This is a genomic window from Rhizobium sp. BK456, assembly GCF_014194045.1.
Classification (GTDB): domain Bacteria; phylum Pseudomonadota; class Alphaproteobacteria; order Rhizobiales; family Rhizobiaceae; genus Rhizobium; species Rhizobium redzepovicii.
Genome location: NZ_JACIAO010000011.1, coordinates 55,323 through 111,910 on the forward strand (window position 1 = coordinate 55,323; position 56,588 = coordinate 111,910).

Annotated in this window: 53 protein-coding genes (2 of these 53 cut by a window edge); 21 read left to right on the forward strand and 32 right to left on the reverse strand. The window is 61.7% G+C overall.

The genetic code is table 11. From position 1 onward, the window contains the following. The 4 genes from FHX03_RS26520 to FHX03_RS26535 all read right to left on the reverse strand — a co-directional run. Positions 1-680: the 5' portion of a DUF2232 domain-containing protein gene (locus FHX03_RS26520; RefSeq protein WP_409565172.1), read on the reverse strand. The gene continues 241 nt to the left of window position 1, outside the view; only the first 680 of its 921 coding nucleotides appear in the window; its start codon is at positions 678-680; its stop codon lies off the left edge, out of view. Positions 681-894: 214 nt separating this feature from the next. Continuing rightward, positions 895-1,143 (reverse strand): 30S ribosomal protein S18, encoded by a 249-nt coding sequence (gene rpsR, locus FHX03_RS26525; protein ID WP_003547038.1) that lies wholly within the window; start codon positions 1,141-1,143, stop codon positions 895-897. 14 nt (positions 1,144-1,157) lie between these two features. After that, entirely contained in the window at positions 1,158-1,625 is a 468-nt protein-coding gene (gene rpsF, locus FHX03_RS26530) for a 30S ribosomal protein S6 (protein WP_003574183.1), read from the reverse strand. A gap of 314 nt (positions 1,626-1,939) precedes the next feature. Then, positions 1,940-2,983: an aldo/keto reductase gene (locus FHX03_RS26535; protein ID WP_183856247.1), complete on the reverse strand. Its 1,044-nt coding sequence runs from the start codon at positions 2,981-2,983 to the stop codon at positions 1,940-1,942. 214 nt (positions 2,984-3,197) lie between these two features. Between FHX03_RS26535 and fabD the strand changes: the two genes are divergently transcribed. The 7 genes from fabD to gmk all read left to right on the forward strand — a co-directional run bounded on the left by fabD (position 3,198) and on the right by gmk (position 9,794). Next, positions 3,198-4,142 (forward strand): ACP S-malonyltransferase, encoded by a 945-nt coding sequence (gene fabD / locus FHX03_RS26540; RefSeq protein ID WP_183856249.1) that lies wholly within the window; start codon positions 3,198-3,200, stop codon positions 4,140-4,142. 38 nt (positions 4,143-4,180) lie between these two features. After that, positions 4,181-4,918 carry a 3-oxoacyl-[acyl-carrier-protein] reductase gene (gene fabG, locus FHX03_RS26545; protein ID WP_097626939.1) on the forward strand — a complete coding sequence of 246 codons (738 nt, stop codon included), beginning with the start codon at positions 4,181-4,183 and terminating at the stop codon, positions 4,916-4,918. A gap of 286 nt (positions 4,919-5,204) precedes the next feature. Beyond that, positions 5,205-5,441, forward strand: a complete 237-nt coding sequence (locus FHX03_RS26550) for an acyl carrier protein (RefSeq protein WP_003547058.1) — start codon at positions 5,205-5,207, stop codon at positions 5,439-5,441. Between the two features lie 93 nt (positions 5,442-5,534). Further along, positions 5,535-6,797 carry a beta-ketoacyl-ACP synthase II gene (fabF, locus tag FHX03_RS26555; protein WP_183856250.1) on the forward strand — a complete coding sequence of 421 codons (1,263 nt, stop codon included), beginning with the start codon at positions 5,535-5,537 and terminating at the stop codon, positions 6,795-6,797. Between the two features lie 186 nt (positions 6,798-6,983). Then, positions 6,984-8,222 (forward strand): endolytic transglycosylase MltG, encoded by a 1,239-nt coding sequence (gene mltG / locus FHX03_RS26560; RefSeq protein ID WP_097627274.1) that lies wholly within the window; start codon positions 6,984-6,986, stop codon positions 8,220-8,222. A gap of 18 nt (positions 8,223-8,240) precedes the next feature. After that, positions 8,241-9,128: a YicC/YloC family endoribonuclease gene (locus FHX03_RS26565; protein ID WP_183856252.1), complete on the forward strand. Its 888-nt coding sequence runs from the start codon at positions 8,241-8,243 to the stop codon at positions 9,126-9,128. A 3-nt stretch (positions 9,129-9,131) separates the two neighbouring features. Next, a complete protein-coding gene (gene gmk / locus FHX03_RS26570) occupies positions 9,132-9,794 on the forward strand; it encodes a guanylate kinase (protein ID WP_003587504.1) in 663 nt (220 codons plus the stop codon). 1 nt (position 9,795) lies between these two features. Here the strand turns inward: gmk and rsmA are convergent, their stop codons facing one another. The 7 genes from rsmA to FHX03_RS26605 all read right to left on the reverse strand — a co-directional run bounded on the left by rsmA (position 9,796) and on the right by FHX03_RS26605 (position 18,235). Next, positions 9,796-10,623, reverse strand: a complete 828-nt coding sequence (gene rsmA, locus FHX03_RS26575; protein WP_183856254.1) for a 16S rRNA (adenine(1518)-N(6)/adenine(1519)-N(6))-dimethyltransferase RsmA — start codon at positions 10,621-10,623, stop codon at positions 9,796-9,798. Then, entirely contained in the window at positions 10,623-11,651 is a 1,029-nt protein-coding gene (gene pdxA / locus FHX03_RS26580) for a 4-hydroxythreonine-4-phosphate dehydrogenase PdxA (RefSeq protein WP_183856256.1), read from the reverse strand. Before pdxA ends, rsmA begins: the two co-directional genes overlap by 1 nt. Before the next feature lie 6 nt (positions 11,652-11,657). Then, positions 11,658-12,602: a peptidylprolyl isomerase gene (locus FHX03_RS26585; RefSeq protein ID WP_097626993.1), complete on the reverse strand. Its 945-nt coding sequence runs from the start codon at positions 12,600-12,602 to the stop codon at positions 11,658-11,660. A gap of 165 nt (positions 12,603-12,767) precedes the next feature. Beyond that, entirely contained in the window at positions 12,768-15,095 is a 2,328-nt protein-coding gene (locus FHX03_RS26590) for an LPS-assembly protein LptD (RefSeq protein WP_183856258.1), read from the reverse strand. Then, on the reverse strand, positions 15,095-16,183 hold the full coding sequence (gene lptG, locus FHX03_RS26595) for an LPS export ABC transporter permease LptG (protein WP_097626997.1): 1,089 nt from the start codon (positions 16,181-16,183) through the stop codon (positions 15,095-15,097). The genes FHX03_RS26590 and lptG overlap by 1 nt, the downstream gene beginning before the upstream one ends. Further along, positions 16,180-17,361: an LPS export ABC transporter permease LptF gene (gene lptF, locus FHX03_RS26600; protein WP_012557173.1), complete on the reverse strand. Its 1,182-nt coding sequence runs from the start codon at positions 17,359-17,361 to the stop codon at positions 16,180-16,182. Before lptF ends, lptG begins: the two co-directional genes overlap by 4 nt. A 100-nt stretch (positions 17,362-17,461) precedes the next feature. Next, complete coding sequence (locus tag FHX03_RS26605) at positions 17,462-18,235, reverse strand: phosphatase PAP2 family protein (RefSeq protein WP_183781124.1); 774 nt, start codon at positions 18,233-18,235, stop codon at positions 17,462-17,464. 144 nt (positions 18,236-18,379) lie between these two features. Between FHX03_RS26605 and FHX03_RS26610 the strand changes: the two genes are divergently transcribed. Then, positions 18,380-19,870 (forward strand): leucyl aminopeptidase, encoded by a 1,491-nt coding sequence (locus FHX03_RS26610; protein ID WP_097627002.1) that lies wholly within the window; start codon positions 18,380-18,382, stop codon positions 19,868-19,870. Then, positions 19,870-20,319, forward strand: a complete 450-nt coding sequence (locus FHX03_RS26615) for a DNA polymerase III subunit chi (RefSeq protein ID WP_183856260.1) — start codon at positions 19,870-19,872, stop codon at positions 20,317-20,319. The genes FHX03_RS26610 and FHX03_RS26615 overlap by 1 nt, the downstream gene beginning before the upstream one ends. Positions 20,320-20,451: 132 nt before the next feature. Here the strand turns inward: FHX03_RS26615 and FHX03_RS26620 are convergent, their stop codons facing one another. From FHX03_RS26620 to FHX03_RS26645, 6 genes are all read right to left on the reverse strand, one after another. Beyond that, positions 20,452-21,378, reverse strand: coding sequence for a Gfo/Idh/MocA family protein (locus tag FHX03_RS26620; RefSeq protein WP_183856262.1), 927 nt, complete (start codon positions 21,376-21,378; stop codon positions 20,452-20,454). A gap of 114 nt (positions 21,379-21,492) precedes the next feature. After that, the gene (locus tag FHX03_RS26625) at positions 21,493-23,535 is read right to left on the reverse strand and encodes a prolyl oligopeptidase family serine peptidase (RefSeq protein ID WP_183856264.1); all 2,043 of its coding nucleotides are present in this window, start codon (positions 23,533-23,535) and stop codon (positions 21,493-21,495) included. Between the two features lie 66 nt (positions 23,536-23,601). Next, complete coding sequence (locus FHX03_RS26630) at positions 23,602-24,444, reverse strand: polysaccharide deacetylase family protein (RefSeq protein WP_097627010.1); 843 nt, start codon at positions 24,442-24,444, stop codon at positions 23,602-23,604. A 178-nt stretch (positions 24,445-24,622) separates the two neighbouring features. Continuing rightward, a complete protein-coding gene (locus FHX03_RS26635) occupies positions 24,623-26,506 on the reverse strand; it encodes an ABC-F family ATP-binding cassette domain-containing protein (protein ID WP_097627276.1) in 1,884 nt (627 codons plus the stop codon). 112 nt (positions 26,507-26,618) lie between these two features. Next, a complete protein-coding gene (locus FHX03_RS26640; protein WP_183856266.1) occupies positions 26,619-27,668 on the reverse strand; it encodes a sensor domain-containing diguanylate cyclase in 1,050 nt (349 codons plus the stop codon). Between the two features lie 134 nt (positions 27,669-27,802). Beyond that, positions 27,803-28,312 carry a DinB family protein gene (locus FHX03_RS26645; protein ID WP_097627014.1) on the reverse strand — a complete coding sequence of 170 codons (510 nt, stop codon included), beginning with the start codon at positions 28,310-28,312 and terminating at the stop codon, positions 27,803-27,805. 139 nt (positions 28,313-28,451) lie between these two features. On the opposite strand from FHX03_RS26645, the gene FHX03_RS26650 reads away from it, so the two are divergent. Together FHX03_RS26650 and ndk are read left to right on the forward strand one after the other, a co-directional pair. Then, entirely contained in the window at positions 28,452-29,141 is a 690-nt protein-coding gene (locus FHX03_RS26650; protein WP_097627016.1) for a glutathione S-transferase family protein, read from the forward strand. A gap of 81 nt (positions 29,142-29,222) precedes the next feature. After that, on the forward strand, positions 29,223-29,645 hold the full coding sequence (gene ndk, locus FHX03_RS26655; protein ID WP_003574140.1) for a nucleoside-diphosphate kinase: 423 nt from the start codon (positions 29,223-29,225) through the stop codon (positions 29,643-29,645). 89 nt (positions 29,646-29,734) lie between these two features. Here ndk and FHX03_RS26660 read toward each other — a convergent pair whose 3' ends face one another. Both FHX03_RS26660 and FHX03_RS26665 read right to left on the reverse strand, forming a co-directional pair. Continuing rightward, positions 29,735-30,238, reverse strand: a complete 504-nt coding sequence (locus FHX03_RS26660; protein ID WP_183856268.1) for a hypothetical protein — start codon at positions 30,236-30,238, stop codon at positions 29,735-29,737. After that, positions 30,235-30,780 carry a CGNR zinc finger domain-containing protein gene (locus FHX03_RS26665; protein ID WP_097627020.1) on the reverse strand — a complete coding sequence of 182 codons (546 nt, stop codon included), beginning with the start codon at positions 30,778-30,780 and terminating at the stop codon, positions 30,235-30,237. Before FHX03_RS26665 ends, FHX03_RS26660 begins: the two co-directional genes overlap by 4 nt. Before the next feature lie 64 nt (positions 30,781-30,844). Here FHX03_RS26665 and FHX03_RS26670 point away from each other — a divergent pair, with 64 nt between their 5' ends. Next, positions 30,845-31,741: a branched-chain amino acid ABC transporter permease gene (locus FHX03_RS26670; RefSeq protein WP_183856270.1), complete on the forward strand. Its 897-nt coding sequence runs from the start codon at positions 30,845-30,847 to the stop codon at positions 31,739-31,741. Between the two features lies 1 nt (position 31,742). On the opposite strand, the gene FHX03_RS26675 is transcribed toward FHX03_RS26670, so the two are convergent. The 5 genes from FHX03_RS26675 to FHX03_RS26695 form a co-directional block, all read right to left on the reverse strand. Continuing rightward, entirely contained in the window at positions 31,743-32,204 is a 462-nt protein-coding gene (locus FHX03_RS26675; protein ID WP_097627277.1) for a molybdenum cofactor biosynthesis protein MoaE, read from the reverse strand. A 245-nt stretch (positions 32,205-32,449) separates the two neighbouring features. After that, positions 32,450-32,704, reverse strand: a complete 255-nt coding sequence (gene moaD, locus FHX03_RS26680; protein WP_097627024.1) for a molybdopterin converting factor subunit 1 — start codon at positions 32,702-32,704, stop codon at positions 32,450-32,452. Beyond that, positions 32,701-33,291 (reverse strand): CDP-diacylglycerol--glycerol-3-phosphate 3-phosphatidyltransferase, encoded by a 591-nt coding sequence (pgsA, locus tag FHX03_RS26685; protein WP_003587473.1) that lies wholly within the window; start codon positions 33,289-33,291, stop codon positions 32,701-32,703. The genes moaD and pgsA overlap by 4 nt, the downstream gene beginning before the upstream one ends. Before the next feature lie 204 nt (positions 33,292-33,495). After that, on the reverse strand, positions 33,496-35,538 hold the full coding sequence (uvrC, locus tag FHX03_RS26690) for an excinuclease ABC subunit UvrC (RefSeq protein ID WP_183856272.1): 2,043 nt from the start codon (positions 35,536-35,538) through the stop codon (positions 33,496-33,498). Next, complete coding sequence (locus FHX03_RS26695; protein ID WP_183856274.1) at positions 35,535-36,302, reverse strand: SDR family oxidoreductase; 768 nt, start codon at positions 36,300-36,302, stop codon at positions 35,535-35,537. The genes uvrC and FHX03_RS26695 overlap by 4 nt, the downstream gene beginning before the upstream one ends. A 365-nt stretch (positions 36,303-36,667) precedes the next feature. Here FHX03_RS26695 and FHX03_RS26700 point away from each other — a divergent pair, with 365 nt between their 5' ends. Continuing rightward, positions 36,668-37,303 (forward strand): outer membrane protein, encoded by a 636-nt coding sequence (locus FHX03_RS26700; protein ID WP_183856276.1) that lies wholly within the window; start codon positions 36,668-36,670, stop codon positions 37,301-37,303. A 79-nt stretch (positions 37,304-37,382) separates the two neighbouring features. Here the strand turns inward: FHX03_RS26700 and FHX03_RS26705 are convergent, their stop codons facing one another. Further along, positions 37,383-37,979, reverse strand: a complete 597-nt coding sequence (locus tag FHX03_RS26705) for a glutathione S-transferase family protein (protein WP_097627032.1) — start codon at positions 37,977-37,979, stop codon at positions 37,383-37,385. 53 nt (positions 37,980-38,032) lie between these two features. Beyond that, positions 38,033-38,905, reverse strand: a complete 873-nt coding sequence (locus FHX03_RS26710; RefSeq protein WP_097627034.1) for a 23S rRNA (adenine(2030)-N(6))-methyltransferase RlmJ — start codon at positions 38,903-38,905, stop codon at positions 38,033-38,035. An 81-nt stretch (positions 38,906-38,986) separates the two neighbouring features. Here FHX03_RS26710 and FHX03_RS26715 point away from each other — a divergent pair, with 81 nt between their 5' ends. The 4 genes from FHX03_RS26715 (at position 38,987) to FHX03_RS26730 (ending at position 44,013) form a co-directional block, all read left to right on the forward strand. Further along, positions 38,987-41,125 (forward strand): molybdopterin-dependent oxidoreductase, encoded by a 2,139-nt coding sequence (locus FHX03_RS26715; protein WP_183856278.1) that lies wholly within the window; start codon positions 38,987-38,989, stop codon positions 41,123-41,125. Then, a complete protein-coding gene (locus FHX03_RS26720) occupies positions 41,122-41,712 on the forward strand; it encodes an NUDIX domain-containing protein (RefSeq protein ID WP_097627036.1) in 591 nt (196 codons plus the stop codon). Before FHX03_RS26715 ends, FHX03_RS26720 begins: the two co-directional genes overlap by 4 nt. A 147-nt stretch (positions 41,713-41,859) precedes the next feature. Then, positions 41,860-43,029, forward strand: a complete 1,170-nt coding sequence (locus tag FHX03_RS26725) for an alpha-D-ribose 1-methylphosphonate 5-triphosphate diphosphatase (RefSeq protein ID WP_183781136.1) — start codon at positions 41,860-41,862, stop codon at positions 43,027-43,029. 180 nt (positions 43,030-43,209) lie between these two features. Further along, positions 43,210-44,013, forward strand: a complete 804-nt coding sequence (locus tag FHX03_RS26730) for a hypothetical protein (protein ID WP_183856280.1) — start codon at positions 43,210-43,212, stop codon at positions 44,011-44,013. A 111-nt stretch (positions 44,014-44,124) separates the two neighbouring features. On the opposite strand, the gene purN is transcribed toward FHX03_RS26730, so the two are convergent. Both purN and purM read right to left on the reverse strand, forming a co-directional pair. After that, on the reverse strand, positions 44,125-44,796 hold the full coding sequence (gene purN, locus FHX03_RS26735) for a phosphoribosylglycinamide formyltransferase (RefSeq protein WP_183856283.1): 672 nt from the start codon (positions 44,794-44,796) through the stop codon (positions 44,125-44,127). Next, positions 44,793-45,866, reverse strand: coding sequence for a phosphoribosylformylglycinamidine cyclo-ligase (purM, locus tag FHX03_RS26740; protein ID WP_097627042.1), 1,074 nt, complete (start codon positions 45,864-45,866; stop codon positions 44,793-44,795). The genes purN and purM overlap by 4 nt, the downstream gene beginning before the upstream one ends. Before the next feature lie 246 nt (positions 45,867-46,112). On the opposite strand from purM, the gene FHX03_RS26745 reads away from it, so the two are divergent. The 4 genes from FHX03_RS26745 to ppx all read left to right on the forward strand — a co-directional run bounded on the left by FHX03_RS26745 (position 46,113) and on the right by ppx (position 51,746). Continuing rightward, a complete protein-coding gene (locus tag FHX03_RS26745; RefSeq protein ID WP_097627044.1) occupies positions 46,113-47,237 on the forward strand; it encodes an AI-2E family transporter in 1,125 nt (374 codons plus the stop codon). After that, complete coding sequence (hdaA, locus tag FHX03_RS26750; RefSeq protein ID WP_183856284.1) at positions 47,230-47,946, forward strand: DnaA regulatory inactivator HdaA; 717 nt, start codon at positions 47,230-47,232, stop codon at positions 47,944-47,946. Before FHX03_RS26745 ends, hdaA begins: the two co-directional genes overlap by 8 nt. A 62-nt stretch (positions 47,947-48,008) precedes the next feature. Continuing rightward, complete coding sequence (locus FHX03_RS26755) at positions 48,009-50,213, forward strand: RNA degradosome polyphosphate kinase (RefSeq protein WP_049733964.1); 2,205 nt, start codon at positions 48,009-48,011, stop codon at positions 50,211-50,213. A gap of 12 nt (positions 50,214-50,225) precedes the next feature. Beyond that, positions 50,226-51,746 (forward strand): exopolyphosphatase, encoded by a 1,521-nt coding sequence (gene ppx, locus FHX03_RS26760; protein WP_097627049.1) that lies wholly within the window; start codon positions 50,226-50,228, stop codon positions 51,744-51,746. A 289-nt stretch (positions 51,747-52,035) separates the two neighbouring features. On the opposite strand, the gene FHX03_RS26765 is transcribed toward ppx, so the two are convergent. The 4 genes from FHX03_RS26765 to FHX03_RS26780 form a co-directional block, all read right to left on the reverse strand. Further along, entirely contained in the window at positions 52,036-53,394 is a 1,359-nt protein-coding gene (locus FHX03_RS26765) for an esterase-like activity of phytase family protein (RefSeq protein WP_183856286.1), read from the reverse strand. 106 nt (positions 53,395-53,500) lie between these two features. Then, positions 53,501-54,562, reverse strand: coding sequence for an adenylate/guanylate cyclase domain-containing protein (locus FHX03_RS26770; RefSeq protein WP_097627053.1), 1,062 nt, complete (start codon positions 54,560-54,562; stop codon positions 53,501-53,503). A gap of 121 nt (positions 54,563-54,683) precedes the next feature. After that, positions 54,684-55,829 carry a ribonuclease D gene (gene rnd, locus FHX03_RS26775; RefSeq protein WP_183856288.1) on the reverse strand — a complete coding sequence of 382 codons (1,146 nt, stop codon included), beginning with the start codon at positions 55,827-55,829 and terminating at the stop codon, positions 54,684-54,686. Positions 55,830-55,958: 129 nt separating this feature from the next. Next, positions 55,959-56,588, reverse strand: the end of a protein-coding gene (locus FHX03_RS26780; RefSeq protein WP_183856290.1) for a multicopper oxidase family protein. The gene runs 762 nt beyond the window's last position; only the last 630 of its 1,392 coding nucleotides appear in the window; its start codon lies beyond the right edge, outside the window; the stop codon is at positions 55,959-55,961.

Sequence of the window (56,588 nt, forward strand, 5' to 3'; positions counted from 1 at the left end):
GCGCCGACCAGCGCCGGCACGCCGTCGAAGAAGCAGGCGGCAAGCCCGGCGAGGAAGATGAAGATCGAGTTGCGGTTCATGCGCAGCGAGGAGGGGATGTCCTCGCGCGGGCGAAGGCCGCGGCCGGAGGCTGCGACGATGCGCACGGCAAAATAATAGGCGGCAAACAGCATAGACACCCACATACCGCCCTGCACCGCCGGCAGCATCAGCACGATCAGCGATTTGGTCTGCGCGGTCGCCGTCGGATCGGGCATGAATTCCGGTTGCTGCTCCTTGACCGAGGCGATCAGCAGATCGACGATCTGATCGGTGATGGCGGGCCCGTAGCCGATCATCACGCCGATGACGATGACGGCGAGGGTCACCAGGCCGCAGAGATGCAGCAGAATATTGGAGAGCGGATACCAGGCAAGCAGATGGTCCGGGCCGCCGAGTTCGGAAGCCGGCCGCGCGAGATTGGCGAGATGGCTGAGCCAGCCGGCCGGCAACAGCGTCACCAGCGTCATGATCAGCGCGAAAGAGGGGGAGATGAGGGCCGCGCCGAGTGCGGCTGCTGTGACGACAGCGGCGATGGCCGCGGCATTGCCCCAGCCGAGCCCGACGATCAAAATCGGCAGCGCCGAGGCCGTATAGAGCAGCGCGCTGAAAAACGACGGCTGCATGCTCGCCCCCAGCATCAGCAGGAAGGCGGTCAATCCGGCGAGTGCGCCGATCAGCAGCGTTTTAACGTTCGGTCGGTTCAAGGTCGCTGTCCTGCTTCATCAAGCAGTTAGAGGATGTTGCTGAATCGAATTCAGAAACGTCTCAACATGGGTTTTTAGAGTTCCGATCCGCGCCCATCGCGGAAGGGAGGTGACCCCCGGATCAGCAATCCGGGGGCCACATATTCTATTAGGCGACGACGTAGGGCAGCAGGCCGAGGAAGCGGGCACGCTTGATCGCCTGGGCGAGTTCGCGCTGCTTCTTCTGAGAAACGGCCGTGATGCGCGACGGAACGATCTTGCCGCGCTCGGAAATGTAACGCTGCAGCAGACGTACGTCCTTGTAGTCGATCCGCGGCGCGTTGGCGCCGGAGAACGGGCAGGTCTTGCGGCGGCGATGGAACGGGCGGCGGACCGGAGCGGAGGAAGTTTCAGACATATCTTAGGTCTCCCTTATACGCGGTCTTCGCGCGGACGGCGCGGACGGTCTTCACGGTCGCCGAAGCCACCTTCACGCGGCGGACGCGGGCCGCGGTCACGATCACCGAAGCCGCCTTCACGCGGGCCACGGCCGCCTTCACGCGGACGGTCGTCGCGGTCGCGCTTCTGCATCATGGCAGACGGACCTTCTTCATGCTTCTCGACGGCGATCGTCATGTAGCGAAGAACGTCTTCGCTGATGCGCATCTGACGTTCCATTTCCTGGACGGCAGCAGCCGGTGCATCGATGTCCATCAGGGCGTAGTGTGCCTTGCGGTTCTTCTTGATGCGGTAGGTGAGGGACTTGAGGCCCCAGTTCTCGATACGCCCGACTTTACCGCCGTTAGCTTCGATCACACCCTTGTACTGTTCTACGAGGGCATCGACCTGCTGAGCGGAAATATCCTGCCGGGCAAGGAATACATGTTCATAAAGAGCCATGACAGCTTTGCCTTTCTTGCGTTTGGTTCAACCCGATATTCGGCGGCTAAGCCTCAACGACTGCTCCTGATTGGGCGGACCCAGGCAAGAAAGCGTTTCCGAGACGGTCGAGAGCGGAGACACGGGAGGCTGGAACGCTTCCGTTCCGAACGATTTCCAAGCGGAAACCGGCCCTCCGTTCAGCCACCAGCCAGAAGACCGGGTTAACGAACAGGGCGGCTTATACGGATTTTTCGCGGGAAGGCAAGCCCAATCGGACATGCAAGCCCAACGCAGGCCGATCGGTCGCGTCGGGCTGGACGAGAGGAACAGGATCAGAGCGGCAGCGGATACTGCCGGTGCACCTTGGCGATCTCCGCCAGTACCTCGGCCGAAAGCGTCAGGTCGGCCGCGCCGATGTCGACTTTCAATTGCTCCATCGAGGTTGCGCCGATGATGGCCGAAGCCATGAAGGGCCTGGACAGGCAGAAGGCGAGCGCCATTCCCGCCGGGTCGAGACCATATCGGGCGGCGATCTGCAGATAGGCCTTGGTCGCCGGCTCCTGCAGCGGCTGCAGGCGGCCGCCGATATCGTGGTTGATCGAGCCGCGCGAACCCTTCGGCCTGGCGCCACCGACATATTTGCCGGATAGGATGCCGCCGGCGAGCGGCGAATAGGCGAGCAGCCCGACCTCCTCGTGATGCGAGAGCTCGGCCAGATCGAGGTCGAAATGGCGGTAGAGCAGATTATATTCGTTCTGGACGCTGGCAACGCGCGGCAGGCTCTTTTGTTCTGACAGCGTCAGGTATTTCTGGATGCCCCAGGTGGTTTCGTTGGAAAGGCCGATCGCCCGGATCTTGCCTTCCTTGACCAGTGCGCCGAGTGTTTCAAGAATGTCGAGCATATTGGCGACGGCCTTGTCGCGATCCTGGTTGAAAGGATTGTAGCTCCAGTTCTGGCGGAAATGGAAATGGCCGCGGTTCGGCCAGTGGATCTGGTAGAGGTCGACATAATCCGTCCGCAGCCGCTTCAGGCTGGCCTCGAGCGCCAGCCGGATATTCCTGGCATCAGCACCTTCGCCGCCGCGCAAATACTCGCGGCCGCGGCCGGCGACCTTGGTCGCAAGCACGATATCTCCGCGTTTGCCTGATTTGCCGAACCAGCTGCCGATATAGTCTTCGGTCCGGCCCTGAGTTTCGGCCGAAACCGGGGTGGTCGGGTAGAGTTCCGCGGTATCGAAGAAATTGACGCCCTTTTCGACGGCGTAATCCATCTGTGCATGCGCGTCGGTTTCGTTGTTTTGCGAACCCCAGGTCATGGTGCCAAGGCAGATTTCTGAAACGGAAATGTCGGTGCGGCCGAGTGAATTGTACTTCATGTGAAAACCTTGGGAGAGAGCTGAAGCCTTGGGGAGGACCGGGCAAATCTAGGCCGGATTTGGCGGAGCGCAAGAGTAAAAACCTGGCTTTTCCGCCGGTCCGGAAGGCTTTGCAGAGCATGGGCCGCCACTTGACTCTGCCGGAAAGAATGTCAATTGGAGGCAAAACGCCTCGCGGGGCGCGCAATCAGGGGCATGAGCCAGGGATACGAGAATGACCATTGCTTTCACTTTTCCCGGTCAGGGCAGTCAGGCCGTCGGCATGGGCAAGGATCTGGCCGAGAATTTCGCGGAAGCCCGCGCCGTTTTCGACGAGGTTGATGAGGCGCTCGGTGAAAGTCTTTCCGACGTCATGTTCAACGGTCCCGAGGAGACCTTGACCCTGACGGCGAACGCCCAGCCGGCGCTGATGGCCGTCTCGATTGCCGTCGTCCGCATTCTTGAGGCCAAGGGGTTGGATCTGAAGTCCAAGGTCGCCTATGTGGCCGGCCACTCGCTTGGCGAATATTCTGCCCTGTGCGCCGCCGGCACCTTTTCGCTCATTGACACCGCGCGGCTGCTGCGCATCCGCGGCAACGCCATGCAGGCGGCCGTCCCCGTCGGCGTCGGCGCCATGGCGGCGATCATCGGCCTCGAACATGCCGACGTCGTCGCTGTCTGTGAAGAGGCTGCGGCCACCGGCGCCTGCCAGATCGCCAACGACAATGGCGGCGGCCAGATCGTCATTTCGGGCGAGAAGGCAGCCGTCGAAAAGGCCGCCGGGCTCGCCACCGACAAGGGCGCCAAGCGCGCCATCCTGCTGCCGGTCTCGGCACCCTTCCATTCGGCACTCATGGCGCCCGCCGCCGACGCCATGCGCGAAGCATTGGCAAAGGTCGCCAAATCAGATCCCGTCGTGCCGGTCATTGCCAATGTCCGCGCCGCGCCCGTGACCACAGCCGACGAGATCGCCAACTTGCTGGTCGAGCAGGTGACCGGTCAAGTCCGCTGGCGCGAGACGGTGGAATGGTTCGCCGGCAATGGCGTCACGACGCTCTATGAACTTGGCTCCGGCAAGGTGCTGACCGGCCTTGCCCGCCGCATCGATAAGACAATCAACGGAATCTCCGTCAACGGTCCGGCGGATATCGACGCGACTGTTACCGCCCTCATGGCCTGATTGGTATTTCCAGATATCCAGATATAAGGAACGTTTCCATGTTCGATCTTTCTGGCCGCAAGGCTCTCGTCACCGGCGCATCGGGTGGTATCGGCGAGGAAATCGCCCGCCTTCTCCATAAGCAGGGCGCCATCGTCGGGTTGCACGGCACCCGCGTCGAGAAGCTGGAAGCCTTGGCGGCCGATCTTGGCGAGCGCGTCAAGATCTTCCCGGCAAACCTCTCCGACCGCGACGAGGTCAAGGCCCTCGGCCAGAAGGCCGAAGCCGAACTCGAAGGCGTCGACATTCTGGTCAACAATGCCGGCATCACCAAGGACGGCCTCTTCGTGCGCATGAGCGACGAGGATTGGGACGCCGTTCTCGAAGTGAACCTGACGTCGACTTTCCGCCTGACGCGCGAATTGACGCATCCGATGATGCGCCGCCGCTATGGCCGCATCATCAACATCACCTCCGTCGTCGGCGTTACCGGCAATCCGGGCCAGGCCAATTACTGTGCCTCCAAGGCCGGCATGATCGGCTTCACCAAGTCGCTCGCGCAGGAAATCGCCACCCGCAACGTGACGGTCAACTGCGTGGCGCCCGGCTTCATCGAAAGCGCCATGACCGGCAAGCTGAACGACAAGCAGAAGGAAGCGATCATGGGGGCAATCCCGATGAAGCGCATGGGCACAGGGGGGGAAGTTGCTTCGGCTGTCGCTTATCTTGCCTCCGCCGAGGCTGCCTATATGACGGGCCAGACGCTGCACGTAAACGGCGGCATGGCGATGATCTGAAACGACAAACCGCTGGCATGGGAGTATTTCCGCCAATAGCATGTTGAGCAATCACGAACCGTTGATTTTCTCGCTTTGCGGCGGACCTAAAGCATGTTAAGCGGGCCATGACTGTCAACAGTCGTCCCGAGAAAGCAGACGGACCGGCGGGCTTTTCGCAAGCCTGGGACATCTCTGAAGCCGGGTAAACGAGTTTGCCGAGGATGTCTGAAAACATCGCAGGCTGAAACAGGGTAGGGGTGCCGCAACGGCATTCCGATCAGGACATAAGGTCGAGGAAACCGACATGAGCGATATCGCAGAACGCGTAAAGAAAATTGTTATTGATCATCTTGGCGTCGATGCCGACAAGGTCGTCGAGAGCGCCAGCTTTATCGACGATCTAGGCGCTGACTCGCTCGACACGGTCGAACTTGTCATGGCTTTCGAAGAAGAATTCGGCGTTGAAATTCCTGACGACGCTGCCGACTCGATCCTGACGGTCGGCGACGCCGTTAAGTTTATCGAGAAGGCCCAGGCCTGATTCTGTAATTTTGAGAAAGGGCGGGCCTGGAGTCCGCCCTTTTCTTTTCGGCCTATTTCTCCATAGAACATAACAGACGGGGGAAAGCACGCGATGAGACGTGTCGTCATAACAGGTACCGGCATGGTATCACCCTTGGGATGCGGAACCGAGGTGACGTGGTCCCGGCTGCTTGCCGGTCAGAACGGCGCCCGCCTCGTCACCGAATTCGAGGTCGACGACCTTCCCGCCAAGATCGCCTGCCGTATTCCGATTGGCGACGGCACCGACGGCACCTTCAATGTCGATCAGTGGATGGAGCCGAAGGAGCAGCGCAAGGTCGATCCCTTCATCATCTACGGCATGGCTGCCGCCGACATGGCGCTTGCCGATGCCGGCTGGCATCCCGAGACCGATGAGGACCAGATCGCTACCGGCGTGCTGATCGGCTCCGGCATCGGCGGCATCGAAGGCATCGTCGAGGCAGGTTACACCCTGCGCGACAAGGGCCCGCGCCGCATCTCGCCTTTCTTCATTCCGGGCCGCCTGATCAACCTCGTCTCCGGCCAGGTCTCGATCCGCCACAAGTTGCGCGGACCCAATCATTCGGTCGTCACCGCCTGCTCGACGGGCGCGCATGCGATTGGCGATGCCGCGCGGCTGATTGCGCTTGGCGACGCCGACGTCATGGTCGCCGGCGGCACGGAATCCCCCGTCAGCCGCATTTCGCTCGCCGGCTTTGCCGCCTGCAAGGCGCTGTCGACCCAGCACAACGACGACCCGCAGAAGGCCTCGCGCCCCTATGATCGCGACCGCGACGGCTTCGTCATGGGCGAGGGCGCCGGCATCGTCGTGCTCGAGGAACTGGAACATGCCAAGGCGCGTGGCGCCAGGATCTACGCCGAAATCGTCGGCTACGGCCTGTCGGGCGACGCCTATCACATCACCGCGCCGTCCGAAGACGGCGAGGGCGCCGGCCGCTGCATGGCGATGGCTCTGAAGCGCGCCGGGCTGACCCCGGCCGATATCGATTATATCAACGCTCACGGCACCTCGACCATGGCCGACACGATCGAGCTCGGCGCCGTCGAGCGGCTGGTCGGCAATGCGGCATCGAAGATCTCCATGTCCTCGACCAAGTCGGCGACCGGACACCTTCTTGGTGCTGCCGGCGCGATCGAGGCGATCTTCGCCACGCTCGCCATTCGCGATAATGTCGCGCCGCCGACGCTCAACCTCGACAATCCCGAACGCGAGACGGCGATTGATCTTGTTCCGCACAAGGCGCGCGAACGGGAAATCAATGTGGCGCTGTCAAATTCGTTCGGATTCGGCGGCACCAACGCGTCGCTCGTCCTGCGCTGTTACGCGCAATAGAGTCTCGTACGCGCGGTGTAATGGGTGTCCCTTACACCGCAAACCGGGCCGGTCCTTCGCATTGCGTAACAGCGTGTGCGGGAGCATAACGGCCGGCAGCGGCGCCATTGAACGGCGGCAGAACCTGCTTTTGCCGCATTGCTTCGCGAAATAGCGAAGTGAGGGTCAAGTTTTAGAGGATTGCCGGTGAGCGATACGACGAACCAGAGCAACGATACCCCGCAGGGCGAGAACGGCCGGCAAGCGCAGAAGGGACCGATCATCCCGAAGTCGCCGAGCGAAGCCTTGCGTCCCGAGCGCGTTCCGGAGCCGCCTAAACGGTCCAAGAAAGCCCGCGGCCAGGTCGTTCTTTTCCTGAACTTCATCATGACGATGGCGGTGCTGGTCTGCGTCGTGGCCGTCATCGGCTTCTATTACGCCACGTCGACCTACCGGAACCCCGGTCCGCTGCAGACCAACACCAACTTCATTATCCGCAACGGCGCCGGTCTCGCCGAAATTGCCTCCAATCTCGAGCGCAATGCGATCATCAGCGATGCCCGCATCTTCCGCTATATCACGGCAACGCATCTGTCTGCCGGTGAGAGCCTGAAGGCCGGTGAATATGAGATCAAGGCCAGAGCTTCGATGAGCGATATCATGGAGCTTCTGAAGTCGGGCAAATCCATTCTCTATTCCGTTTCCTTCCCCGAGGGCCTGACGGTCCGCCAGATGTTCAACCGCATGCTGGAGGACCAGGTACTGGAAGGCGACCTGCCGGCCGCGCTGCCGGCCGAGGGCAGCCTGCGCCCCGATACCTACAAGTTCTCGCGCGGCACCAAGCGCTCGGAAATCATCCAGCAGATGGCGGCGGCACAGCAGAAAATCGTCGATCAGATCTGGGACAAGCGCGACTCCTCGCTGCCGCTGCGATCCAAGGAAGAGTTCGTCACGCTCGCCTCGATCGTCGAAAAGGAAACCGGCGTTGCCGACGAACGCGCCCATGTCGCCTCCGTTTTCCTGAATCGGCTGGGCAAAGGCATGCGCCTGCAGTCCGACCCGACGATCATCTACGGCCTCTTCGGCGGCGACGGCAAACCGGCCGACCGGCCGATCTACCAGTCGGACCTGAAGCGGGAAACGCCCTATAATACCTATGTCATCAAGGGCCTGCCGCCGACGCCGATCGCCAATCCCGGTAAGGATGCGCTTGAGGCCGTAGCCAATCCCTGGAAGACCCAGGACCTCTATTTCGTCGCCGACGGCACCGGTGGCCATGTTTTCGCAGCGACGCTCGAGGAGCACAATGCCAACGTCAAGCGCTGGCGCAAGCTCGAAGCCGACAAGGGCTCGGACCCGAACATCGCGGTCGACGGCCAACCTGAGGAGCAGCCGGCGGATGACGGCGCTGCTGTCACGCCGCCGAAGAAAAAGAAGATCAACTGATAGCTTCTGGAGGCTCGTATGGCTTTGCAGTCCATGACCGGTTTTGCGCGGCGCGAGGGAACGAGCGGCCGCTGGCGCTGGGCATGGGAACTGCGCTCGGTCAACGGCAAGGGCCTCGACCTGCGGCTGCGCCTGCCGCCCGGCCTCGAGCGCATGGAGGCGGACGTCCGCCGCCTTGCCGGCGAAAGCTTCAGTCGCGGCAATCTGCAGGCATCGCTCTCCGTCACCGCTGACGAAAACCGCTTCGAGGCCGTGCTGAACAAGGAAGCGCTTGCCGCCGTACTTGCCATGCGCGAGCAATTGGACGGGATAATCGATCCGGCGCCGCTGAAGCTCGATACGCTGCTTCTGGTACGTGGCATCGTGGAATTCCGCGAAAGCGAGGATGGCGAGGAGGCGCTTGCCGCCCGTGACGCCGATATCACTGCCGGCCTTTTGGCAGCACTTGCCGATCTGAGAGCCATGCGCGAACAGGAAGGCTCGGCGCTGACCCGCATTCTCCTCGACCATATGACGACGATCGAAGGTCTGACGCGGACGATCGAGGCCGATCCCTCGCGCTCGCCGCAGGAGATCGCCGAACGGCTTGCCGGCCAGGTCGCCTTGCTGATGGACGGCATGGCCGCGCTCGACCGCGACAGGCTGCATGCCGAATCCGCGTTGCTCGCGACCAAGGCGGATCTACGCGAGGAAATCGATCGTCTGAAGGCGCACGTCGCCGCGGCGCGCGATCTCCTGGTGAAAGATGGCCCCGCTGGACGCCGGTTGGACTTCCTTGCACAGGAATTTAACCGCGAATCGAATACCATCTGCTCGAAATCGAATGCCTCGGCGGTCACCGCCGCCGGCATCGAGCTGAAAGTTGTGATCGACCAGTTCCGCGAGCAGGTCCAGAATTTGGAGTAGGACATGAATCCGGCGAAATCCTCGCCCGTCCAGATCGCCCGCCGCGGTCTGATGCTTGTCATCTCGTCGCCGTCGGGCGCCGGCAAGTCCACCATCGCGCGCACGTTGCTGGAGAAGGACAGGCAAATCGGCCTCTCCGTCAGCGTCACCACGCGCCAGCGCCGCCCGAGCGAAATCGAGGATGTGCACTACCACTTCAAGAGTGTGCGCGAGTTCGAGCGGATGCGCGATAGCGACGCGCTGCTCGAATGGGCCGAGGTGCATGGCAATTTCTACGGCACGCCGCGCGAGCCTGTCGAGCAGGCCATGGCCGAGGGCCGCGACATGCTCTTCGATATCGATTGGCAGGGCGCCCAGCAATTGCAGGAGAAGATGTCGGCCGACGTCGTCTCGATCTTCGTGCTGCCGCCGACGATGACCGAGCTGCAGTCGCGGCTGCACCGCCGCGCCGAGGATTCCGAGGAGGTCATCCAGACGCGCCTCGCCAACAGCCGCGCCGAGATCGCCCATTGGCGCGAATATGACTATGTCATCGTCAACGACGACCTCAACGCCGCCTTCGACGCCGTCCAGTCGATCGTCAAGGCCGAACGCCTGCGCCGCGACCGCCGCCATGGGATGTTCGATTTCGTCCGCGAGCTGCTGGAAGAGACACCGTCGCTTTAGTCTAAAGGCTATTTGCTAACAGGCAGAATTCCTCGACTGACAGGGTTTCCGCCCGCCGGGCCGGATCGATTCCGGCCTTGACGAGCAGCCTCTCGCCGCCGAGCGGCTTCAGGCTTTGGCGCAGCATCTTGCGGCGCTGTCCGAAGGCCGCCTGCGTTACCTTTTCCAGATTGCCGACAGCGCAGGGGATGGGGTTCTCACGCGGCGTCAGATGCACGACCGTCGACGTTACCTTTGGTGGCGGCGTGAAGGCTTGCGGCGGCACATCGAAGACCATGCGCGCCTGTGTCCGCCAGCCGCAGAGCACACCGAGCCGGCCATAATGGTCGTCGTCTTCAGAGGCGACGATACGCTCGCCGACTTCCTTCTGAAACATCAGCGTCAGCGACTGCCAGAATGGCGGCCAGGCCTTCGGCAGCAGCCAGTTGACCAAAAGCTGCGTGCCGACATTGTAGGGGAGGTTGGCGATGATCTTGACCGGGCCTTCCGGCGCCAAGGCCTCGAAGTCGGTCTTCAGCGCGTCGCCTTCGATCACCTCGAGCCGGCCGGGATAGTGATCAGCGATCTCGGCGAGCGCCGGCAGGCAGCGCGTATCCCGCTCGACGGCGATGACTTTCCGGGCGCCGAGCGCCAGGATCGCCCGCGTCAGCCCGCCGGGGCCGGGGCCGACCTCGAAGATGGTCGTCTCTTCGAGGGCACCCGCCGTGCGGGCGATCTTCTGCGTGAGGTTGAGGTCGAGCAGGAAGTTCTGCCCGAGCGCCTTGCGCGCATCGAGGCCGTGACGCTGGATGACGTCGCGAAGCGGCGGCAGGCCATCGAGTGCTGCCATCAGCGGTGGCTTTCCGCAGTGCGGCCAAGCTGGGCGGCGAGCTTCAGCGCTGCAACGAGGCTCTGCTCGCGCGCCAGTCCCTTGCCGGCGATGCCGAAAGCGGTGCCGTGATCCGGCGAGGTGCGCACGAAGGGAAGCCCGAGCGTGACGTTGACGCTGTCGTCGAAACCGAGTGCCTTGGCCGGGATCAGCGCCTGATCGTGATACATGCAGACGGCGACGTCATATCGCGCCCGCGCCTCGTCATGGAACATCGTGTCGGCGGGCAGGGGGCCGATCGCATCGATGCCCTCGTCGCGCAGGCGCTGGATCGCCGGGCGAATGACATCCTCGTCCTCCCTGCCTATCGTCCCGCCTTCGCCCGCATGCGGGTTGAGGCCGGCAACCGCGAGCCGCGGCGCCACGATGCCGAAACGCTGCCTCAGGTCTTCATGGGCGATCCGGCAGGTTTCCACGATCAGGTCGCCGGTCAGCGCCTGCGGCACGTCCCGGACCGGAATGTGGATGGTGACGGGAATGGCTCGAAGCTTCGGTCCCGATAGCATCATGACGGGCGTCACCGGCCTGCCCGTCGCCCTGGCGGCGAGATCGGCGAGAAATTCGGTATGGCCGGGAAACCGGAAACCGGCCTCGTAGAGCACTGATTTGGCGATCGGGTTGGTGACGACCGCGAGCGCCTCGCCGGTGATGACAAGCGAAACGGCTTTTTCGATCGCCGCGATCGTGCCCTTCGCCGTTGCTGCATGCGGCTCGCCGGCAACCACCTCGATACCGGCAGGCACCGTCATGACGGGCAGCGCATCGGCAAACATACCGGCAGCCTCGCTGGTTTTTTCAATCTCGCGGATCGAAACCGAAAGGTTGAGCTGGCGGGCTCGCAACGCCAACACCTCGGGATCGCCGATCAGGAAGAAAGGCGGCAGCCCGAGTTCACGCCGCCGGAGCCAGGCCATCAGCGTAATATCCGGCCCGATGCCGGCGGGGTCGCCCTGGCTCAGCGCAAGCGGTCGCGAAAATGGTATCGTCATCGCAGGTCAGCGATAGGCGATCTGCGCCTTTTTGCGCAGTTCATCCAGGTACTTCTTGCTGTTTTCGTTTTCCGGGCTGGCGTCCTTGCCGCCCTTGGCCTTGCCGAGATCTTCCTGGCGGAAGACCATTTCGGCAGCCTGGTCGTCGGAAACCTGGCGCTGGCTGCAGATCGCCAGATATTCGACGCCCTTATCGGTGACGCGGGTCCCTGTCGTATTGCCCTTGGCCTGCTCGACCAGCGGCTTCCAATCCGGCGGGATTTCGGGCGCGAGCATCCGTCCGAGATCGCGCACGGAAACGTCACGCATCGTCGCGGCAAAGACCTTTGCCTGGTCGCAGCCCGGAAATTTCGAGCGCGACGCCTCGGCCTCGCCCTTGCGCTTGCCGGTGATGGCGTTGCGCTTGGCTTGCGGGATGACGAAGATGATCTGCTGCAGCATATATTCGGTCGTCACCGGCTTCTGCTTGTTGTTCTGCATCATGCGCGAGACGAGATCATAGTTCGACAGCCGCGAGGTCGAACCGTAGCGCGCGTTGACGACCCGCGGCCAGCTCATCTGCACAGCAATGAAACCCTTGAAATGGTCGACGCCGACGCCGGCGCGATCGAGGATCTGCGACATCTGCTCGACGGAAAGTTTGTTGCCGGCCGAAAAGCGCGCGAAAGACGCATCGACGTCCTGCTGCGAGACCGACATATGGACGCGGGAGACCTCCTGCCGCTTGAGCGTTTCGTCGATCAGTTGCTCCTCGGCAGCCTTGGCATCGGCCTTGGTGTGCTGAAGGCGCAGGAAGGCCTGGCGCTTGGCGACGTCGCCGCTGGTGATGGCGGTGCCGTTCACCACGGCCTTGACCTCGCTTGCGGCAAATGCCGGAGCGGCAACCCCCGTCAGCAAGGCAAGCGCTGCCCCGGCAAGGAACTTGGTTATGGCTTTTTTCGCGTCAATCATCTGTTGACCTCCCGATAGCGCCGCGAGACGTTGTTCGCGGCGTTTTTTATCACAGTGCGAGACACGCGGCGAAACCCCTATGCCTCAGATACCGACTGGCGGCAATGTCCTGCACAGGCATACGGCGAAAGAATGGCTTTAGGCCATGTTTGCGCCGGCCGCCCGTCACTCAAGGGTGTCTGAACCGATCTTGATATCGCCGAGCGTTCGGAAGGTCAGCCGTGCGCCGATCGTCCAGTCGCTGGCCGACTCGTCGTCGGAGTCCCGGGTATCGGTATAGGCGATCGTGAAGATCGTGCATTCGTCCTCATAGGAGAGACCGAGCGTCCGGCGGCTGAGCACATCATTGTTCAGATCCCAGGCGATGCCGCCGAAGATCGCCCAATAATCCTTGAATTTGACTTTGCTGCTGGTCTGGATTTCGTCGTTGTCCTCGGCAAAGCCATAGGCCGGCTGGGCGCTGAGATGGGTGTAGGTCACCTGCGTCTGGAAGGTGTCGTTCTGGTAGGCCGTCGTCAGGTCGCCGCGGCGGAACTCGAAATCCTTCTCGTCGAGGCGGTAGGAGGCCGCGACGGAAACGCCGTATGGTGTTTCGACGCCGCCAAGGCCGACATAATCGGAACGGTCGGTTTCCAGGCCCGAATCCGCGCCGACATTGACGAGATCATCGGTGGCAAAGGAGTTCTGGCCGGCAATCTGATAGGATTGGCCGAAGATGCCGTGCAGTTTGTAGCCGCTGTCGAACGTCCCGGTATACTGGATGCCGACATTGGCGCGGGTGCCGCCTTCGACGCGGTCGTAGCCGGAGAACTTATCGCGATCGAACAGCGAGGTGGCGTCGAAGACGAAGCTCTGTGCATCCTCGTTCGGCAGCCGGCCGGCGAGCTGCTCGTCGGGGCGGGCATAGATCTGTGCGATAGGTTCGAGAATATGGGTGCTGTTCTCGGTCGTCATCAGGATCGGATAACGCAGCTCCAGCCCGGCGGTGAACATCGAGCGGGTGGCGGAATTGTCGTCGAGATAGTTGCCGGTGTAACCCGTGGGGTTGTCCATGTTGAGCGCGAAAGCGTCGCCGCGGGCGGCCAGAAGTGGCGTGATCACCAGGCCGGTCGGCGTGACGTAGGTGCGCTTCCACTGCAGTTCGGCCGTCAGTCGCGAGGTCTGTCCCTTCAGGCCGCGGAAGCGGTCGAAGCCGTCGACGGTATAGAAGTCGTCATGGGTGCGCGAAATATTCGTCAGGTTGACATCCGCCGACAATTCGCCGCCGGCCAGCGGCTGCGGCGCCACATAGTGGTAGTCGAGCGCCGGATAGACGATCGCCTGCTGCTTTTCGGCCGTGTTCTTCCGATCGGCATCCTGGACGTCGAAATAGAACGCCCGCATGTCGAAATAATTGCGTTTCCCAAGTCCGGTCAGGTAGATCTGGTTGGTGCGATCCGTGCCGGTGAAGTCCTTCAGCTTATAGGTCTTCGAGAAATTGTTGTCGCTCTGCACCATGACGTCCCAGCCGAACGTCCAGCGCGGATTGATACGGAATTCGGCCTTCGAGGCGACCATGCCACGCCGACTGGCTTCGGCATCGCTGGTGCCGGAGCTGAAATTGTCCGGCTTTGCCTGATCTATGCCGGCGACGCGCAGGATATGCGTGCCGTTTTCGAAGCGCTGGCGGAATTCGCCTTCGACGAGGAAGCCCTGGGCGGTGTAGCCGGTCGTGGTGACCGTCGCGTCCATGCTCGGCGAGATCACGTAGTAATAAGGAATAGAAAGACCGAAGCCGAGATTCTGCGACAGGCTCATCGTTGGGAAGAGAAAGCCTGACTTGCGCTTCACCGTATTGTCGGGGACCTCGATGAAAGGCACGAAGGCAATGGGGTAACCGAGCAGCTCGAAGCGCGCCCGCTCCAGACGGATCGTGTGGGTCACGCCGTTCTGAATCACCCGCTTGGCCTTGACCTGCCAGAAAGGCGCGCGCTTCGGATCTTCGGCGCAGGGAAGGCAGGCGGTGTAGACGCCCTTGTTGAGAATCATCATCGTGCCGCCGACACGCTGGCCGCTTTCGGCGACGATACGCGTATTGTCGGAGGTTTCAATGCGCAGCGAGTTCAGGAACCCGTCGGCGAAATTGTCGGTCACGTCAAGGTTGTCCGCATAGATGCGGTTGCCGTCCGGGCTGACCAGCTCGACATTGCCGAGCGCCATCATCCGGCCGGTCTTCTGATTGTACTCGACCTTCTGCGCGACCATTTTGTAGCCGGCATAGTTGATCTGCACGCCACCGACCGCCGACACCAGATCGGCGTCACGGTTGTAGACGAGTTCATTGGCCGAAAGCAAAAGCTTGGCCCCTTCCGGAATATTCTTCCCGATATCTTGAGCGGACGTATTGGCCTGGCCGTAGGAGACCGGGACACTGCCGAAATAGGAACATAGAGTCGCGCCGACGAGCAGGGCAACCAACTGTTTACTAAAATACTTGCGGTCGCCTGCCGCCACTAGCCGTCCTCCTGATGAAGCAGAATAGTCGCACCCAAGGCCAGCGCGACGATCACCGGTATCCACGTCGCCACGAAGGGGGGCACAACTCCACTGCTTCCGAATGCCTTTACAAGCACGGTGATGACATAAAGCATGAAGCCCGAGAGGATGCCACCCAGAATCACGGAGCGGGATTGGTTGAACCGGCTAAATTTTAGGGACACTGTTGCAGCAATGAAAGTCATTGCCACCAGCAGCAGCGGCTGGGACAACAGGGAGTTGAATTGCGTCTCCAGCGCCTTGGTCGAGATGCCGAAGGATTTGGCCGCGGCAATGCGGTTGGAAAGGTCAAAGAAACCAATTGTTTCCGGCGCTGTCAGCCGCTCCTGGACGAAGTCCTGTTTCAGATTGGTGCGAAGTTGAACCGAAGCTTTACGCACGGGGATTTCGCCAGGCTTGCGCTCGACAACGTTGTTAAGTTGCCAGTAACCATCTTCCAATTTTGCCGTCGCGGCGTCCTGTCTCAGAATGACCTGACCGCTTGAATCGAAATGGATCAACACGGCGTCGATCAGCTTGGTTCCGTTCTCCTGAACCGTGTGGGCGCCGATGATGACATCGTCCCGGCCGCTGATCTGGCGCAGCCACGGAATCTGAGGCGCCTTGCGCAGAACGGCGTTTTCGCCGCGCCAGTCGGATTCGACAAGCAGCGCCTGGCGCTGCCCCCAGGCGGCAAGCGGATTGAGCGCTGTCATCGTCAGTAGGCCAAGTATCAGCGAGCCTGCGATGAAGGGGAACATGAACTGCCAGACCGAAATGCCGGCAGCGCGCGTGACGACGAGCTCATATTTGCGGTTGAGCCCGATCAGCACCGTCATGCCGACGAACAGCGCGATGAAAGGCACCGTCTGCTGCAGGATCAGCGGCAGGCGCACGGCGGTCATCAGGATGCCGCCGCCGATCGTGTAGCCGGGTAGGCCGGACATGCGGCCCGCCGTCTCGCTGAAATCGAGCAGGAAGGAAATCGCCGAGACGCCGATCAGGAACCAGCCCATCGTCACCAGGTAGCGGCGAAAGAAATAACGCGACAATGTCCCGAATATCATTGGGCGGCGTCTCCGCCGGCCCTGCCGGTTGCGGCCAGCAGCCTTTCCTGCGTCCGTCTCCAGAAAGACGACATCCGGTCGCGAATGAACGAGGGTACGGCCAGTCGTTTGTGCAGGCCGAGGAAGACGATCGAGATGATGCTGCTGACGATCGGTATGGCATAGAGAACGGCGATATATTCAGGATCGGTGTCGATCTGATTGGCCGCGTAGAATGCCGCCCAGCGCAGCGCGAAGGCATAGGCGAGCGCGCTCACCATCGGATGCAGTCGCGCTTCGCGGTGCGAGCGCGCATCGCCGGCGATTGCCAGCGAAAACAGCGCGAAGACGACAGGCAGGATCCAGTCCGTCAGCCGGCGATGCAGTTCGGCGCGGTAGCTCTGCGGCCGGATCGTATAGTCCTTGTCGGCCGGATCCGGATTGAGCAGGAACCACAGGTCGCGGTCGCTGGCGCGCAGCGTCGCCTGGCCGCGATTCTCCGTCATGTCCGAGAGGTCGAAGGAATAGGAATCGAAATTGATCACCGAGACATTGCCGTCGGGCGTTTTACGGTGAACCTCACCCTCATGCATGATCAGCGTCGTGCCCGTATCGTCGACGGCGCCTTCCTTCGCATAATAGATCAGCTCGTAGGCCGGATCGCGCTCGTCGGCGACGAAAAGGCCCTTCAGCATGCGGCCGGCCATCCGCTTCGAGATCTGCACATAAAGGCCTTCATCAAGCTTGCGGAAGGTCTTTTCTTCGATCACCGAAGACAAGAGGTCGGCATAGGTCTCGGCGATCATCTGGCGCACGACGGTTTTGGCGCGCGGCTCGACGACGTTGTCGACGAAGAAGGAAAAAACGCTGACGACGGCGGCAAGCAGCAGGATCGGGCGGATCAGCACGCTGCGCCGCGCCCCGGCCGCGTCGATGACGGTGAGCTCGGAATCGTTGTTCATCGTCGTCAGCGTCTGGGTGATCGCGATAACGAGGGCGAAGGGCAGGACAACTGGAATGATCGACGGCAGAATCATCGTCGCGAGCTTGGCGAACGAGCCGATGGACTGGCCGCTGTCGGTGACCAGGTTGATGCGCTGCAACACCTGAGTCGTCCAAATGATCGCCAGAACGGGCAGGAGCGCCACGAGAAACATCTGGCCGACGCGCCGTAATATGTATGTCTCGAGTAGTTTCATGCCTGCCCTTGAAAGCACCTGCACGCCCAAACGGCTTTGCAGGAGAAACCCTCTACGCTCTTTGTCGCGGTTTTGCGACAAGCTGGTGTCAAAAATTCATTCAATTTTCAGAATTTTTTTGATGCTGTTGCGACTCGGTTAATGCCAACAACGCGGCGAAGACGACAAGCGACGAAAGCCATCCGAGAACGACGTCGGACAGGTAGTGCGCCCCGAAGGATAGCCGCATCGCAGGCGTCAGGATCGAGACCGCCGCCAGCGGTGCTGCCACTGCATAACGCAAGGATTTCGGAACGAAGAGCAGAAGGCAGAAAAGCCAGCCGGCGCTTGCTGCCTCGCCAGAGATGAAAGAGCAGTTCGAAACGCATTTTCCGGCAAGCGAACCCGCCTCGACGAAATGCAGCGCGCCGCCGAAAATGTCCGTCTGTATCGGTCGCGGCCGGCCCCAATGTTCCTTCAGGATGACATTGACGAGCAGCACCGGTCCAATCAGCAGCGTTCCGAGCGCGACTTTCAGCTTGCGCGCCCGTCCGACGTTGAAGGTTGCGCCATGCTGCTGGTGGCATTCGATGAGCTTCCACACCATCACGATCGCCACGACATAGGGCAGGCGGAAGAAGACGGTGCGCAAGAGGTCGAAGTTTCCCGAGTCGCGATAGGGAAATCCGCCGCAGACGCTGCCGGCCGCGGCAGCCGCGTCGCAATCCGTACGCAAGAAAAAAAGCTGGGAAAAATAGATGTCTATCCCGGGGAAGGCGCGGAAGACGATCAGCAGTGCCCACCACGTCCAGAACAGCAGCATGAAGGCGCCGAAGGTCGTTTGCGGCAGGCGGATTATCGGACCCCGCGGGCGATTTTTCGAGGAAACTGTCAACGCGAATAACTACGAAACTGACGAAAACATGAGGGCCTTGATGGCCGCGGGCGACCATAACAATTGTCGCAAGCCATTGACAGACCCGCCAAACGCGAAATTATCCGCGGCGGACGGATTTCAAAGAATCCCAGCGGAGAAGACATGTCAGCAAAGTTCGAAATCTCATTTTCAAAGTCGGCGAAGCTCACTGGCGGCCTGGCGATCCTGTTGAAAACCACAGAGGCCGACAGCGCTGCGGGCGCCGAAACAGTCGATCCGGCAGGCGTGATCGCCAAGGCCGCCCGGATCGCCCGATTCTCCGCGAAATCCATGAGCGCGCTCGATATCGTCGCTCCGGAAGGCGCATCCGTCGAGCGCATTGTCGTCATCGGGCTCGGCAAGGCCGCCGACCTCACCGCCCATGATTGGCTGAAGGCCGGCGGTACCGCGGCAGCGAGAATCAAGAATACCGACAAGGCCGCCGTCTTCATCGACGTGCCTGGCCTTCAGACGAGCGCGCGGGCAGCCGCCGATTTCGCCCTCGGCATGCTGCTGCGCGCCTATAGTTTCGATAGCTACAAGACGAAGAAGAGCGACGACGAGGAAAAGACGGGCAAATCGGTCAAGGTGACGATCGTCACCGCCGATCCGGCCGGCGCCAAGAAGGCGTTTTCCGATTCCGAGGCGATTGCCGGCGGCGTCAATCTTGCCCGTGACCTCGTCAACGAGCCGCCGAACGTGCTAGGCCCCGTCGAGTTCGCCGCCAAGGCGAAGGAGCTGGAAAAGCTCGGCGTCGAAGTGGAGATCCTGACCGAGAAGGAGATGCGCCGTTTCGGCATGGGCGCCCTTCTCGGCGTTGCCCAGGGCTCCGTGCGCCCGCCGCGCCTGGCGGTGATGCAGTGGAAGGGCGGCAAAGCCAAGGATCGTCCCGTCGCCTTCATCGGCAAGGGCGTCGTCTTCGATACCGGCGGCATTTCGATCAAGCCTGCCGCCGGCATGGAGGACATGAAGGGCGATATGGGCGGTGCGGCAGCCGTCACCGGCCTCATGCATGTGCTCGCCTCGCGCAAGGCCGCCGTCAACGCCGTGGGTGTCATCGGTTTGGTCGAGAACATGCCTGACGGCAACGCCCAGCGTCCCGGCGATATCGTCACCTCGATGTCAGGCCAGACGATCGAGGTGATCAATACCGATGCCGAAGGCCGTCTCGTGCTCTGCGATGCGCTCTGGTATTGCAACGACCGTTTCAAGCCGCAATTCATGATCAATCTCGCCACGCTGACCGGCGCGATCGTCGTCGCGCTCGGCAATGTGCATGCCGGCCTGTTTTCCAATGACGACCAGCTTTCCGCTCAGCTGACGGAAGCCGGCCTTTCCACAAACGAGAAACTCTGGCGCATGCCGCTCGGCAAGGACTACGACAAGCTGATCGACAGCAAGTTCGCCGACATGAAGAACACCGGCGGCCGGCAGGCAGGCTCGATCACCGCTGCGCATTTCATCAAGCGTTTCGTACAGGACACGCCCTGGGCGCATCTCGATATCGCCGGCACGGCGATGGGCTCGCCGCAGGACGAGATCAACCAGTCCTGGGGTTCTGGTTTTGGCGTGCGCCTGCTCGACGAGCTCGTTCGCGCCCATTATGAATCCTGATGACGGACGTTCTCTTTTATCATCTGACCGAAACCAGGCTGGAAGACGCGCTTCCGCCGCTGATCGACAAAAGCGTCGAGCGCGGCTGGCGCGTCGCCGTCCAGACGCGCGAGCCAGCGCGGCGCGATGCCCTCGACGCGCATCTCTGGACGTTCCGCGAGGAGAGTTTTCTGCCGCACGGCACCGACGAGGGGGATTTCGCCGAAAGCCAGCCGGTGCTTTTGACGGTGACCTCAGGCAATGCCAATGCGGCGACCGTGCGTTTCATCATAGACGGCGCCGAGCCGCCGCCGGTCGATGCCTATGAACGCGTCGTCTTCATGTTCGATGGTCACGACCAGGTGCAACTGGAGGCCGCCCGGGCGCAATGGAAGAAGCTGAAAGGCGAGGGGCATAGCCTCACCTATTGGCAGCAGACGCCGGAAGGGCGATGGGAGAAGAAGGCCTGAGCGTTTCACCGGACATACCGACAATCGGCGCCGGTATGGCGCCGATTGTCGGCCTCCGAAAAACCTGACCTTACTGCGGGTCTTGTTGCTCAGCCTGCAAGCCTAAGAAGGCGTCGCAACGCCGCCGACGGCTCAGTCGTGGAACGCGTCCACGAATTTCCGCTTGCCGAGCATGAAGGCGTCGGCGACGTGGCGCAGCGGCGCGAGATCCACATCCGACGTGCCGGCTTTAATGATTTCGGCGAAGCGGCGATAGAGCGAGGGATATTCCTGCTCCGGCTCGGCGAAGGTCAGCGTGCCGTCGATGGAAAGCTTGGCGCCGCCTTCGGCGAGAACCATCTGGCCGGCCGCGGTCTCCGCGACGATGTCCCAGCTCTGCTTGCCGGTCTGGCGCCAGTCGAATTCGGCATGAACCGGCAGGCCGTCGGCATTGCGGAAGCGAATGTCGGACGCGATCGGCGCATCGCGGTTTTCAGGAAATTCGAGCACGGCCTCGGTGATGAAGATCGGCCGCGGCAGGATATGGGTGACGATCGACAGCGCGTTGATGCCGGGATCGAAAACCCCGAGGCCACCAGCCTGCCAGATCCAGTCCTGGTTCGGATGCCAGTGGCGGACATCTTCCTTCCAGATCACATGCACGCTTTTGATTGTCGTCGCAGCCAGAAACGCCTTGGCGGCCTCGACGGCCGGCGCATAGCGCGAATGCCAGCTGGCAAACAGCGACGAACCCTGTTTGCTCGCAAGCGCCTCGAGATCGGCCACTTCGCTCAGCGTGGCACCCGGCGGCTTTTCCAGGAAGACGTGCTTACCGGCGACGAGCGCCTTATAAGCCGCTTCGTAGCGATATTGCGGCGGCATGCAGAGCGACACCGCATCGATCGACGGCTCGGCGTCGAGCATCGCCTCGATCGTCGTATAGCTGTTGATGCCTTCGACCGTGCCGTGGCGGCTTGCCGTGGCGACGAGCTTGAAATCGGCGTTCTTGGCGATGGAAGGGAGGTGCTGGTCGCGGACGATCTTGCCGACGCCGACGATGGCGAGGTTGATAGGAGACATGGTTTCGCTCGAGCCTGTGAAAAGTATGATTTATTGCGCTTCTTTTAGCAGAAAGGAGAGCGCCGACAAGCTCTCCCCTTCATTCTCTTCTATCCTACCGCATGATGGCTCGTCTTACCTCATGATAGTTTGGCGAAGGAAGCTGTAACCCATGGCCGCCCGGGCGGCGCGCTCTTCGGAATTGCCGTCGCCGCCATGCCCGCCCGAGCCGAACTCATGGAAGAGCGGCCGGTGTCCGGCTTCCTCCAGCCGCGCGGCGAAGCGGCGCGCATGCGAGGGATGCACCCGGTCGTCATTGGCGGAGCTTTCGATATAAATCGGCGGATAGGAGACCTCGGTTGCCGGCCGGACATTATGGAGCGGCGAGTAGCCGAGCATGAAATCCCGGTCGGCTGCTGTCTCCGGATCGCCGTACTCGTCCATCCAGGCCTGGCCTGCGCTGAACAGGTGGAAGCGTGTCATGTCGAGCACCGGCACCTGGCACCAGACGGCGCCGAAATCCTCCGGATAGCGCGTCAGCATCACGCCGGTTAGCAGGCCGCCATTGCTGCCGCCTTGGCAGGCGATGCGCGACGGCACGGTGTAGCCGCGGGCGACGAGATCGCGGGCGATGGCGACGAAATCGGCAAACGCCCGGTCTCGCCCCTGCCGTTTGGCGCTGCGATACCAATCGGGGCCGAATTCGCCGCCGCCGCGGATATAGGCCTGCACATAGGCGCCGCCCTGTTCCAGCCAGCGTCCCGTCACACCGGAATAGGTCGGCGACAGCGAAACATCGAAGCCGCCATAGCCGTAAAGCAGCACCGGCAGCGCGCCCTTGGTCCAGTGTTTCGGTAGGATCAGCCGGTAGGCAACCCTGGTTCCGTCTTCGGAAACCGCCTCCAGCAGTTCGGATGACATATCGGCCGCATCGAAATAACTGGGCGCCCCAGCGATGAAAATCGGCTCGGCCTCCTTGCTGCGATCCGACAGCTCGAGCCGGTAACAGGCCGGCGGCTGCAGAAAGCCCTGGCCGATGATGCAGAGCGTATCGTCGCCAAGATGCAGATCCGCATAAAGCGGTCTGAAATGAGCCGTCTGCATGTCGGCCGGCAGCGCGATCTCGCGCTGTTCGGCATCGGGCTTCGTGAGATCCAGCACCATGAGGCGCGGACGCAGCCGGTCTGAAATGATGAAGACACACCACTCGCGCATCAGCATCATCTGCGAGATCGACTGGCCCTCGTCAGGCCGAAACAGGATCCGCTCCGGCCCGAGCGGAACTGTCTGCGAGCCGGGATCGAAGCGCTGCAGCACGAGACTGCCGGTGGCAACGCGCTCATCGGTCTTTGCCCGCCAGAGGCAATGATCGTGATTGAACTGGAAGTCCGCCTCCTTGGGCAGATCGATGCGCCGCTGCGTGCCGTCGACGGCGGTCAGGAAAGCGCTGGCGACGCCGATCTCATGGGCGGTGACGAAAATGTCGATCAATCCGGCATCCGCCGAACCGCCCGACAGGGAAGGGTCGATAATGAGATTGAAGCCATAGACGTCTTCATCCGCGGCTTCGAACATGACGGCGGCATCCTCCGGCCGCTGCCCGCGCTTCAATCGCCGCCCGACCCGTGGCCATCCGGAGCGGGTCGCCGAAAATCGATCGATGGAGCCGAAATAGCAGATCTCGTCGCGGCTTAGCCAATTGGCATGCGATCGTGCAGCCGGTGTGTCGAAACCGCCCTCGACGATCTCTTTCCTCTCGGCGTCGAATTCGAGCAGCCGAAGAAGATCCGAGCCGCCGTCCGAAAGCGTGAGCAGCACTCGCGTCGGCTCCCACGGGCAGGTGACGACGCCGCGCCAGTTCCAGCGCTTGCCTTCACGGATGCAGAAGGCATCGAGATCGAAGACCTGTTCCCAACCGGCGTCCGGCAGCGGCTCCTGGTCGGCAGGCAGACGGAGCCAGACGCCGAGAGGATTATCCTTGCTCTGCCGGAAATCGAACAGCCATGCACCGCGGCGCATGGGCACGATCAGCCTGTCCTGCCGCTCGATCAGCGACTTGATCGCATCACGATCCCTGGCAAATTCGGCCGTTCTGAACGCCGCGTCCGAAACCCGGTTATGCTCGTCGATAAACTGGCGGGTGCGCGGATCGTCGTCCGTTTCGAGATGAAGGTTCATAGCTGACCTGCCGGTTCGTTGACGTCGAACAGATCTAGGCAGCGCGTCCGGACTTGGCAACCCGGCTTACCGGGTCGTCACCAAATCGGCCGAGGCGACGAGGTTGCTCGGCGCCTGCGTCTTCTTGAACTTCAGCGTCACCACCTTGTAGCCTTCGGCTTCGAGTTCGGAGAGCAGGGTCGGCAGCATCGTTGCCGTGCGTTTGTGGATGTCATGCATCAGGATGATGCCGCGGCCGCGTTTGTGCAGCAGGTCCATCGTCCGCTGAGTCACGGAGGCCGGCGTGATGGCGAAATAATCCTTGCTATCGACATCGACATCCATGACCACCAGATCGCGCATGGCGATCGCGGCGCGCAGCCTGTGGCTCTCGGCCAGATAGGGGAAGCGGAAGAAGGCGACGTCGGTTCCCGTCGCCTTGGTCACCGCCAATTCGCCCTTGACCACCTCGGCCATCGCTGCGTCGAAATCAAGCGATGTCAGGTCGGCGTGGTCGTAGGTGTGGCTGCCGATCGTATTGCCGTCCTCGGCGACCCTGCGGGCCAGCGCCGGATGCATTTCGGCCATTTCGCCGACCATCATGAAGGCGCCCTTGACGCCGAACCGGTCGAGGATCGCCAGCACTTTGTCGGTCCGGCCCGGGATCGGACCGTCGTCGAAGCTCAGGATCACTTCCTTGTCCTGCAGCTTGAGATCGGCAAGCGAGGAGACTTCCAGCGTCCGCCCGGCCAGACGGTGCCAGCCGCTCATACGCGGCGCCGCATCGTCGGCGGCATAGCCAAGTTTCCGCCACTCGGGCGCAATCACGGAGGAGGTCTTGATCGATGTATCCGGGGCCTGTTTTGTGGTGCTGCAGGCAGACAGCGCGGCCGTGAGGGCCATGCAGGACAGAATGAAAAAGCGATACATCGAAAGGGCTCAACAAATCGGTAACGAATGTTGAGACAACCTTTCGAATTATGGTTAACGATTGGTTGAAGGCGGCCGGAATTGTGCCGATCCGCGGCACTTCGCCACGCTTTGGACGGAGCATGATGCCGAAAAGCGTCAGCGGTTTTCGGGCGACATCACACTCTGAGGAATATGGCTATCCTGCCATGGCCTCTTCGTATTCGGCCGAAAGCATCAGCCAGTCTTCCTCGGCGGCAGCCAGCTTGGCCGCGGCTTCGCCGCGCTGCTTTGCCTTTTCGGCCGCCTTGGCGGGCGTCTTTTCGTAGAGGGCGGGATTTGCAAGTTCCGCGTCAAGCGCCTGAATCTGTTTCTCCAGCTTCGCCGTCAAGGATTCGATTTCGTTGATCTTTTTCTTGAGCGGCGTCAGCGAGGCGCGACGTTCGGCATTGAGCTTGCGCTGGTCGGCCTTCGACGTCGCATCCTCAGTCAGCTGCGGCTTTTCTTCTTTTTTTTTACCGGATGTGACGATCAGGTCGCGGTATTCGTCCATGTCGCCTTCGAAGGTCGTCACCGTCCCGTCGTTGACCAGCCACAGCCGGTCGACCGTCGCCTCGATCAGGTGGCGGTCATGCGAGATCAGGATGACGGCGCCTTCGTAATCGTTCAGCGCCTCGATCAGCGCCCGGCGGCTGTCGATGTCGAGATGGTTTGTCGGCTCGTCGAGGATCAGCAGATTGGGTGCGTTGAAGGCGGCGAGCCCCATCAGCAGCCGGGCCTTTTCGCCGCCCGAAAGATCCTTGGCGGCGGTTGCCATCTTCTCTGTCGCAAGCCCCATCTGGGCGACGCGGGCGCGCACCTTCGGCTCCGGCGCGCCAGGCATCAGCCGGCGCACGTGCTCGACCGGCGACTGCTCGGGAATGAGGTCGTCGAGTTGATGCTGAGCGAAGAAACCGATCTTCAGGCTCGGCGCCAGCTTCACTTCGCCGCTTTCCGGCGCAAGCCGGCCGGAGATGAATTTGGCGAAGGTCGATTTGCCGTTGCCGTTCGAGCCGAGCAGGGCGATGCGGTCGTCATTGTCGATGCGCAGGTTGAGGTTCTTCAGGATCGGATTGCCGGGCTCGTAGCCGACGGCGCCGCTCTGGATCGCAACGATCGGCGAGGCCGGCTGCTTTTCCGGCTCGGGAAAAGTGATCGGCTGTACGTGATCCTCGATGACAGCGGCGACGGTTCCCATGCGCTCGAGCGCCTTGACTCGCGATTGCGCCTGCCGGGCCTTGGAGGCCTTGGCCTTGAAGCGATCGATGAAGCTCTGCAGATGTTTGCGCGCCGCGTCGTTCTTGGCCTTGGCCTTGGTCTGCAGCTCGTCGGCTTCCGCCTTCTGCCGCTCGAACTGATCGTAGCCGCCGCGATAGAAGGTCAGCTTCTTCTGGTCGAGATGGACGATTGCGTTGACCGCGTTGTTCAGGAGGTCGCGATCGTGGCTGATGATGATGACGGTGTGCGGATAGCGGCGGACATAGTCTTCCAGCCACAACGTGCCTTCGAGGTCGAGATAGTTTGTGGGTTCGTCGAGCAGCAGCAGATCCGGCTCGGAAAACAGCACGGCGGCAAGCGCCACGCGCATGCGCCAGCCGCCGGAGAAGGAAGAGGCGGGGCGGGCTTGCGCCGCCTGGTCGAAGCCGAGGCCGGCAAGAATGCTCGCGGCGCGCGCCTCGGCCGAATGCGCGTCGATATCGACAAGGCGCATCTGGATTTCGGCGATGCGGTGGGGATCGGTCGCCGTTTCCGCCTCGGCCACGAGGGCCGCGCGTTCCTTGTCGGCTGAAAGCACGATCTCGATCAGGGATTGCTCGGTTGCCGGTGCTTCCTGCGCCACCTGACCGATGCGTGCCGCCTTCGGGATCGACACCGATCCGGTCTCCGAGCCGAGATCGCCGGTAATGACGCGAAACAGCGTGGACTTGCCGGCGCCGTTGCGCCCGACCAGCCCCGCCTTCGTGCCCGAAGGCAGCGAAATGCTGGCATTGTCGAGAAGCAGGCGCCCGGCAATGCGGGCGGAAATATCGGTGAGCGTGATCATGGCCGGCGTTTTGGCCGAAAGCGCCCGCCAAGGCAAGAGCGCTTGTTCCCACGCCAAGCTTGCTTGGGCGCTGACAAGCTTGCTTGTGGCCGGCGGCGCGCTGTCAGCGCCTTCAGTGGCGGAAAGCCTGGACCGGCTGGCGGGGGTTCGTCTGCGCGGCGAGGAGCGCCACGCGGGCATTGGCCTGCAACTGTCCAGGCGTTGCCGCATCCGTGCTGAGCGCGACGCCGATCGAGATGGTCAGCCTGCCGCGATCGGCCCTGTCGGAGGTCGCGAAGACCAGATTGTCCTCGACGGAAGCGCGCAGGCGCTCGGCGATCGTCATCGCATCCTGCATGCCGACATTGGCAAACAGGAAAGCGAATTCGTCCGCCGCGGTGCGGGCGACGAAGTCGTTCTTCTTGACCGATTTGCGGAAGAGGGCGGCGAGCTTCTTCAGCAGCTTGTTGCCGGCCTGGGTGCCGTATCTGTCGTTGAGATCGGTGAAGTTGTCGATATCGACCATAACAAGCGCGCTGCCGGCGAAACCTTCGTCGCGCTGATAGAGATCGGCGATTTGGCGGTTCAGTGCGATGCGGTTTGGAAGTCCGGTGATCCGGTCGGCGACGGCGGCCGATTGCATCGCCGAAATGCCGCGCTCCAGCGTCTCCAGCCTCTTGATGTCGTCCTGCAGCTTATCCGCGATCTCCGTTTCCGCCGACAACACCGTCGCCAGCGAGGCGGAGAGGTAGTCTATCTCGCCGAGGAAGGCGGTGAGGCTCTGGTTGTCGTTGCCGGAAAACGATTTCAGGATCGTGCCGCAGGCGCGTGCAAAGGCGTCTTTGTGCCGCAGCCCCTCGGCAAGCCTCTCCGCCACCTCGCGCAGCATCCGGCTCGCCTCGTTGCGCGACGTCTCGCCGGCCAGACCGCAATGGCCGACAAGGCGGTATTTCAATCCGAGTTCGTCGAGCATCGCCTGTTGCGGCTGCGCACCGAGCGCCGCGATATCCTGTGCAAGGCCGGCATTGAGCCCGATGATCGCTTCGTGGAAAAGTTCGTAATTGCGCGGCAGCGCCGCAATGTTCAGGCGCGTCAGGTGCTGGGCGATCCTCTGAATGTCGGCCATAGGCGTCGGATGCGCGGCCTCGCGCGGCACCAAAGCGTTTGCGCTTGCATTCTGCATGACAATCCCTCGCAGCCTGGCTTATCCCTTCATTCCGCTATGCCTGCAAGGCTTTAAGAGAGGCTGAATCTTTGGCTGAATTGCCTGCGCAACCGGCAAAGGCGGTTAATACCGTCTTGATGATAAAGGCTGCCTCACATCCACTCGCGGCCGTCGCTGCGCAGGAAGTAGATGAGATCGAGACTGAGGCTCGGCTTGCCGAGCGCCGTCAGCGTCATGTGGCATTGGCCGCGATGATGGGTCTGGTGATTGAAGAGATGCGCAAGGGCCGGCTGCAATGGCTGGGTGATTTCGATCGGCTGCGTCACCGGCACATAGGTGAAGTCGGCGGCAAGGCTTGCCTCATCAAGCGTGCCCGTCCAGGCAATGATCCGCTCGTCCTCCGCCCTCCGTGCGGCGGTAAGCGCATCCAGTTCTTCATAAAGAACGGCATCGAGTGTCGTCGGCGCTTCGCCGGTACCGGTGAAGCGCTTCATCCAGATCCGGTCGGCGACGAGCAGATGATTGAGCGTGCGGTGCAGTGAGCCGAAGAAGGCGCCGCGGTCGCTGCGGAATTCCGCATCACTGAGTTCGGCCGCTGCCGCGTAGACCTGGGCGTTGGCCCAGCGGTTATACGCAGCAAACATGCTGTAATGTCGGAGCATTCGATCCCCCCTGTCCTGATTACGGCAGTCTAATCAGTTTCCCGAGAAATCCGAGTGATGGCGCCATGAAAATTCCTGATTTGATCGCAGGCTTTTTCTGTCGTGGAATGCGCTGCGTTTCGATCTCGAAAGGACTGTCATGACCAGAGCCCTCTATTCCCTATGCGGTGCAGACAAGCAGCACTTCTTCTCGCCTCATTGCTGGAAGGCAGTGATGGCGCTGGCGCATAAGGGGCTGGATTTCGAGGAGATCCCGACGACCTATGCCCGCATCCGCGCAATCGGCGGCGGCGTCTCGCAGACCGTGCCCGTTCTCGACGACAATGGCAGGCTGATCCCCGACAGTTTCGACATCGCTCTCTATCTGGAGGAGGCCTATCCCGAGCGGCAGTCGCTGTTTAACGGCGAGGGCGGCAAGGCGCTGTCGCGCATGGTCGAGGGCTATTCGCAGATGATCATCCATCCGGCCATCACGCGGATCGCCCTTCTCGACATCCACGCCAATCTCGACGAGGGAGACAAGGCCTATTTCCGCGAGAGCCGCGAAGCTCGTCTCGGGAAATCATTCGAAGTCGTTGCTGCGGGTAGCGAGGCGGAGAAGGCCGCCTTCGGCGCCAAGCTGGAGCCGCTCCGGCACATGCTGAAATTCCAGCCTTTCATCGGTGGGCAAACGCCGCTCTTTGCCGATTATATCGTCTTCGGGGCGCTGCAATGGCTGCGTATCTGCACTGGTCTCGCCATGCTGGCCGCCGACGATCCCGTCTTGGGCTGGTTCGAACGCTGCCTCGATCTCCATCAAAGCCGCGGCCGGACTGTGACAGCGGCGTGAAATTGCCGCCGACCTCTTGTTTTCGGGCGGTGGGGCGGGTAAAGACCGCCCACTTTTCCCGAGAAACCAGAGGATTTGACTATGGCGATTGAACGCACCTTCTCGATGATCAAGCCGGATGCAACCAAACGCAACCTGACGGGCGCCATCACCAAGATGCTCGAAGATGCCGGCCTGCGCGTCGTCGCCTCCAAGCGCGTCTGGATGAGCCGCCGCGAAGCCGAAGGCTTCTACGCCGTTCACAAGGATCGCCCCTTCTTCGGCGAACTCGTCGAAGGCATGACCTCCGGTCCGACCGTCGTTCAGGTTCTGGAAGGCGAAGGCGCCATCCTCAAGAACCGCGAGATCATGGGCGCGACCAACCCGGCAAACGCTGACGAAGGCACGATCCGCAAGGTTCATGCCCTGTCGATCGGCGAAAATTCCGTTCACGGTTCGGATGCTCCGGAAACGGCTGCCCAGGAAATCAAGTACTGGTTCTCCGATACCGAAGTCGTCGGCTGAGGCCACGCTTCGGCATTGGCGCGCAATGCCTTGAATTGACTCTCGAAAGCCGGGGCTTCGCTCCGGCTTTTTCTATGCCGGGCGTTCCTTTATGCCGGGCATTTGTCGGTGTTTGAGAAATCGACGCTGCCGTCCGGCTTGAAGACCTCAGGGTTCTTGTCATAAAGCGCACCAACAACGAGCGGCTTGCTCGGCAGCACGGTCTGGTCCAGGTCGGATCGGAATTGCGTCTTCAATTCCTGCAGCACCTTGCCGTCCTTGTCGACCAGACGGAGGCTGACGGAATAGGGACGGTCCTTGCGTACGCAGTGCAGGTTTTGGCTCTGCAGTGCGATCTTGTCGTCGATCGGATAGATTTTCTGGTTCAGCATCAGTGGTTCGCCGCCTTGAGGATTTTCGAATTCGGCGATGATGACCGAACCATCGGGAATGGGACCTGTCTTCTTCAGCGTCAGCAGATAGGTGGCGCTCGCCACCCGATAGTTGAAGACGAAGAGATGGCCGGTGACCTCGACGAGATTTTCGGCCTGGCGCTGGCAGGCCGAAAGTAGAAGGCTGGCCGCTGCCGCTGTTATGATCAAATATATTCTCATGGCGTCTCCTCCTTCTTGCGGCGGTAGTGGCGGTTCGCCTTGGCGCGGTTGCCGCAGACCGCCATGTCGCACCAGGCGCGGCTCCTGTTCTTGCTGCGATCGATGAACAGCCAGCCGCAATTGCCGCAGATTTTCATGCGCTCCGGATCCGGCATGGCGACCAACCGCAGCACCGAATGGGCTGTGGCCCTGGCCACGCTGCCGGGGTTTGCCTCGCGCAACACTTTTGCCAGCAGCTCCAGCAGCACGGCCAGCAATTGGTCGTCGCCGCCATCCAGTATACGCTTGCGGAAATAGCGGTCGATCGCTTCCCGCAGCGCGAGGAAATCCGTCTCGTCTTCACTAGCCACCGGAGCGATGTCGCCGAAGAGGGCCCGTTCGGCACAGAATTCGGCAGCGGCGCGCGGAAAGTCCTGCATCTGGCCCTGAACCGCGAAGCGGTCGATCCGCCGCGCTGCATCGTGGCGCAGCACGACGCTATTGGCGACATCGAGCGCCAGCGCGCCTCCGGCAAAGCGGTGAGGGGTCCAGGAAAAGCTCATGATGAAATTATAACTGGTGAAATAGGTTTTACCAGTTATAATTTGCCGACGCGGGGTGCATGGAATGGCCTATCTTCTGCAGCAACTGGCGAATGCGGTTCCGCTCGCCGCTCTTTATGCCGCGCTCGCCTTCGGCTATGCCGTCGCCTTCGGCGTGACCAAGCGAGCCGACATCACCTATGGGGCGATCTTCGCCTTCGCAGGCCAGATCCTGCTGCTCTTCACCGAACTCGCCTATGTCAAGTTCTGGTTGGTGCTGCCGGCGGCCCTTGCCGTCGGCGCCGGCGCTGCGATCGTCTATTCGTTGGCGGCGGGCATATGGATCGGCCGCTCGATCATGCTGCCGCTGGTCAGCAAATCGCCGAATACGGTGATCGTCGCCGCCCTTGGTATCATGATCGTGCTGATGGAAACTGCCCGGCTTGCCGCTGATACCCGTGCCATCTGGCTGCCACCCTTCCTGAACGGCACGGTCGTCTTCTGGAGCGACGGCCCGTTCAAGGTGACGCTGACCTATATCCAGCTGATCGACACGGTACTGATGGCAGCCATGGTCGCGGTGGGTGCGCTGATCCTCAGGCGCACGGCCTCGGGCCGCATCTGGCGCGCCGTTACCGACGATCCGCTGGCCGCCGAGCTCTGCGGCACCAGCGCCGACCGGGTCTTCCTCGTCGCCTATGCCGCGGCCGCCCTCGTCGCCACGACCTGCGGTATCCTCGCGACCTTCTATTACGGCTCGATGGATTTCGGCGCGGGCCTGATGTTCGGGCTGAAGGTGCTGCTGATATCAGCCGTCGGTGGTTACTCCGATCCGCTGCGCTCGGCAGGCGGGGCCGCCGGGCTCGCCGTCGTCGAGACCCTATGGGGCGCCTATGGCCCCTTCGTCTGGCGCGATCTGGTCATTTTCTCGCTGCTCGTTCTATTGCTGGTCATGAGCCGCAGAGAGCGAGTGGTGCTTTAGCTTATTTCCACTTGCCGCGCGCCGTATCGTCGGCATCTTTCGCCGCGACCCAGTCGCCGGCCGCGCCATCCTTGCCATGTTCCTTCTTCCAAAAGGGGGCTGCTGTCTTCAGGAAGTCCATGACGAAGTTGGCGCCGTCGAACGCCGCTTGCCGGTGCGGTGCGGCCGCAACGACGAGCACGATATTCTCGCCGACGGCGATCTTGCCGTATCGGTGGATGGCGGTGAGGCCGAGCAGCCCGAAGCGCTCGATGGCGAGTTTACCGATGCGGGTCATCTCGGCTTCGGCCATGCCGGGGTAATGTTCGAGTTCGAGGGCGGCGAGGGTTCCGCCGTCATCGCGGCAGAGGCCGGAGAAGGTGACGACGGCGCCGATGCCCGGCTTGCCCTTGGAGAGATGGTCGACCTCCGCCTGCAGGTCGAAATCCTCATGTTGGACACGGATGGTGGGAGTGATGGTCACCACGGGGACCTCCGCTGCTTTGATGCGCTGCCGTATCCCCAAGCTCCCTCATTCATGTGCTTGTCACAGGAATCCAGCCACCGCGCGTCCGCGCGGTGAATGACTCTTTCCTTTTGGCAAGTGCTTCTCCCGCGCCCAAGGACTTGGGCGCACTGGATTCCTGTGACAAGCACAGGAATGAGGGAGATAGAGGAAGACGCAGTCCTACCCATTGTAAGTTTTCCCAAGCCCGGATGGACCGGACTTCACCCCCCCGTCATCGGCGGAAATATCCCGATCTCCCGTGCGCCCGATATCGGCTCGTCATGCTCGACATGCTCCATGTCGAGCGCCACCCTGATCACGTCCGGATATTGAAGCGCGGCCTCATATTCTTCGCCTAGCGTCTTCAAATGATTCAACAGATCGGTAACGGTGACGACCGAGGAGGGAAGGTCGATCTCCTCCTCGCCTTTGCCGATGCGCTCGCGCACCCATGCGAAATAGACAAGCCGCGTCATTCCTCGTCATCCACGATATGTTTCAGCCCGGCGCGGAAATAATCATAGCCGGTATAGATGGTCAGCAATGCGGCGATCCACAGAAGCGCGATGCCGGTCTGCGTCGTATAGGGGAATATCTCGTCGCCGGCAGGACCCGCGAGCAGGAAGGCGATGGCGACGAGCTGCAGCGTCGTCTTCCACTTGGCGATCCGCGTCACCGGCACGCTGACCTTCAGCGCCGCCAGATATTCACGCAGGCCGGAAACCAGGATCTCGCGGCAGAGAATGGTGATCGCCGCCCAGATCGACCAGCCGGCGATCGTCTGGTCGGCTGCGACCAGGAGCAGGATCGAGGCGACCAGCAGCTTGTCGGCGATCGGGTCGAGCATGCGGCCGATATTCGAGGTCTGATTCCAGATGCGCGCGAGATAGCCGTCGAGGAAATCGGTGATCGAGGCGATGACGAAGATCCACAGTGCCACCCAGCGCGCCGTGTTGCTGATCGACAGCCTGCCTTCGATGAAGAAGCAGAGAACGATCAGCGGTACCGCGAGGATACGGCCGTAGGTCAGGAGGTTGGGGATGCTGTACGCACGCGATGCCATGGGATCGTTTCTCTGACTTGATGCGCCGCTGCAGCGCCGCGCGTCTTTTCAGGACGCTGTAACACTTTGAATCGACGCATCGGGCTTTTCTGATATCGAGTCCGATGTTCGGGCCGATGCGGTAGATGACGGCTTTGACCGCGGACCGTCAACATTCTTTCTGTCTTTTCACTGCCTTTGCGTGGAATTTGCGACGGGCGCCGGTTATTTCGCGGCGTCGTCGTGGAAATGGTTGTAGACCTGCTTGGCGACGGCCTCCGAAATGCCTTCCACCGCCATCAGGTCGGAGAGTGCGGCGCGCGAAACCGCTTTCGCCGTGCCGAAATGCTGAAGCAGCGCGCGCTTGCGCGATGGACCGATGCCGCCGATCTCGTCGAGCGGGTTCTTGACCATTTCCTTCTTGCGCCGGGCCCGGTGCGAGCCGATTGCGAAACGATGCGCCTCGTCGCGCATGCGCTGGACGAAATAGAGCACAGGATCGCGCGGCGGCAGGGTAAAACTCTCGCGTCCGGGAGGGAAGAAGCGCTCGCGCCCGGCATCGCGGTCGACACCCTTGGCGATGCCGATCGCCATGACGCTGTCGGTGATGCCGAGCTCGGTGAGGATGGCGCGCACCGCCGTCATCTGCCCTTGGCCGCCGTCGATGAGGATCACGTCGGGCCACGCCGGGAAGGGCATGTCGGCGGCGTCGGCGGGGCCTGCCTGCGCCGTACGATCGGGAATGCCTTCCTCCTTGATCAGCCGCGAGAACCGCCGCGTCATCACTTCCTTCATCATGCCGAAATCGTCACCGGGGGTGATGTCGGTCGATTTGATGTTGAACTTGCGGTACTGGTTTTTGACGAAGCCTTCCGGCCCCGCGACCACCATGCCGCCGACGGCATTAGTGCCCATAATATGCGAGTTGTCGTAGATTTCGATGCGCTGCGGCACATAGGCAAGCCCGAACGTGTCCTTGAAACCGTCGAGCAGCCGCGACTGCGACGCCGTTTCGGCAAGCTTTCGCCCATGCGCCTCGCGGGCATTGCCGACGACATGGTCGACCAGATCGCGCTTCTCGCCGCGCTGCGGCACCAGGATCGAAACCTTATGGCCGGCCTTTTCGCTAAGGGCGGCTGCGAGCAGTTCCATCTCCTCGATCGTTTCCGACAGCATGATCTGCTTCGGCACCGGCTTGTCGTCGTAGAATTGCGCGAGGAAGGCATTCAGCACTTCGGCGCCGGAAAGCTGCGGATCGGCCTTTGGGAAATAGGCGCGATTGCCCCAGTTCTGTCCGGTGCGGAAGAAGAATACCTGGATGCAGGAGACGCCGCCCTCGTGGTGGATGGCGAAAACGTCAGCCTCCTCGACGCCGGCCGGATTGATGCCCTGATGGCTCTGCACATGCGAAAGTGCGGCCAGGCGGTCGCGATAGATTGCCGCCCGCTCGAAGTCGAGGTCCTCGGCCGCCTGGTTCATGGCCTCGGCCATATGCGACTTGACCTTCTGGCTCTTGCCGGAGAGGAAGTCCTTCGCCTCCTGCACCAGTTCGGCGTAACCCCCGTCGCTGACCTCATGGGTGCACGGCCCGGAACAGCGCTTGATCTGGTAGAGCAGGCAGGGGCGGGTGCGCGTTTCGAAAACGCTGTCGGTGCAGGTGCGGATCAGGAAGGCGCGCTGCAGCGAATTGATCGTCCGCCCGACCGCGCCGGCCGAGGCGAACGGCCCGAAGTAGTCGCCCTTCCGCGCTCTCGCACCGCGATGCTTGAAAATGGCCGGCGCCCGGTGATCGCCGGTGATGAGGATATAGGGAAAGGACTTGTCGTCGCGCAGCAGCACGTTAAAGCGCGGCCGCAAGCGCTTGATCAGATTCGCTTCCAGGAGCAGCGCTTCGGTTTCCGTGCGCGTCGTGACGAATTCCATGTTCGCCGTTTGGCGCACCATCTGCGCTATGCGGTTGGAATGCACGCGGCCGACGGCGTAATTGCCGACGCGCTTCTTCAGGCTGCGCGCCTTGCCGACATAGAGCACGTCACCCTCGGCGTTGAACATGCGGTAGACGCCGGGGCTGTTCGGCAACCGCTTGACGAATTCGCCGATCAGCTCGGCGCCGATGAGTCCGGTCTCGTTGAGGCTGCCGGCGTTCCAGTCGACCGCAGTCGCAAGCGGGGCGGCGGCGGAAAGGTCGCCTTCCACCTCGATCTCGTCTTCGCTCTCATCCGTATCGTCGTAGAGAACCCCGCCATCCGGCAGCTTTCGTCCGTTCATTCCGTAATCTCCGCCACATCGGGCGTCTGCCAGGCAAGGTGCTGGCCGCCGTCGAGGGCAATCATCTGGCCGGTGATCGAGGGCGTGTCGTAAAGGAAGCGAATCGTTTGTCCGAATTCCTCCAGCGCCGGCCCTCGCTGCAGGATAAGGGCTGAGACCTGCGCTTGGAAGTCCTCCTGCGCCTGCCGTTCGCTCGGCATCGACGGGCCGGGGCCGATGGCATTGACGCGGATGGCCGGCGCCAATGCCTGGGCAAGTGTCTGCGTTGCCGTCCACAGCGCCGATTTGGAGAGCGTATAGGAATAGAAGCTGGGCCTCAGTGCCCAGACCCGCTGGTCGATGATGTTGACGATCAATCCGGTCGCATCGTCGGGGAGCTGTTCGGTAAAGGCTGCGGCAAGGATCGAGGGCGCCCGCACATGGACGTCGAAATGCTGCGCCCATGCCTGCTCATCGAAACTGCGGGCCGAATCCTGGCGGAAGATGGAGGCGTTGTTGACGAGCAGGTCGAGCGGACCGAGGTCTTCCGACGCTCTTTTTACGAGTTCGCCGGTTTCGCCGATATTGGTAAGATCGGCCTTGAGCGCGATCGCCCGATATCCCTTCTGCCGCAATTCCGCCACCAGCTCTTCGGCTTCACTGAGGGAGCCGTTCGCGTGGATGGCAACGGAAAAGCCATTTGCAGCAAGGTCTTCGGCGATTGCCCGGCCTATTCTTTTAGCAGCCCCTGTTACAAGGGCCGAGCGAAGTCTTTTGTGGTTCAAAATCCTGCCTTCTAATCCCGCGAGTCTGTCTGCCGACTATATAGGCGCGGGCGGAGATTATATAAATAGGTCGTTGTGGTTGCGTCCGTGGGCGGGATATTCTATGTATTATTTAAGAATGCGATTTCCTAAAATAAGTATTTTCAGTTTAACTCTTCAGTAGGGTTAATGAAGTGTATGTTGCAGGCAAGCAACATCGAATTTCGGCCATGCGGCAGCCACAATGATATCACAATTTGGCTCTTTCAAATCCGCATTTGAGTTCCAATTTCAGTCTCGATCCGGAAGGGACATCTGGCAATATCCCGCCAATGCTTCACTGATAGACAGATGATCAGCGGCGCGGGACTGAAAGGAGACTAAGTATGCGTGTACTCATTGCTGGCCTCATGGCCTCCGTTTTTGCAATTGCGGGCGTCTCGGCAGCTCAGGCGGCCGATGCCGTCGACCAGGTTCCGGAAGCACCGGTCGCCCAGGAAGCCCCGGTCAAGCCGGCCGGCAGCTGGGAAGGCTTCTACCTCGGCGGCGCCGGCACCTACAACATGGGTGACTTCGGTTCCGACCGCCACACCTATGGTTTCGGCGGCCAGGTGTTCACCGGCTATAACTGGCAGCAGGGCCAGATCGTTTACGGCGTTGAATCTGACCTCGGCTACAGCGGCGACGACGTTTCCTCGGGCGGCATCAAGAACAAGTATGGCTGGAACGGCTCCGTTCGTGGCCGCGTCGGCTACGACATGAACCCCTTCCTGCTCTATGGCACGGCCGGTCTTGCGCTCGGCGACGTCAAGGTTTCCGACGGCACCTCGGACGAAAGCAAGACGAACTACGGCTATACGGTCGGCGCCGGCGTCGAAGCGTTCGTGACCAACAACATCACGACGCGCTTGGAATATCGCTACACCGACTACCAGAGCAAGGATTACGACCTCGACTCCGGCAGCTTCTCGCGCGGTTACGACGAAAACAGCGTCAAGCTCGGTATCGGCGTCAAGTTCTAAGCCGAACGGAATTATTCAAACATGGAAAAGCCGGGCAAATCGCCCGGCTTTTTGCTGCTCGCCTGTTGTTGCCAGGCGCTCAGGCCTGGGTCTTGAGTTCCTGATAGGCGGGGAATTTCTTTTCGAACTGCCGCAACCAGTCGATCAGCGGCGCATGATCGGCTTCCCACTGGCCCTTGAAGCGCAGATCGAGATAGCCGAGCGTGGCGGCCAAGGCGAAATGCCCGCCGTTGAGTTTCTTGCCCAATTTCGGCGGCTTGGCGCTCAGATGCGTAAGCCCGCTCGTCACCTTTTTCCATTGCCGGTCGATCCAGGGCTGGTGGATCTTTTCCTCATCGCGAAAACGCCGCTCATACATGATCGCCAGCAGGCAATCGCAGATGCCGTCGCAGAGCGATTCGAGGACGTCGGCATCCGTGCGTTTGCCCTTCTTGGAGGGATAGAGCTTGCCCTTCGCCAGCCGGTCGAAATAATGCATGATCGCCACGCTGTCGAAGACCGAGGCGCCGTCATCGGCCAGCAGCGTCGGGATCTTGCCGAGCGGATTATTCTCCACCAGGATCGCCGGCGCCGTATTGGTGTCGACCCGGATGGCGTTCAACTCGAGATCCAGGAAATGCGCGGCCATCCGCACCTTGCTGGAATAGGGTGAGGGGGGCGACCAAAGAAGCTTCATGCAGCACCTGATTTGTGGAACTGCGCGGACTATTCCCGAACCGGGTTGTCCGGTCAATCGTCGTCCTTGACCGTCTTGGTCTCGCCGCGCAGCCAGAAGGCGCGGTGCGAGGCGAAACGATCCTGCGCCAAATGGTCCTTCAGCGCCGGCAGCAGTTGGTGCAGCTCGTCCTTCAGGGTGAAGGGCGGATTGACGATAACGAGGCCTGAACCCGTCAATCCCGTGATGCCGCGGTCGCTGCGAACAGAAAGCTCGGCGCAGAGCATTTTCGGAATGTCGAGCGCCTGTAGCCTCTCGTGGAATTCTTTGATCGGCGCGCCCTTTTTCAGCGGATACCACAGGCAATAGGTGCCGCCTGGAAAACGGCGATAGGCCTTTTCCAGCCCCTCGGCCAGACGCTGATATTCGTCCTCTTCCTCGAAAGGCGGATCGACAAGCACGATGCCGCGTTTCTCCTTCGGCGGCAGATGCGCGCCGAGCGCCAGCCAGCCGTCGAGTTCGGTGATGCGCGCATGGTGGTCGCCCTCGAACAGCCGGTGCAGGCGGGCGAAATCCTCGGGGTGCAGCTCCATCGCCGACAGCCGGTCCTGCGGCCGGAACAGCAGGCGCGCCAGTTTCGGCGATCCGGGATAGAAGCGGACGCCGCCCTCAGGATTGAGTTCGCGGATGGCTGCAAGGTAGGGCTCCAGCAGTTCGGAAACCTGCGGTCCGAGATCGGCCTCCATCAGCTTGCCGATGCCGTCGAGCCATTCGCCGGTTTTCTGCGCTTCTTCGGAGGAGAGGTCGTAGAGCCCGATGCCGGCATGCGTGTCGAGGACGCGGAAGGCACCATCCTTTTTCTGCATGTAGCGGATCAGCCGCGCCAGCACGGCATGTTTCAGCACATCGGCAAAATTGCCCGCATGATAGATGTGGCGGTAGTTCATTTTCGCTGATGTCCGTATGAATTCGCGTCATGGGAAAGTTTGTGGCTTTTGGCCGTGCAAGGCTTGGAATATACAAATGCCATGAACATTGCGACCCCCATCCACGCCAAATCCCCGAAGCCGGACACCAGGGTAGGCCACACCGCCTGTCCGCACGACTGTCCCTCCACCTGCGCGCTGGAGGTCGAACTATCCGAGGACGGCCGCATCGGGCGCGTGCGCGGCGCCAATGATCATTCCTACACCTCGGGCGTCATCTGCGCCAAGGTCGCCCGCTATGCCGAGCGGCTCTACCATCCCGACCGCCTGATGCATCCCTTGCGCCGCGCCGGCGCCAAGGGGGCCGGGCAGTGGCAGCAGATTTCCTGGGACGATGCGCTGGATGAGATCGCCGAAGCCTTCGTGAAGGCCGAGGCGCGGGACGGCAGTGAGGCGATCTGGCCTTATTTCTATGCCGGCACCATGGGCTGGGTACAGCGCGACTCGATCGATCGCCTGCGTCACGCCAAGCGCTATTCCGGCTTTTTCTCCTCGATCTGCACCAACCCGGCCTGGACCGGCTTCACCGTGGCGACCGGCACGCTGCGCGGCCCCGACCCGCGCGAGATGGGCCGCACCGATTGCGTCGTCATCTGGGGCACCAATGCGGTGTCGACGCAGGTCAATGTGATGACCCACGCCATCAAGTCGCGCAAGGAGCGCGGCGCCAAGATCGTCGTCATCGACATTTACGACAATCCGACGATGAAGCAGGCCGACATGGCCTTGATCGTTAGGCCCGGCACCGATGCGGCACTGGCCTGCGCCGTCATGCACATCGCCTTCCGCGACGACCATGCCGACCGCGACTACATGGCGCGCTATGCCGATGATCCCGCCGGCCTCGAAGCGCATCTGAAAACGAAGACGCCGCAATGGGCCGCCGATATCACCGGCCTTTCGGTCGAGGAGATCGAAGCCTTTGCCCGCCTCGTCGGCACGACGAAAAAGACCTTCTTCCGCCTCGGCTACGGCTTCACCCGCCAGCGCAATGGCGCGGTCGCCATGCATGCGGCCGCCTCGGTCGCCACCGTGCTCGGCTCCTGGCAATATGAGGGCGGCGGCGCCTTCCATTCCAACAACGATATCTTCCGCATGAACAATGCGGAACTGACCGGCCGCTCGATGAAGGACGGCGATATCCGCATGCTCGATCAGTCGCAGATCGGCCGGGTGCTGACCGGCGATCCGGTGGCGCTGCGCCATCGCGGCCCGGTGACGGCGATGCTGATCCAGAACACCAATCCGGCCAACATCGCCCCCGAGCAGCGCCTCGTCAGACGCGGTTTTGCCCGCGACGACCTGTTCGTCGCCGTGCACGAGCAGTTCATGACCGAGACGGCGGAGATCGCCGATATCGTCATTCCGGCGACGATGTTCGTCGAGCATGACGATATCTACCGGGCCGGCGGCCAGAACCATATCCTGCTCGGGCCGAAGCTGGTCGAGCCGCCGCCGAGCGTGCGCACCAATCTCTTCGTCATCGAGGAACTGGCCAAACGCCTCGGCGTCGCCGATCGCCCCGGCTTCGGCTTTTCAGCCCGCGAAATGGTCGATCGCTTGCTGGAATCGAGCGGCCTGCCGGATTACGAGCATTTCCTCGAGCACAAATGGTTCGATCGCCAGCCGGCCTTCGAGGAGGCGCATTTCCTGAACGGCTTTGCTCATCCCGACGGCAAATTCCATTTCCGCCCGGACTGGATCGATCAGCCGGCGCCGAACAAGCCGCCGGCGGCGGTCGGCCTGCTCGGGCCGCATGGGGAGCTGCCTGCATTCCCCGATCAGGTCGATGTCATCGAAGTCGCTGATACCGACCATCCCTTTCGTCTGGCCACCTCGCCGGCGCGCAACTTCCTGAATTCGAGCTTCGCCGAGACCAAGACGTCGCGTCAGAAAGAGGGCCGTCCCGAGGTGATGATCAATCCGGCCGACGCTGAAGCCAATGGCATCGCCCACGGCGATCTGGTCCGCATCGGCAACAGCCGCGGCGACCTGCGCATCCATGCCCGCGTCACCACCGAGGTGAAGCCTGGCGTGCTGATCGCCGAAGGCCTCTGGCCGAACAAGGCGCATATCGATGGCGAGGGCATCAACGTGCTCACCGGCGCCGACCCGGTCGCGCCCTATGGCGGGGCGGCCGTGCACGATAACAAGGTCTGGCTTCGCAAGGACACAGCATGATGCAGCCGAAATCACGCGTGAAGATCGTCAGCACGGAAACGCTGTCGAATGGGTGGACGAAGCTCAGCAGCTATCTGCTCGATTACATCGACCGCAAGGGCGCGACCCAACGCTTGAAGCGGGAGGTCTACCATCGCACGCCGGCAGCCTGCATCCTGCTTTATGATCCCAAGCGCGACCTCGTCGTTCTCGTCCGCCAGTTCCGCCTTGCCGTTCATATCAACGGTGATCCCGCCTGGATGATCGAGGTGCCGGCCGGCCTTCTCGATGACGATCATCCCGAACAGGCGATCCGCCGCGAGGCGATGGAAGAAACCGGTTACCACCTGCGCGACGCGCGTTTCCTGTTCAAATGCTACACTTCGCCCGGCGCCATCACCGAAGTCGTCCACTTCTTCGTCTCGCTGATCGACAGCGCCGACCGCGTGGCCGAAGGCGGCGGCCTGGACGAGGAGCACGAGGATATCGAGGTTCTCGAAGTCCCGCTCGATGAGGCCGCCCAAATGATCGAAAACGGCGAGATCTTCGACGCCAAGACGATCATGCTGCTGCAATGGGCTCTGTTGAACAGGCATAAACTTCGATAGCGGATGCGCGGTCTCGGGCAAGCCCGCGGGTTGGCCTCAAGACGGTTTCGCGATCGCGGTTGTGGCGTTCGAAATTTCATACGTTTGTCACGAAGCGGTTCTATCCGCTGCGGTCTGTCAATCATCGATGCGATCAGGAGAAAGCCCATGTGGCTCAGCAATTTCACCCTCGTTCTGCCAAACGAGGTGGTGAGTGAAGGTTCCGTGCGGGTCGAAGACGGCGCCATCGCCGAAATCAGGCCCGAGCCGGTCGCCGGGGCTGCCATCGATGGAGGCGGGCGGCTGCTGATGCCGGGATTCGTCGATCTCCATGGCGACATGATCGAGCGAGAGATCGCGCCGCGGCCGAACGCGACGATGCCGATCGATTTCGGCATCCACGAACTCGACAAGAAGCTTGCCGCCGCCGGTGTCACCACCGCCTTTGCCGCCGTCTCCTTCGCCACCGAAAGTGTTTACGGTCACGTCCGCTCGCTGGAGACCACCTCGGCGGTGATCGAGGGCATCAACCGGCTGCGCGATGATCTGCTGATCGATCACCGCGTCCACGCCCGCTATGAAATCACCAATATCGGCGCCGCTGCCGCGCTCGAGCGCCTGCTGAATGCCGATCAGATCGACATGGTGTCGCTCACCGACCACACGCCCGGCCAGGGCCAGTACAACAACCTGCAGAGCTATATCCTCAGCATTTCCGAGCGCCGCGCCATCTCCGAGGAGATGGCCGCCGAGATCGTCGCCAAGCGCATCGCCATGCGCAATAACCCCGAAATCGAAGCCAAGCTGAAGGAGATCGTCGCGCTGTCGCTGAAGCACAAGCTCTCGCTTGCCTCGCATGACGACGACAGCGTCGAGAAGGTCGCCGAAATGCACGATCTCGGCGTCACCATCAGCGAGTTTCCGGTCACTGCACCCGCGGCCGAAGAGGCGCGCCGCCGCGGCCTCTGGACGCTGATGGGCGCGCCGAACGCGCTGCGCGGCCAGTCGATGTCGGGCAATCTCAGCGCGCTCGACGCCGCAAGGGCCGGCCTGCTCAGCGTCATCGCCGCCGATTATCATCCGGCCGCCTTTGTGCCCGGCATCTTCAAGCTCGCCGAGATGGTGGAAGGCGGCCTGCCTTCAGCCGTCGCCATGGCCACCGGCAACGCCGCCCGCTCCGCCGGCCTATCGGACCGCGGCGAAATCGCCATCGGCCAGCGCGCCGATTTGGTCGTGGTCGAGCGGGGCGACATCAACCGCATCCGAGCCACCTTCCGCGCCGGTCGCTTCGTCTACAGCGACGGCACGCTGCATCCCTTGCGGGCGCTAGCGGCTTAGTTTCAAGGCAGCTTGATTGTCAGAAGCACGTCTTGATCTCGCGTCGAGATGAAAGACTTGCAGGGCACCGCTAAGGCTGACAGTCGATGCTTCCCTATCTAAATTCAGTTCTAAGTTGCGCCAAGCCGCTTTGCTTCCTCGCGGTGTTAGTGATGATGTCCACTCGCAAGAGATGCCGCTATGGCAAACGGTGCAAGCAGATGCCGTGGATATGGCGAAAAAATGAGGGCAGGGGTGAACGTTGCGGTGCTTAGGCGGATGGAGACTGTGCTCGCCTCCGCAATGACGATATTTCGATTGAATAACCGGCAGCCAATGAAGCGCAGGTCTTTCCTGGTGTCACTTTGCGCATTGCCGCTCATGTCTTGTCAGGGTGAGAGTGCAACTGTTCGCTTCAAGGTCATCGCGTCCGCGATCGTTGATGGCCGACCGGTCGAAAGTTCCTCGGTTATGGAAATCTCGTATTCAAAGGTAACGCATAGCCTGATCGGAAACGGTGGCGCGACACAGCTCTATGGCGAGGCTTTGATTTTTGATCTTGGCGGCAAAGGTACAATTTACATCCTGCCAATCCAGCATGATCCCAACAACAGCCTTACCCAAGTTTACGAGGATGGGGTTCTTGCAACCTTGGGCATAAAGAATAGCATAGGCTCGCTGTCTGAAGCAGATTTTGTGGCCCTGCGGAGTGCAAAGGGACGGTATCCCTTCAAGTTGAAAACGAGCCGGCTGCCGGGAATTGTGTCGTTCAAGAACGAGGATGATCCAAAAACTATATTTGAGATTCAGCCGGGCGAAATTGGCCGATATTTTCCAGGTGTTCAATTTACGGGCCTCGATATAGAGATTACGACCGACCAGCTAACCTATAGATTGAGAAAACGGCTTCCCTGGCTCGATACCACAGTAGCACCGCGAAAAATATTTCCGCGCGATCCTCCAGGGGTCTCACGGCCCGAGATGCCTTGCCCTTTAGCTATATGATTACACCGGCCAGATTCTTTGGAGATGGAAGCCGATGATAGCGAGGGTTCTGCTCCAAAGCATCGGCTGCGGTAGTGAAACGTTGAGAAGGCCGCTTTGTGGCTCTGTACCCTAATCGCGGTTGCCGATCAGCGAAATCAGCTGGGCCCTTGGCGCAGCGGCCGAACCATCGGCACTGACGGCTTTACCGCCTTCCATCGCGACGCGCCCTTCGGCATAGAGCCGCAGCGCCTGCGGATAGATCTGGTGTTCAACGGTGAGCACGCGCGCGGCCAAGCTTTCGGCCGTATCGCCGGAAAGGATCGGCACGGCGGCCTGGCCGATCGTCGGTCCCTCGTCCATGCCTTCGGTGACGAAATGCACGGTGCAGCCGGCGATGCGCATGCCGGCGTCGATCGCGCGCTGATGGGTATGCAGGCCGGGAAACAGCGGCAGCAGGGAAGGGTGGATGTTGAGCATCCGGCCTTCGTAACGCTGAATGAAGGTCGGCGTGAGCAGTCGCATATAGCCGGCCAGGCAGAGGATATCGGGCGAAAGTTCGTCGAGTGCCGAAAAGATCGCCGCCTCATGCGCATCCTTGCTGGCATACTCCTTGCGGGGAAAGGCGTAGGTGGCGATGCCTTCGGCGGCCGCCTTGGCAAGCCCGCCGGCCTCCGCCTTGTCGGAGATCACGCCCACGATTTCGGCCGGGTAGTCGGCGGCTTTCGCCGCCGCAACCAGGGCCATCATGTTGGAGCCGCCGCCGGATATGAGGACGACGACGCGTTTGCGCGGCGTGCTCATACAGCAAGTGTGCCCTTATAGACTGTGCCGGTGGCACCTTCGTCGCGAGCGATCATGCGGCCGAGCGTGACGACGGTCTCGCCCTCGGCTTCGAGGGCGGCGGAAACGGTCGCGACATTCTCGCCGGCGACGACGACAATCATGCCGACGCCGCAGTTGAAGGTGCGCAGCATCTCCTTGGTTTCGACGCCGCCCGTCCTGGCGAGCCACGAGAAGACCGGCGGAACCTTGACGGCGGCAAGATCGATCTCGGCCGCCAGATGCTTCGGCAGCACCCGCGGAATATTTTCCGGGAAGCCGCCGCCGGTGATATGGGCGAGCGCCTTGATGGCGCCGGTCTCGCGGATCGCCTTCAGCAACGGCTTCACATAGATGCGGGTCGGCTCCAGCAGGGCTTCGCCGAGCTTCCTGCCTTCGGAAAATGGCGCCGGTGCGTCCCAGCCGAGGCCGGAGAGTTCGACGATCTTGCGCACCAGCGAGAAACCGTTGGAGTGCACGCCGGAGGAGGCGAGGCCGAGGATCACATCGCCCTCGGCGATATCGCCCGAGGGCAGCAGCTTGCCGCGTTCGGCAGCGCCGACAGCAAAACCGGCGAGATCATAGTCGCCGGAGGAATACATGCCGGGCATTTCGGCCGTCTCGCCGCCGATCAGCGCGCAACCCGCCTGCCGGCAGCCGGCGGCAATGCCGCCGACGATCGCGGCACCCTGGTCGGGGTCGAGCTTGCCGGTGGCGAAATAATCGAGGAAGAACAGCGGCTCGGCGCCCTGAACGACGAGATCGTTGACGCACATGGCGACGAGGTCGATGCCGACGCTGTCGTGATAATCGGCATCGATCGCGATCTTCAGCTTGGTGCCGACGCCGTCATTGGCGGCAACGAGAACCGGATCGGTAAAGCCCGCGGCCTTGAGATCGAAGAGCCCGCCGAAGCCGCCGATCTCGCCATCGGCGCCGGGGCGTCGGGTCGAGCGCACCGCCGGTTTGATCTTCTCGACGAGGAGGTTGCCGGCATCGATGTCGACGCCCGCATCGCTGTAGGTCAGGCCGTTTTTCCCAGACTGGCTCATGCTGGTCTCCGATGGCTATTTTCAGGCGGCTAACATGCCGCGTCATCTGCCGGTCGCAATTGCATGACAGGGGCTTTTATGCAAGCGCCGCATGGCAAAAGCCCCCAATTTCCCGCGTCTTCAACCGGCCTTTCCGGGATTTGCCGCGACAGGGTTGACCATCTTTGCGCCTGCATCCTATGTGCTGAATGGCCGCGTCGGTTCGAATGCGGCGTTTGGCGGCGGAAAGCGATCAGCGGGGAAGCGATGCCACAGCAAGTCAGCGGCAACAGTCTCAAGCGTCAGATTTTCTTCTGGCTGGGCGTGCTCGCCTTCTTCATCGTCTTTCTCTATGTTTTCAGCTCGATCCTGCTGCCCTTCATCGCCGGCATGGCGATCGCCTATTTCCTCGATCCGGTGGCCGACCGGCTGGAGCGGCTGGGTCTGAGCCGCATGATGGCGACGGTCGTCATCCTGATCGCCTTCGTCATCACCTTCGCCCTGGCGCTGATGATCCTCATTCCGGTGCTCGTCAGTCAGTTCAACGATTTCGCCGAGCGGCTGCCGGGTTATATCAACCAGTTGCAGCAGTTTGTCACCCAGACGCAGAATTCGCTGCTGCCGGACTGGGTCAAGAGCCAGGCAGGCACGATCAAGGACAATCTCTCCGGCATCCTCTCCGAAGGCATGGGCTTCTTGACCGGGCTCTTCGCGCAGATCTGGAATTCCGGCAAGGCGATCGTCGACGTCATATCGCTGCTCGTCGTCACTCCCGTCGTCGCCTTCTACATCCTGCTCGATTGGGACCGCATGGTCGCCAAGGTCGATCAGTGGATCCCACGCGATTATATCAATGATGTCCGCCAGATCGCCAAGGAGATCGACCAGGCGATCGCCGGCTTCATCCGCGGCCAGGGCTCGCTCTGCCTCATCCTCGGCATTTATTATGCCGTCGGCCTATCTCTCGTCGGTCTGAATTTCGGCCTGCTGATCGGGCTCTTCGCCGGCATGATCAGTTTCATTCCTTATGTCGGCTCGCTGGTTGGCCTCGTGCTCGCCATCGGCGTGGCGCTTGTGCAATTCTGGCCGGATTATCCCTGGATCGGCCTGGTGCTGGCCGTCTTCTTCAGCGGCCAGTTCCTGGAGGGCAACATTCTGCAGCCGAAGCTCGTCGGCTCCAGCGTCGGCCTGCATCCGGTCTGGCTGATGTTTGCGCTGTTTGCCTTCGGCGCGCTCTTCGGTTTCGTAGGGCTTCTGGTCGCCGTGCCGGCCGCCGCCGCGGTCGGCGTCCTTGTTCGTTTTGCGCTTTCACGCTACCTTCAGAGTGATCTTTATTTTGGCGGGTCGCTCGGTGGCCGCGCCCGGAAGACGAAATCAGTTCCCAATGAATGACGTGAAGAACGCTGATGATCTGAAGCGCAAGGCCGGAGAGCAGCTGCCGCTGGTCTTTTCGCACGATGCCGCCAGCGGCCGCGACGATCTCCTGATCTCGGAGCGCCTCGCCGCCGCGGTGTCGATCGTCGATGCCTGGCCGGCATGGCCGTCGCCGGTCGTCGTGCTCGCCGGCCCGGTCGGTTCGGGAAAATCGCATCTCGCCCGCATCTGGCGGGAATTGAGCGGCGCCGTCGACATCCATCCCGAGCTGGGCTCGGCGGCGGCGATTGCCGCCGCCGCCGGGCCGGTATTGTTCGAGGATGCCGACCGGCTCGGCTTCGACGACAATGCGCTCTTCCATGTCATCAACAGCGTGCGCGAAAACGGCACCAGCCTGTTGATGACCAGCCGTCTCTGGCCGATCTCCTGGCCGGTTTTGCTGCCCGATCTGCGCTCGCGCCTGAAGGCTGCGACCGTCGTCGAGATAGGCGAACCCGACGAGGCGCTGTTGTCGCAGGTGATCGTCAAGCTGTTCGCCGACCGCCAGCTTTATATAGATGACAAACTCGTGCTCTATATCGTCAACCGGATGGAGCGGTCGCTGAACGCGGCCCAGATGATCGTCGAACGGCTTGACAGGCTCGCCCTGTCACGGGGCACGAAGATCACCCGGTCTCTTGCTGCTGAAGTATTGAATGAATTGGGAAATTCGGACTCGGCCGATTGACTGTCACAGTTCCGTCGTGAAACTGATATAATTGCCTTCGGCGATTGAGAACGGGGTAGACCATGGATAGCGCAGTCGCAGAGCATCAGGAACTCACTCCGGAAACCAACGACAACACGCCCCCGCTGGAAGAGCTGCTCAAGAGCCCCGAGCGCTTCATCAACCGAGAATTCTCCTGGCTGCAATTCAACCGCCGTGTCCTGGAAGAAACCTTGAATACCGAGCATCCGCTGCTCGAGCGGGTCCGCTTCCTGTCGATCTCGGCTGCCAACCTCGATGAATTCTTCATGGTGCGTGTCGCCGGCCTCGAGGGCCAGGTACGCCAGAACATCGTCATCCGCAGTCCGGACGGCAAGACGCCGGCCGAGCAGCTCGATTCGATCCTGCAGGAGATCGACCATCTGCAGATGGAGCAGCAGGCCTCGCTCGCCGTGCTGCAGCAATATCTCGCCAAGGAAGACATACTGATCGTCCGCCCCGGCGCCTTGAGCGATGCCGACCGCCAGTGGCTTGCCACCGAATTCGAACAGGCGATCTTTCCGGTTCTGACGCCGCTGTCGATCGATCCAGCCCATCCGTTCCCTTTCATTCCGAATCTCGGCTTCTCGATCGGCCTGCAGCTCGTCAGCAAGAACGGCCGCGAGCCGATGACGGCCTTGCTACGCCTGCCGCCGGCGCTCGACCGCTTCGTCCGTCTGCCGGATGATGGAAACACCATCCGCTACATCACGCTTGAGGATGTCGCCAACATCTTCATCCATCGGCTCTACCCGGGTTACGAAGTGCAGGGCTCCGGTACGTTCCGCGTCATCCGCGACAGCGATATCGAAGTCGAGGAAGAGGCGGAGGATCTTGTCCGCTTCTTCGAAACGGCGCTGAAGCGCCGCCGCCGCGGCAAGGTCATCCGCATCGAGACCGACTCGGAAATGCCGGCTTCGCTGCGCCAGTTCGTCGTCCAGGCGCTGAACATCCCAGATAATCGCGTCGCCGTTCTGCCGGGCCTTCTGGCGCTGAACACTCTGTCCGAGATCACCAAAGCGCCCCGCGAGGATCTCAGGTTTCCGTCCTACAATGCGCGATTTCCCGAGCGCGTCCGCGAACATGCCGGCGACTGCTTCGCAGCCATCCGCGAAAAGGACATGGTCGTCCATCACCCCTATGAATCTTTCGACGTGGTGGTCCAGTTCCTTCTCCAGGCTGCGCGCGATCCTGACGTCCTGGCGATAAAGCAGACGCTTTACCGCACCTCCAACGACAGCCCGATCGTGCGTGCGCTGGTCGATGCCGCCGAAGCCGGCAAGTCGGTGACGGCGCTGGTCGAGCTCAAGGCCCGCTTCGACGAGGAGGCGAACATCCGCTGGGCGCGCGATCTCGAGCGCGCCGGCGTGCAGGTCGTCTTCGGCTTCATCGAGCTCAAGACCCACGCCAAGATGTCGATGGTCGTCCGCCGCGAGGAAGGCAAGCTCCGGACCTATTGCCACTTGGGAACCGGCAACTACCACCCGATCACCGCGAAGATCTATACCGACCTGTCCTATTTCACCTGCAATCCGGTCATCGCCCACGACATGGCGAACATCTTCAATTTCATCACCGGCTACGGTGAGCCGGAACAGGGCATGCAGCTTGCCATCTCGCCCTATACGATGCGCCCGCGCATCCTGCGCCACATCGAGGAAGAGATCCAGCATGCCAGGAATGGCGCCCCGGCCGCGATCTGGATGAAGATGAATTCGCTTGTCGATCCCGACATCATCGACGCGCTCTATCGCGCCAGCCATGCCGGCGTCGAGATCGATCTTGTCGTGCGCGGCATCTGCTGCCTGCGTCCGCAGGTGCCCGGTCTTTCGGAGAAGATCCGCGTCAAATCGATCATCGGCCGCTTCCTCGAACACAGCCGCATATTTTGCTTCGGCAACGGCCACGGCCTGCCGTCCGACAAGGCGCTGGTTTATATCGGTTCGGCCGACATGATGCCGAGAAATCTCGACCGACGCGTCGAAACCATGGTTCCGCTGACGAATCCGACCGTTCACGAGCAGGTTTTGTCCCAGATTATGCTCGGCAACGTGATTGACAATCAACAAAGCTACGAGATATTGCCCGACGGTACGTCGCGGCGCATGGAAGTGCGCAGAGGCGAGGAACCGTTCAATGCGCAGCAGTACTTCATGACCAATCCGAGCCTGTCAGGCCGTGGTGAAGCTCTGAAGTCCAGCGCGCCGAAACTGATCGCCGGCCTGCTCGAAGGCCGCAACAACAAGTAAAACTGGACCTAAATGGTTGAATCTGAAGCCCAGGGGCGCCTTCCGGGGATCGCCCCGGTCTCCGTTGTCGACATTGGATCGAATTCCATTCGTCTCGTCGTCTACGAAGGCATGTCCCGCTCGCCGACCATTCTTTTCAACGAAAAGGTCCTCTGCGGCCTCGGCAAAGGTATAGCCGTCACCGGCAAGATGGATGAAGACAGCGTCATCAGGGCCCTGGCGGCGCTGCACCGTTTCAAGGCCCTGTCCGATCAGGCGCGCGCCGCCACCATGTATGTGCTGGCGACGGCCGCCGCCCGCGAGGCGAGCAATGGGCCCGATTTCATCCACCAGGCGGAAACCATCCTCGGCCGCAAGGTCCGTGTGCTCTCCGGTGAGGAGGAGGCGAAATTCGCCTCGCTCGGCATCATCAGCGGCTTCTTCAATCCTGATGGCATCGCCGGCGACCTCGGCGGCGGCTCGCTTGAGCTGATCGATATCAAGGGCAAGGAGTTTGGCAAGGGCATCACGCTGCCGCTCGGCGGCCTGCGCCTGTCGGAATATGCCGGCGGCTCCCTCTCCAAGGCACGCACCTTTGCCCGCAAGCAGGTGAAGACGGCAAAGCTCTTGTCGAAAGGCGAGGGGCGCACCTTCTACGCCGTCGGCGGCACCTGGCGAAACATCGCCAAGCTGCACATGGAAATCACAAACTATCCGCTGCACATGATGCAGGGCTACGAGGTATCGCTTGAAGCGATAATGCTGTTCCTCGAACAGGTGGTAAGTGCGCGTGATTCGAGGGAGCCTGCGTTTCAGGCCGTTTCCAAGCACCGCCGTTCGCTGCTGCCCTTCGGCGCCGTCGCCATGACGGAAGTGCTGAGCGCGATGAAACCATCGGTCATTTCCTTCTCGGCGCAGGGCGTGCGCGAGGGATATCTCTATTCGCTGCTGTCGGAGGCCGAGCGCCGCCTGGATCCGCTGCTGGCCGCTGCCGGCGAGCTGGCGATCCTGCGTGCCCGTTCGCCCGAGCATGCCCGCGAGCTGGCGGAATGGACGGGCCGCATGATGCCTTTGTTCGGCGTCCAGGAAACCGAAGAGGAAAGCCGCTATCGTCAGGCCGCCTGTCTGCTTGCCGATATCAGCTGGCGCGCCCACCCCGACTATCGCGGCCTGCAGGCGCTGAACGTCATCGCCCACTCCTCCTTCGTCGGCATCAGCCATCCCGGCCGCGCCTTCATCGCGCTGACCAATTACTACCGTTTCGAAGGCCTGCACGATGACGGCGCCACCGGCCCGCTGGCGCAGATCGCCACCCCCCAGTTCATCGAACGCGCCAAGCTGCTCGGCGGTATGCTGCGCGTCGTCTATCTGTTCTCGGCCTCGATGCCCGGCATCGTCAAAAGCCTGAGCTTCCGCAAATCGTCGAACCCGGACCTTGACCTCGAATTCGTCGTGCCCCCCGAATACCGCGATTTCGCCGGCGAACGCCTGGACGGGCGATTGCAGCAGCTATCGAGGTTGACGAACAAGAGGCTGGCGTTCCGGTTCGAGTAGGGTGGTGCAATGGTCGTCGTGCCGTGCCAGTCCCCTCTGGCCTGCCGGCCATCTCCCCCACAGGTGGGGAGATCGCTGGGCGCACCGGTTTCCCAAAACAATTGGCGTGGCAGCGCGACGAAACGGTAGATGGGCAGGTGGCGTGAGCCACTTGTGATCTCCCCACCTGTGGGGGAGATGGCCGGCAGGGCAGAGGGGCCTGGCATGGATGCCGTACGATGTAGCCACCAAACCAAACGAAAAAGGCGGCGCTCACGCACCGCCCCTTCCATCTCACATCAACCCAAACTTATTTCGCGTTCAAAAACTCGCCAACCTCAAGCAGGCTGAACTCGTTATTGTCAGCCTTGTCGACGGTGCGGCCGGCCGAGAAGGGCAGGTTATTGTCGTTGCCGATGATGATGTGGGTGGCGTCGACACGGTCGACGTTTTCGATCGTCACGAACGGCATGTCGTAAACGCCGTCCTTGGCTCCGGCCTTCTTCTTGTTGTCGGGATCCTGGATATTCAACAGGTCGATATAACCGATCTTGCGGACGGCCTTGCCGGCATTGGCGTCGTTGAACTCGATCTTGTAGACGCGCTTCAGTTCGGCCGGGGCCTCGAAGCAATCCGGCTTCGGCTGCTTCGGATCGGCGCAGGCCTTGTCCTTGGTGCCGGCGCCGCTGTCGCGCTCGATGACGAGAGCGGTGGTGTCGTCGAGCATGTTGAAGTCGCCGATCGAGACACCCTTGTCCTCGAACGGATAGAGCCAGCTGCGGCCGGTCCACTTCTTGGCGGCGACGTCGAACTCGATGATGCGGACGGCGGTGTGGCCGTCGGCCGATTCCATCTGGCCGTCATCCTTATAGATGGCGCCTTCGAGCAGGCCGTAGAGCTTGGTGCCGTCCTTCGACATGGCGAGGCCTTCGAAGCCGCCGGAGCGCTTCAGGTTGAAGACGGGCATCTTGGCAGCCGGGTTGCCCGGGAGCTGCATCAGCGGATTGTCGGGCGAAAGCACCGGCTTGCTGTCGAGCGTCGTCGGGATGACGTCGGTGAGGCGGCCTGCGGTGTCGACCTTCAGGATGTAGGGGCCAAATTCGTCGCCGAGCCAAAAACCGTCGGCAACCGGCTGGATCGATTCGATGTCGAAATCGGCGCCGGTGAGGTAACGCGTATCGGTGCCTTCCAGCACGACCGGGAAGGGGGCGATCTTGTTCGGATCGGAGAGGAAGAGGTTCTTGACGACTTCGGCCTTGTTGGCTGCCCAGTCGAACTTCATCTGGTGCAGGAAGAGCATGGCGTCGGAGGAATTGGCCTTCGAGCCGAAGCCGTTGTCCGTCAGCGTCCAGAAGGTGCCGTCGGCCATCGTCTTGATGCCGGAGAAACCCTGGATCGCCTGACCGTCGAAGGGGAGCCTCAGGTCGGTGACGCGGGCGCCGTCCTTGCCGGGAACGGTGCCGAGCGCTTCGGTGCGCTTGCGGTCCGCCGTCGTGAACTTGCCGGAATGCTTGAGGAATTCAGGGGCATCGGCCGGAGCCGCAACGATGGTGTTCGCAGGCAGGATCGCCTGGCCGGCGAGCTTGGCCGGAAACTGCTGCTGGTCGGCCGAAGCGGAGCCGGTCATCAGGATGAAAAGCGATACGGAAGCAAAAAGGACGTTCTTCATAATATCCCCATGGAACGGATGCGAATGGCATCCGCTTTGCAGGGCTTCCGTGTCAGCGAATTGACGGTTGGGTGAAGCTTTGGTGACGCGGGTTAAAAGCGTTTGCTCAGCCGTGCAGAATGACGGCAGGTGTGTTCAGCACGGTGACGGCGCGCGAGGAAAGCGCCATGACGCCGAGCGCCTGGCCGCGCCCCTTGACGGCATGGGTGCCGAGATCCTCGCAGGAAATATCGTCGGGAAATTTCATGCGCCGCGCAAGTTCGGCCGAAATCAGCACTGGCCGGTTCAGGCTGCGGCAGAGCGTTTCCAGGCGGGCGGTGGTGTTCACCGTGTCGCCGAAATAGCTGATCTTGTGATGATCGACGCCAATTTCGGCGGTGATGATCTCGCCGCCGTGAAGGGCGGCGCGCAGCTTCGGCACCTGTCCGTAGCTTCTCCGCCAGCCGGCGGCGTTGGCTTCGATATCGGCGAGAATGTCGAAGATGCAGCGCACGCAGCGCGCGCCCTTGATGCCGCGGGCAAGCGGCCAGGTGATGATTGCCGCATCGCCGACATAGTCGTTGATCATGCCCTTATGGCGCCTGACTGGCTCGGCGAAGGTGGCAAACAGCGAGCTCAGCAATTGCTGGGCGCGGAGGTCGCCGTGCTTTTCGGCAAAAGCCGTCGAGTCGACCAGATCGATGAACAGGAAGACACGCTCTTCCCTGACCGGATTGCGGTAGCGGCTGACGAGCATGCTGACGAATACCTCGCGGCCGAGCAGTTCCCGCACGCGCAGGATGAAGATCAGCGCCGAGCAGACGGCAAGCGCATAGAGGAAGACCTCGTAGGGCATGATGACGAGATCGAGGAACGACGTTGGCTTCACCATGCCGAGCGATGAGAGCAGCAGAGCGGCACAGGCAAAGCCGATGCTCATCAGGATTTCGTAGATCACCAGCTCGCTGATGATGAAAGCGAAGGTCGGCAGCTTCTGAATACGTCTGTACAGCGTGCGGAACAGCGCCTTGCGCTCGAAGGCGATGATCGGCATGCCGATGAACAGCGCGAAGATCGCGCCGACAACGGGCGTCTGGTTGGAGTAGAACATTAGATCATAGACGACGCCGCTGGCAGCCAGAACCATCGTGATCAGGATCCAGTTCTGCGTCGGAGATATTTCCCGCATGCCGCCTCTTCGCCGTGATTTGCCGTCAGCCATTGTTTCAGCTGCGAAAAAAGCGTCAAGCGAATTCGAATATCGTCTTACAACGCCCCGCGGACGCGCAAAGGCGCCGAGGCACTTGAACCTAGAGGCTGACCGTTTCGACCTTGCGGCCGACGAAGCGCAGAGCGATCTGACCCTGGATCAGCTGCAGCGCCGGCTCGCCGAAAAGATCGCGCCGCCAGCCGTTGAGGGCCGCGACTTCGGCCTTCTCGCCCTCGGCGGCGATCCTGTCGAGATCTTCGCTGTTGGCGATCACCTTCGGCGCCACGCCGTGCTTTTCCGAAATCAGCTTCAAGAGTACCTTTAGCAATTCGACGGCAGCAGCGGCCCCTTCGGGCGCCTGCGCCTGGCGCGGCACATGTGGCATATCGGCTTTCGGAAGAGCGAGTGCTGCGTTGACGGCCTCGATGACGGCGGCGCCGGAAGTCGAGCGCTCCCAGCCTTTGGGAATGGTGCGCAACCGGCCGAGCGCTTCGGTATCCTTGGGCTGCTGCTGGGCGATCTCGTAGATCGCATCATCCTTCAGCACCCGCGAACGCGGCACGTTGCGCGAACGCGCCTCGCGTTCGCGCCAGGCGGCGACAAATTTCAGGATCGCCAGCTCCTGCGGCTTGCGCAGGCGCATCTTCAGCCGCTGCCAGGCATCGTCAGGATGCAGATCGTAGGTTTCGCGCGCCTCGAGAATGTCCATTTCCTCAGAGAGCCAGGAGGTGCGGCCTTCGCGATCGAGTTCCGCCTTCAGCGACAGATAGACGTCGCGCAGGTGGGTGACGTCGGCCAGCGCATATTCCAGCTGCTTGTCGGAGAGCGGCCGGCGGCTCCAGTCGGTGAAGCGCGACGACTTGTCGATATGGATGTTCTTGATGCGGCTGACCAGCTGATCATAGGAGACGCTGTCGCCGAAACCGCAGACCATCGCGGCGACCTGCGTGTCGAAGATCGGATGCGGAATGAGTTTGCCGCGATTGAAGATGATTTCGATGTCCTGGCGGGCCGCGTGAAAAACCTTCAGCACCTTCGTATCGGCCATCAGCTCGAAGAAGGGGGCAAGATCGATGCCCTTGGCCAGCGGATCGACGAGCACTTCGGTCGTCGGGCTTGCCATCTGGATCAGGCAAAGCTCCGGCCAGAAGGTCGTCTCGCGCAGGAATTCGGTGTCAATGGTGATGAAGTCGGACTTGGCCAGCTCTTTGCAGGCGGCCGCCAAATCGGCGGTGGTTTCGATCATATCATTTCATTCGCAAGGAAAAGGTCGGTTGAACCTTCCTTCTCCTTTCGCTTCGATATGTCAATACAACAGCATAAGCTTCGCGCATTGCTGGCTAAGAATTACGTCCAAACTGCGGCACAGACTGCCTCAACTCACTCTGAGGTAGCTGGTCATTCCGGTCTTCTGGTGCTCGATGATATGGCAATGCAGCAGCCAGTCGCCGGGATTGTCGGCGACGAAGGCGAGCTGCACCTTCTCGTCCGGCTGGATGAGATAGGTATCGGAGACGAGCGGCATCACCTCCCGCGTCGAAGAGAAGATCACCGTGAAGCTCATCCCGTGCAGATGGATCGGATGCGCATGCGGCGTGACATTTTCCAGATTGAAGACATAGCTCCGGCCGAGCTTCAATTCCGCCAGCGGCGCCGTCGGATCCGGCGTGTCGCCCGGCCACGGCACCTTGTTGATCGCCCAGAAACTATAGCCGAGCGTGCCGCAAATGCTCTCAGTGGCGGTATTCTCGGCGGTGGCGCTCAGCACCAAGGGGATCTGCTCGGCAGTGGAAAGATCGGCCTTCGCCACCGGATTTTCGGCAAGCGGCCCGAGATCACCGACCTCACGCTTCAGCGACGGCCCGGTGGCACGCAGGCTGGCGATCGTCTTCGGTGTCGTGCCGCGGATATCCTCGAGCGTCGCGACAGCGCCTTCTCTATCCGGCATGCGCACGGCAAGATCGAGCCGCTGGCCCGGACCGATCTGCAGCAGGTCGAGGGGAAA

Coding starts and splice junctions, on each gene's coding strand:
- rpsR (WP_003547038.1), bottom strand. CDS start 1,143: ATGTCTGAAACTTCCTCCGCTCCGGTCCGCCGCCCGTTCCATCGCCGC.
- rpsF (WP_003574183.1), bottom strand. CDS start 1,625: ATGGCTCTTTATGAACATGTATTCCTTGCCCGGCAGGATATTTCCGCT.
- FHX03_RS26535 (WP_183856247.1), bottom strand. CDS start 2,983: ATGAAGTACAATTCACTCGGCCGCACCGACATTTCCGTTTCAGAAATC.
- fabD (WP_183856249.1), top strand. CDS start 3,198: ATGACCATTGCTTTCACTTTTCCCGGTCAGGGCAGTCAGGCCGTCGGC.
- fabG (WP_097626939.1), top strand. CDS start 4,181: ATGTTCGATCTTTCTGGCCGCAAGGCTCTCGTCACCGGCGCATCGGGT.
- FHX03_RS26550 (WP_003547058.1), top strand. CDS start 5,205: ATGAGCGATATCGCAGAACGCGTAAAGAAAATTGTTATTGATCATCTT.
- fabF (WP_183856250.1), top strand. CDS start 5,535: ATGAGACGTGTCGTCATAACAGGTACCGGCATGGTATCACCCTTGGGA.
- FHX03_RS26565 (WP_183856252.1), top strand. CDS start 8,241: ATGGCTTTGCAGTCCATGACCGGTTTTGCGCGGCGCGAGGGAACGAGC.
- gmk (WP_003587504.1), top strand. CDS start 9,132: ATGAATCCGGCGAAATCCTCGCCCGTCCAGATCGCCCGCCGCGGTCTG.
- rsmA (WP_183856254.1), bottom strand. CDS start 10,623: ATGGCAGCACTCGATGGCCTGCCGCCGCTTCGCGACGTCATCCAGCGT.
- pdxA (WP_183856256.1), bottom strand. CDS start 11,651: ATGACGATACCATTTTCGCGACCGCTTGCGCTGAGCCAGGGCGACCCC.
- FHX03_RS26585 (WP_097626993.1), bottom strand. CDS start 12,602: ATGATTGACGCGAAAAAAGCCATAACCAAGTTCCTTGCCGGGGCAGCG.
- lptG (WP_097626997.1), bottom strand. CDS start 16,183: ATGATATTCGGGACATTGTCGCGTTATTTCTTTCGCCGCTACCTGGTG.
- lptF (WP_012557173.1), bottom strand. CDS start 17,361: ATGAAACTACTCGAGACATACATATTACGGCGCGTCGGCCAGATGTTT.
- FHX03_RS26610 (WP_097627002.1), top strand. CDS start 18,380: ATGTCAGCAAAGTTCGAAATCTCATTTTCAAAGTCGGCGAAGCTCACT.
- FHX03_RS26615 (WP_183856260.1), top strand. CDS start 19,870: ATGACGGACGTTCTCTTTTATCATCTGACCGAAACCAGGCTGGAAGAC.
- FHX03_RS26620 (WP_183856262.1), bottom strand. CDS start 21,378: ATGTCTCCTATCAACCTCGCCATCGTCGGCGTCGGCAAGATCGTCCGC.
- FHX03_RS26625 (WP_183856264.1), bottom strand. CDS start 23,535: ATGAACCTTCATCTCGAAACGGACGACGATCCGCGCACCCGCCAGTTT.
- FHX03_RS26630 (WP_097627010.1), bottom strand. CDS start 24,444: ATGTATCGCTTTTTCATTCTGTCCTGCATGGCCCTCACGGCCGCGCTG.
- FHX03_RS26635 (WP_097627276.1), bottom strand. CDS start 26,506: ATGATCACGCTCACCGATATTTCCGCCCGCATTGCCGGGCGCCTGCTT.
- FHX03_RS26640 (WP_183856266.1), bottom strand. CDS start 27,668: ATGCAGAATGCAAGCGCAAACGCTTTGGTGCCGCGCGAGGCCGCGCAT.
- FHX03_RS26645 (WP_097627014.1), bottom strand. CDS start 28,312: ATGCTCCGACATTACAGCATGTTTGCTGCGTATAACCGCTGGGCCAAC.
- FHX03_RS26650 (WP_097627016.1), top strand. CDS start 28,452: ATGACCAGAGCCCTCTATTCCCTATGCGGTGCAGACAAGCAGCACTTC.
- ndk (WP_003574140.1), top strand. CDS start 29,223: ATGGCGATTGAACGCACCTTCTCGATGATCAAGCCGGATGCAACCAAA.
- FHX03_RS26660 (WP_183856268.1), bottom strand. CDS start 30,238: ATGAGAATATATTTGATCATAACAGCGGCAGCGGCCAGCCTTCTACTT.
- FHX03_RS26665 (WP_097627020.1), bottom strand. CDS start 30,780: ATGAGCTTTTCCTGGACCCCTCACCGCTTTGCCGGAGGCGCGCTGGCG.
- FHX03_RS26670 (WP_183856270.1), top strand. CDS start 30,845: ATGGCCTATCTTCTGCAGCAACTGGCGAATGCGGTTCCGCTCGCCGCT.
- moaD (WP_097627024.1), bottom strand. CDS start 32,704: ATGACGCGGCTTGTCTATTTCGCATGGGTGCGCGAGCGCATCGGCAAA.
- pgsA (WP_003587473.1), bottom strand. CDS start 33,291: ATGGCATCGCGTGCGTACAGCATCCCCAACCTCCTGACCTACGGCCGT.
- uvrC (WP_183856272.1), bottom strand. CDS start 35,538: ATGAACGGACGAAAGCTGCCGGATGGCGGGGTTCTCTACGACGATACG.
- FHX03_RS26700 (WP_183856276.1), top strand. CDS start 36,668: ATGCGTGTACTCATTGCTGGCCTCATGGCCTCCGTTTTTGCAATTGCG.
- FHX03_RS26705 (WP_097627032.1), bottom strand. CDS start 37,979: ATGAAGCTTCTTTGGTCGCCCCCCTCACCCTATTCCAGCAAGGTGCGG.
- FHX03_RS26710 (WP_097627034.1), bottom strand. CDS start 38,905: ATGAACTACCGCCACATCTATCATGCGGGCAATTTTGCCGATGTGCTG.
- FHX03_RS26715 (WP_183856278.1), top strand. CDS start 38,987: ATGAACATTGCGACCCCCATCCACGCCAAATCCCCGAAGCCGGACACC.
- FHX03_RS26720 (WP_097627036.1), top strand. CDS start 41,122: ATGATGCAGCCGAAATCACGCGTGAAGATCGTCAGCACGGAAACGCTG.
- FHX03_RS26725 (WP_183781136.1), top strand. CDS start 41,860: ATGTGGCTCAGCAATTTCACCCTCGTTCTGCCAAACGAGGTGGTGAGT.
- FHX03_RS26730 (WP_183856280.1), top strand. CDS start 43,210: ATGGCAAACGGTGCAAGCAGATGCCGTGGATATGGCGAAAAAATGAGG.
- purN (WP_183856283.1), bottom strand. CDS start 44,796: ATGAGCACGCCGCGCAAACGCGTCGTCGTCCTCATATCCGGCGGCGGC.
- purM (WP_097627042.1), bottom strand. CDS start 45,866: ATGAGCCAGTCTGGGAAAAACGGCCTGACCTACAGCGATGCGGGCGTC.
- FHX03_RS26745 (WP_097627044.1), top strand. CDS start 46,113: ATGCCACAGCAAGTCAGCGGCAACAGTCTCAAGCGTCAGATTTTCTTC.
- hdaA (WP_183856284.1), top strand. CDS start 47,230: ATGAATGACGTGAAGAACGCTGATGATCTGAAGCGCAAGGCCGGAGAG.
- FHX03_RS26755 (WP_049733964.1), top strand. CDS start 48,009: ATGGATAGCGCAGTCGCAGAGCATCAGGAACTCACTCCGGAAACCAAC.
- ppx (WP_097627049.1), top strand. CDS start 50,226: ATGGTTGAATCTGAAGCCCAGGGGCGCCTTCCGGGGATCGCCCCGGTC.
- FHX03_RS26765 (WP_183856286.1), bottom strand. CDS start 53,394: ATGAAGAACGTCCTTTTTGCTTCCGTATCGCTTTTCATCCTGATGACC.
- FHX03_RS26770 (WP_097627053.1), bottom strand. CDS start 54,562: ATGCGGGAAATATCTCCGACGCAGAACTGGATCCTGATCACGATGGTT.
- rnd (WP_183856288.1), bottom strand. CDS start 55,829: ATGATCGAAACCACCGCCGATTTGGCGGCCGCCTGCAAAGAGCTGGCC.